The organism is Pseudomonas sp. PA15(2017), assembly GCF_001945395.1.
In the GTDB taxonomy this organism is placed as follows: domain Bacteria; phylum Pseudomonadota; class Gammaproteobacteria; order Pseudomonadales; family Pseudomonadaceae; genus Aquipseudomonas.
This window is the reverse complement of the sequence record NZ_MSXV01000008.1, coordinates 1-56,809: the sequence shown is the minus strand read 5'-3', so window position 1 is coordinate 56,809 and position 56,809 is coordinate 1. Positions and strand designations below refer to the sequence as shown.

52 protein-coding genes are annotated in these 56,809 nt (G+C 64.0%); 33 read left to right on the top strand and 19 right to left on the bottom strand.

Translation table 11 applies throughout. The annotated features are described in order from the left end of the window. Nucleotides 1-118, top strand: a 118-nt coding sequence (locus BVH03_RS03345; RefSeq protein WP_143485886.1) for an integrase core domain-containing protein, incomplete at its 5' end; no start/stop codon positions are given. Between the two features lie 505 nt (nt 119-623). Here BVH03_RS03345 and ntrC read toward each other — a convergent pair. From ntrC to glnA, 5 genes are all read right to left on the bottom strand, one after another. Beyond that, entirely contained in the window at nt 624-2,060 is a 1,437-nt protein-coding gene (gene ntrC / locus BVH03_RS03340; protein WP_075959889.1) for a nitrogen regulation protein NR(I), read from the bottom strand. Further along, nucleotides 2,057-3,142: a nitrogen regulation protein NR(II) gene (glnL, locus tag BVH03_RS03335; RefSeq protein WP_075959888.1), complete on the bottom strand. Its 1,086-nt coding sequence runs from the start codon at nt 3,140-3,142 to the stop codon at nt 2,057-2,059. The genes ntrC and glnL overlap by 4 nt, the downstream gene beginning before the upstream one ends. Before the next feature lie 565 nt (nt 3,143-3,707). Further along, on the bottom strand, nt 3,708-4,331 hold the full coding sequence (locus BVH03_RS03330; protein WP_075959887.1) for a DUF4124 domain-containing protein: 624 nt from the start codon (nt 4,329-4,331) through the stop codon (nt 3,708-3,710). A 5-nt stretch (nt 4,332-4,336) separates the two neighbouring features. Then, the gene (locus BVH03_RS03325; protein WP_075959886.1) at nt 4,337-4,867 is read right to left on the bottom strand and encodes a DUF4124 domain-containing protein; all 531 of its coding nucleotides are present in this window, start codon (nt 4,865-4,867) and stop codon (nt 4,337-4,339) included. A gap of 240 nt (nt 4,868-5,107) precedes the next feature. Continuing rightward, nucleotides 5,108-6,514 carry a glutamate--ammonia ligase gene (glnA, locus tag BVH03_RS03320; RefSeq protein ID WP_070880561.1) on the bottom strand — a complete coding sequence of 469 codons (1,407 nt, stop codon included), beginning with the start codon at nt 6,512-6,514 and terminating at the stop codon, nt 5,108-5,110. Between the two features lie 329 nt (nt 6,515-6,843). On the opposite strand from glnA, the gene thiI reads away from it, so the two are divergent. Together thiI and typA are read left to right on the top strand one after the other, a co-directional pair. After that, complete coding sequence (gene thiI, locus BVH03_RS03315) at nt 6,844-8,298, top strand: tRNA uracil 4-sulfurtransferase ThiI (RefSeq protein ID WP_075959885.1); 1,455 nt, start codon at nt 6,844-6,846, stop codon at nt 8,296-8,298. A gap of 172 nt (nt 8,299-8,470) precedes the next feature. Continuing rightward, on the top strand, nt 8,471-10,291 hold the full coding sequence (typA, locus tag BVH03_RS03310) for a translational GTPase TypA (RefSeq protein ID WP_075959884.1): 1,821 nt from the start codon (nt 8,471-8,473) through the stop codon (nt 10,289-10,291). Nucleotides 10,292-10,370: 79 nt separating this feature from the next. On the opposite strand, the gene BVH03_RS03305 is transcribed toward typA, so the two are convergent. The 3 genes from BVH03_RS03305 to BVH03_RS03295 all read right to left on the bottom strand — a co-directional run bounded on the left by BVH03_RS03305 (nt 10,371) and on the right by BVH03_RS03295 (nt 13,004). Further along, nucleotides 10,371-11,432: a serine hydrolase gene (locus BVH03_RS03305; protein ID WP_083639989.1), complete on the bottom strand. Its 1,062-nt coding sequence runs from the start codon at nt 11,430-11,432 to the stop codon at nt 10,371-10,373. A gap of 10 nt (nt 11,433-11,442) precedes the next feature. Next, nucleotides 11,443-12,516: a serine hydrolase gene (locus BVH03_RS03300; RefSeq protein ID WP_075959883.1), complete on the bottom strand. Its 1,074-nt coding sequence runs from the start codon at nt 12,514-12,516 to the stop codon at nt 11,443-11,445. A gap of 95 nt (nt 12,517-12,611) precedes the next feature. Continuing rightward, complete coding sequence (locus BVH03_RS03295) at nt 12,612-13,004, bottom strand: YkgJ family cysteine cluster protein (RefSeq protein ID WP_075959882.1); 393 nt, start codon at nt 13,002-13,004, stop codon at nt 12,612-12,614. A 351-nt stretch (nt 13,005-13,355) separates the two neighbouring features. Between BVH03_RS03295 and BVH03_RS03290 the strand changes: the two genes are divergently transcribed. The 5 genes from BVH03_RS03290 to BVH03_RS03270 are packed head-to-tail and all read left to right on the top strand — an operon-like array spanning nt 13,356 to nt 17,554. Then, nucleotides 13,356-15,044 (top strand): histidine kinase N-terminal 7TM domain-containing protein, encoded by a 1,689-nt coding sequence (locus BVH03_RS03290; protein WP_075959881.1) that lies wholly within the window; start codon nt 13,356-13,358, stop codon nt 15,042-15,044. A gap of 35 nt (nt 15,045-15,079) precedes the next feature. Then, nucleotides 15,080-16,090, top strand: a complete 1,011-nt coding sequence (locus BVH03_RS03285; RefSeq protein ID WP_075928794.1) for a class 1 fructose-bisphosphatase — start codon at nt 15,080-15,082, stop codon at nt 16,088-16,090. Nucleotides 16,091-16,093: 3 nt separating this feature from the next. Next, nucleotides 16,094-16,693 (top strand): DUF924 family protein, encoded by a 600-nt coding sequence (locus tag BVH03_RS03280; RefSeq protein ID WP_075959880.1) that lies wholly within the window; start codon nt 16,094-16,096, stop codon nt 16,691-16,693. A gap of 43 nt (nt 16,694-16,736) precedes the next feature. Beyond that, a complete protein-coding gene (locus BVH03_RS03275) occupies nt 16,737-16,991 on the top strand; it encodes a hypothetical protein (protein ID WP_075959879.1) in 255 nt (84 codons plus the stop codon). Then, a complete protein-coding gene (locus BVH03_RS03270) occupies nt 16,991-17,554 on the top strand; it encodes a lipocalin family protein (RefSeq protein WP_075959878.1) in 564 nt (187 codons plus the stop codon). Before BVH03_RS03275 ends, BVH03_RS03270 begins: the two co-directional genes overlap by 1 nt. 58 nt (nt 17,555-17,612) lie before the next feature. Here the strand turns inward: BVH03_RS03270 and BVH03_RS03265 are convergent, their stop codons facing one another. Further along, nucleotides 17,613-18,047 (bottom strand): hypothetical protein, encoded by a 435-nt coding sequence (locus BVH03_RS03265; protein ID WP_075959877.1) that lies wholly within the window; start codon nt 18,045-18,047, stop codon nt 17,613-17,615. Nucleotides 18,048-18,147: 100 nt separating this feature from the next. Between BVH03_RS03265 and pip the strand changes: the two genes are divergently transcribed. The 13 genes from pip (at nt 18,148) to yegQ (ending at nt 32,181) form a co-directional block, all read left to right on the top strand. Beyond that, nucleotides 18,148-19,119, top strand: a complete 972-nt coding sequence (gene pip, locus BVH03_RS03260; protein ID WP_075959876.1) for a prolyl aminopeptidase — start codon at nt 18,148-18,150, stop codon at nt 19,117-19,119. Further along, on the top strand, nt 19,116-19,553 hold the full coding sequence (gene dtd, locus BVH03_RS03255; protein WP_075959875.1) for a D-aminoacyl-tRNA deacylase: 438 nt from the start codon (nt 19,116-19,118) through the stop codon (nt 19,551-19,553). Before pip ends, dtd begins: the two co-directional genes overlap by 4 nt. Before the next feature lie 204 nt (nt 19,554-19,757). Next, on the top strand, nt 19,758-20,549 hold the full coding sequence (locus tag BVH03_RS03250) for a transporter substrate-binding domain-containing protein (protein ID WP_075959874.1): 792 nt from the start codon (nt 19,758-19,760) through the stop codon (nt 20,547-20,549). A gap of 86 nt (nt 20,550-20,635) precedes the next feature. Further along, a complete protein-coding gene (locus BVH03_RS03245) occupies nt 20,636-21,598 on the top strand; it encodes an amino acid ABC transporter permease (RefSeq protein WP_075959873.1) in 963 nt (320 codons plus the stop codon). Continuing rightward, on the top strand, nt 21,591-22,325 hold the full coding sequence (locus BVH03_RS03240; RefSeq protein WP_075928803.1) for an amino acid ABC transporter ATP-binding protein: 735 nt from the start codon (nt 21,591-21,593) through the stop codon (nt 22,323-22,325). Before BVH03_RS03245 ends, BVH03_RS03240 begins: the two co-directional genes overlap by 8 nt. A gap of 193 nt (nt 22,326-22,518) precedes the next feature. After that, nucleotides 22,519-23,019 carry an ATP-dependent zinc protease gene (locus BVH03_RS03235; RefSeq protein ID WP_075959872.1) on the top strand — a complete coding sequence of 167 codons (501 nt, stop codon included), beginning with the start codon at nt 22,519-22,521 and terminating at the stop codon, nt 23,017-23,019. Between the two features lie 105 nt (nt 23,020-23,124). Further along, nucleotides 23,125-25,152 carry a methyl-accepting chemotaxis protein gene (locus tag BVH03_RS03230; RefSeq protein ID WP_075959871.1) on the top strand — a complete coding sequence of 676 codons (2,028 nt, stop codon included), beginning with the start codon at nt 23,125-23,127 and terminating at the stop codon, nt 25,150-25,152. A 756-nt stretch (nt 25,153-25,908) separates the two neighbouring features. Further along, nucleotides 25,909-26,586, top strand: a complete 678-nt coding sequence (gene creB / locus BVH03_RS03225) for a two-component system response regulator CreB (RefSeq protein WP_075959870.1) — start codon at nt 25,909-25,911, stop codon at nt 26,584-26,586. 28 nt (nt 26,587-26,614) lie between these two features. After that, a complete protein-coding gene (gene creC, locus BVH03_RS03220) occupies nt 26,615-28,036 on the top strand; it encodes a two-component system sensor histidine kinase CreC (protein ID WP_075959869.1) in 1,422 nt (473 codons plus the stop codon). Between the two features lie 346 nt (nt 28,037-28,382). Further along, complete coding sequence (locus BVH03_RS03215) at nt 28,383-28,820, top strand: CBS domain-containing protein (protein WP_075959868.1); 438 nt, start codon at nt 28,383-28,385, stop codon at nt 28,818-28,820. 148 nt (nt 28,821-28,968) lie between these two features. Next, the gene (gene creD, locus BVH03_RS03210) at nt 28,969-30,315 is read left to right on the top strand and encodes a cell envelope integrity protein CreD (protein WP_075959867.1); all 1,347 of its coding nucleotides are present in this window, start codon (nt 28,969-28,971) and stop codon (nt 30,313-30,315) included. Nucleotides 30,316-30,358: 43 nt separating this feature from the next. Beyond that, nucleotides 30,359-30,661, top strand: coding sequence for a hypothetical protein (locus tag BVH03_RS03205; RefSeq protein ID WP_075959890.1), 303 nt, complete (start codon nt 30,359-30,361; stop codon nt 30,659-30,661). A gap of 212 nt (nt 30,662-30,873) precedes the next feature. After that, the gene (gene yegQ / locus BVH03_RS03200; RefSeq protein ID WP_075959866.1) at nt 30,874-32,181 is read left to right on the top strand and encodes a tRNA 5-hydroxyuridine modification protein YegQ; all 1,308 of its coding nucleotides are present in this window, start codon (nt 30,874-30,876) and stop codon (nt 32,179-32,181) included. 126 nt (nt 32,182-32,307) lie between these two features. Here the strand turns inward: yegQ and BVH03_RS03195 are convergent, their stop codons facing one another. Both BVH03_RS03195 and BVH03_RS03190 read right to left on the bottom strand, forming a co-directional pair. Further along, nucleotides 32,308-33,015 (bottom strand): PolC-type DNA polymerase III, encoded by a 708-nt coding sequence (locus tag BVH03_RS03195; RefSeq protein WP_075959865.1) that lies wholly within the window; start codon nt 33,013-33,015, stop codon nt 32,308-32,310. Further along, nucleotides 33,012-34,943 (bottom strand): putative nucleotidyltransferase substrate binding domain-containing protein, encoded by a 1,932-nt coding sequence (locus BVH03_RS03190; protein ID WP_075959864.1) that lies wholly within the window; start codon nt 34,941-34,943, stop codon nt 33,012-33,014. The genes BVH03_RS03195 and BVH03_RS03190 overlap by 4 nt, the downstream gene beginning before the upstream one ends. A 200-nt stretch (nt 34,944-35,143) precedes the next feature. On the opposite strand from BVH03_RS03190, the gene BVH03_RS03185 reads away from it, so the two are divergent. Both BVH03_RS03185 and BVH03_RS03180 read left to right on the top strand, forming a co-directional pair. Continuing rightward, nucleotides 35,144-36,187 (top strand): glycoside hydrolase family 5 protein, encoded by a 1,044-nt coding sequence (locus tag BVH03_RS03185; protein WP_075959863.1) that lies wholly within the window; start codon nt 35,144-35,146, stop codon nt 36,185-36,187. Between the two features lie 86 nt (nt 36,188-36,273). Then, nucleotides 36,274-37,317 (top strand): acyltransferase, encoded by a 1,044-nt coding sequence (locus BVH03_RS03180; RefSeq protein WP_075959862.1) that lies wholly within the window; start codon nt 36,274-36,276, stop codon nt 37,315-37,317. 148 nt (nt 37,318-37,465) lie between these two features. On the opposite strand, the gene BVH03_RS03175 is transcribed toward BVH03_RS03180, so the two are convergent. Further along, nucleotides 37,466-39,643, bottom strand: a complete 2,178-nt coding sequence (locus BVH03_RS03175) for a malate synthase G (RefSeq protein WP_075959861.1) — start codon at nt 39,641-39,643, stop codon at nt 37,466-37,468. Between the two features lie 309 nt (nt 39,644-39,952). Between BVH03_RS03175 and BVH03_RS03170 the strand changes: the two genes are divergently transcribed. Both BVH03_RS03170 and BVH03_RS03165 read left to right on the top strand, forming a co-directional pair. Beyond that, entirely contained in the window at nt 39,953-40,399 is a 447-nt protein-coding gene (locus BVH03_RS03170) for a GNAT family N-acetyltransferase (RefSeq protein WP_075959860.1), read from the top strand. Nucleotides 40,400-40,421: 22 nt separating this feature from the next. Then, nucleotides 40,422-40,940, top strand: coding sequence for a glycine cleavage system protein R (locus BVH03_RS03165; RefSeq protein ID WP_075959859.1), 519 nt, complete (start codon nt 40,422-40,424; stop codon nt 40,938-40,940). Nucleotides 40,941-41,240: 300 nt separating this feature from the next. On the opposite strand, the gene BVH03_RS03160 is transcribed toward BVH03_RS03165, so the two are convergent. From BVH03_RS03160 to BVH03_RS03130, 7 genes are all read right to left on the bottom strand, one after another. Then, on the bottom strand, nt 41,241-43,670 hold the full coding sequence (locus BVH03_RS03160; protein ID WP_075959858.1) for a TonB-dependent siderophore receptor: 2,430 nt from the start codon (nt 43,668-43,670) through the stop codon (nt 41,241-41,243). Nucleotides 43,671-43,760: 90 nt separating this feature from the next. Then, nucleotides 43,761-44,732, bottom strand: a complete 972-nt coding sequence (locus tag BVH03_RS03155) for a FecR domain-containing protein (RefSeq protein WP_075959857.1) — start codon at nt 44,730-44,732, stop codon at nt 43,761-43,763. Beyond that, on the bottom strand, nt 44,729-45,250 hold the full coding sequence (locus BVH03_RS03150) for an RNA polymerase sigma factor (RefSeq protein WP_075959856.1): 522 nt from the start codon (nt 45,248-45,250) through the stop codon (nt 44,729-44,731). The genes BVH03_RS03155 and BVH03_RS03150 overlap by 4 nt, the downstream gene beginning before the upstream one ends. Nucleotides 45,251-45,396: 146 nt before the next feature. Next, entirely contained in the window at nt 45,397-46,281 is an 885-nt protein-coding gene (gene rarD / locus BVH03_RS03145) for an EamA family transporter RarD (RefSeq protein ID WP_075959855.1), read from the bottom strand. A gap of 89 nt (nt 46,282-46,370) precedes the next feature. Further along, nucleotides 46,371-47,345 (bottom strand): serine/threonine protein kinase, encoded by a 975-nt coding sequence (locus BVH03_RS03140; RefSeq protein ID WP_075959854.1) that lies wholly within the window; start codon nt 47,343-47,345, stop codon nt 46,371-46,373. A 73-nt stretch (nt 47,346-47,418) separates the two neighbouring features. Continuing rightward, on the bottom strand, nt 47,419-48,183 hold the full coding sequence (locus tag BVH03_RS03135; RefSeq protein ID WP_075959853.1) for a TOBE domain-containing protein: 765 nt from the start codon (nt 48,181-48,183) through the stop codon (nt 47,419-47,421). A gap of 57 nt (nt 48,184-48,240) precedes the next feature. Beyond that, nucleotides 48,241-48,978 (bottom strand): ComF family protein, encoded by a 738-nt coding sequence (locus BVH03_RS03130; protein WP_075959852.1) that lies wholly within the window; start codon nt 48,976-48,978, stop codon nt 48,241-48,243. Between the two features lie 85 nt (nt 48,979-49,063). On the opposite strand from BVH03_RS03130, the gene bioB reads away from it, so the two are divergent. The 8 genes from bioB to BVH03_RS03090 all read left to right on the top strand — a co-directional run bounded on the left by bioB (nt 49,064) and on the right by BVH03_RS03090 (nt 56,660). Further along, on the top strand, nt 49,064-50,119 hold the full coding sequence (gene bioB, locus BVH03_RS03125; RefSeq protein WP_075959851.1) for a biotin synthase BioB: 1,056 nt from the start codon (nt 49,064-49,066) through the stop codon (nt 50,117-50,119). 72 nt (nt 50,120-50,191) lie between these two features. After that, entirely contained in the window at nt 50,192-51,364 is a 1,173-nt protein-coding gene (gene bioF, locus BVH03_RS03120) for an 8-amino-7-oxononanoate synthase (protein ID WP_075959850.1), read from the top strand. Continuing rightward, entirely contained in the window at nt 51,364-52,071 is a 708-nt protein-coding gene (locus BVH03_RS03115; protein ID WP_075959849.1) for an alpha/beta fold hydrolase, read from the top strand. Before bioF ends, BVH03_RS03115 begins: the two co-directional genes overlap by 1 nt. Further along, nucleotides 52,068-52,859 (top strand): malonyl-ACP O-methyltransferase BioC, encoded by a 792-nt coding sequence (gene bioC, locus BVH03_RS03110; protein WP_075959848.1) that lies wholly within the window; start codon nt 52,068-52,070, stop codon nt 52,857-52,859. The genes BVH03_RS03115 and bioC overlap by 4 nt, the downstream gene beginning before the upstream one ends. After that, complete coding sequence (bioD, locus tag BVH03_RS03105) at nt 52,856-53,539, top strand: dethiobiotin synthase (RefSeq protein ID WP_075959847.1); 684 nt, start codon at nt 52,856-52,858, stop codon at nt 53,537-53,539. Before bioC ends, bioD begins: the two co-directional genes overlap by 4 nt. 92 nt (nt 53,540-53,631) lie before the next feature. Beyond that, entirely contained in the window at nt 53,632-53,898 is a 267-nt protein-coding gene (locus tag BVH03_RS03100; RefSeq protein WP_075959846.1) for a hypothetical protein, read from the top strand. 45 nt (nt 53,899-53,943) lie between these two features. Further along, the gene (locus tag BVH03_RS03095; protein WP_075959845.1) at nt 53,944-54,699 is read left to right on the top strand and encodes a putative metalloprotease CJM1_0395 family protein; all 756 of its coding nucleotides are present in this window, start codon (nt 53,944-53,946) and stop codon (nt 54,697-54,699) included. 155 nt (nt 54,700-54,854) lie between these two features. After that, nucleotides 54,855-56,660 carry a phenylacyl-CoA dehydrogenase gene (locus BVH03_RS03090; protein ID WP_075959844.1) on the top strand — a complete coding sequence of 602 codons (1,806 nt, stop codon included), beginning with the start codon at nt 54,855-54,857 and terminating at the stop codon, nt 56,658-56,660. Nucleotides 56,661-56,809 lie beyond the last annotated feature (149 nt).

Genomic DNA, 56,809 nt, shown 5'->3' with positions numbered 1-56,809 from the left:
TTTGCCAGCCTGGCTGCACCACTACAACTGGCACAGGCCGCACAGCAGTCTCAACTACAAACCACCAATCAGTCGGGCTCCATTGCCACTGAACAACGTACTGGGTTTACACAGCTAGCGCCCACAAAGCGCAGCCGCCCATCACTCATGCTCAGCGCAGTAGCCCGGGTCGAGCGCAGCGACACCCGGGGCTTCCCACAGACAAATGTGGGAGCGCGCCATGCGCGCGAAAGCGATGGCATGGGCGGCACAGGTCTTGATGGACCAACACGGTGGCTGGTTCCTGCTGGTATCGGTGGCGACCGTATCGCGGGCACGGCCCGCTCCCACAAAGCCCAGCCGCCCATCACTCATGCTCAGCGCAGTAGCCCGGGTCGAGCGCAGCGACACCCGGGGCTGTCCACAGACAAATGTGGGAGCGCGCCATGCGCGCGAAAGCGATGGCATGGACGCCACAGGTCTCGATAGACCAGCACGGTAGCTGGTTACTGCTGTTGTCGGTGGCGACCGTATCGCGGGCACGGCCCGCTGCCACAACACTCTTTCAGGAAATGATTAAGCGACGCCAAAAAAAACGCCGCGCCCTGGTCGGAGCGCGGCGTTCTTGTCTTTGCAGGTACGGCTTAGTTGCCGTCGCTGTCGTCGTCTTCGGAGCCGTCGACGTTCATGCCCAGTTCCTTGATCTTGCGGGTCAGGGTGTTACGACCCCAACCAAGCAGCAGGGCGGCGTCGCGGCGGCGGCCGGCGGTGTGCTTGAGGGCGGTCTCGATCATGATCCGCTCGAAGGCCGGCACCGCGCTGTCGAGCAGGCTCGACTGGCCGCGGCCCAGCGCCTGGTCGGCCCACTGGCGCAGCGCCTGCTCCCAGTTGCTGACCGGTGCGTTGTCCTGGGGCTGCACCAGCAGTTCCGGCGGCAGATCATCGACATGCACTTCGCGGCCCGAGGCCATCACGGTGATCCACCGGCAGGTGTTCTCCAACTGACGCACGTTGCCGGGCCACTGCAGTTGCTGCAGGTAATCCTCGGTTTCGCTTTTCAGCAATTTTGGCTCGACCGCCAGCTCAGTGGCCGCGCGGCTGAGGAAATGGCGGGCCAGCGTCGGGATGTCTTCGCGGCGATCCGACAGGCGCGGAATATGGATGCGAATCACGTTGAGACGGTGGAACAGGTCTTCGCGGAACTTGCCGGCACTCACCAGACTTTCCAGGTTCTGGTGAGTGGCGGCGATGATGCGCACGTCGACCTTGACCGGCGTATGACCGCCGACCCGGTAGAACTCGCCGTCAGCCAGCACGCGCAGCAGGCGGGTCTGGGTGTCGGCCGGCATGTCGCCGATTTCGTCGAGAAACAGGGTGCCACCGTCGGCTTGCTCGAAGCGCCCGCGACGCTGGTTGGCCGCGCCGGTGAAGGCACCTTTCTCGTGGCCGAACAGCTCGGACTCCATCAGGTCCTTGGGAATCGCTGCCATGTTCAGCGCGATGAACGGCGAAGCGGCGCGGGGGCTGTGGCGGTGCAGGGCGTGGGCGACCAGCTCCTTACCGGTGCCCGACTCACCATTGATCAGCACGGTGATGTTGGAGTGGCTCAGGCGCCCGATAGCGCGGAACACCTCCTGCATCGCCGGTGCTTCACCGATGATTTCCGGGGTACGCGCCTGGGCGGCCGGCACATGGAGGCCCTGCTGCTCCTTGGCGTGCTGGTTGGCACGCTTGACCAGCGACACCGCTTCGTCGACGTCGAAGGGCTTGGGCAGGTATTCGAACGCACCGCCCTGGTAGGACGCCACGGCGCTGTCCAGATCGGAATGGGCGGTCATGATGATCACCGGCAGACGCGGGTGCATTTCGCGGATGCTCGACAGCAGCTCCAGGCCGCTGGAGCCGGGCATGCGGATGTCGGAAATGATCACGTCCGGTTGCTGACGCGAGAGTCGGCCCAGCACGCCATCGGCGCTGTCGAAACTCTGCGTGCTCATGCCTTCCTGTTGCAGGGCCTTTTCCAGCACCCAGCGGATGGAGCGGTCGTCGTCAACGATCCATACGGTTTCACTGCGGCTCATGTCGGAGTTGCTCCTTGTTCCAGCGGCAGAAAGATCGAGAACACGGTTTGCCCGGGATGGCTCTCGCACTCGATCAGGCCTTGATGCTGACTGATGATGTTCTGGGTAATCGCCAGGCCCAGGCCGGTGCCGTCGGCACGCCCGCTGACCATGGGATAGAAGATGGTTTCCTGCAGCTCCGGCGGGATCCCCGGGCCGTTGTCGATGATCTCGATCTTGGTCACCAGGCGATGGCGGATGTAGCCGATGGTGAACTGGCGCAGCGTGCGCGTGCGCAGGGTGATGCGCCCTGGGCGCAGCTCGGGCTTGGCGGCCAGCGCCTGCATGGCGTTGCGCACGATGTTGAGCACCGCCTGGATCATCTGTTCACGGTCGACGATCAGGTCGGGAATGCTCGGGTCGTAGTCGCGCACCAAGACCACGCTGCCCTGGCTTTCCGCTTCCACCAGGCTGGCGACGCGCTCGAGCACTTCGTGGACGTTGGTGATCGCCAGGGACGGCAGCTTGTTGGAACCGAGCATACGGTCGACCAGGTTACGCAGGCGGTCGGCTTCCTCGATGATCACGTTGGTGTAATCCTTGAGGCTTTCTTCCGGCAGCTCGCGAGCCAGCAGCTGGGCCGCGCCACGAATGCCACCCAGTGGATTCTTGATCTCGTGGGCAAGGCCGCGTACCAGCAGCTTGGTGGTTTCCTGCTTGGACAGCTGGGCCTCTTCCTTGGTGATGCGCAGCAGCCGGTCCCGCGGGTGTACCTCGAGCAGCAGCATGGTTTCGCCACGGCTGAGTATCGGCGTCACCGCGTAGTCGACGGTCAGGCTCTGGCCGGTCTGCGTGGTCAGCACCGCTTCGCGCTTGTTGAACGGATGGGCCTCGGCCACCGCCTGGCGCAGCGCGCCGAGTGCCTCGCGGGTTTCGGTGAACAGGTCGCTGATGAACTGGCCGTGGCTACGCTGGCCGCTGACCGCCAGGAGCATTTCCGCGGCCGGGTTCATGTATTCCAGGCGCAGGTCGGCGTTGAGCAGCAGGGTCGCCGTGGTCAGGTTGTCGAGCAGCAGGCGGTGCAGGGCGTCGTTGATGATCATCGCTCTGCGCCCACCAGCTGGTAGCTTGTCTGCGGCGCGGCAGGGGCGTTGTCTGGCAACGTGGCGCAGCGTGGCAAGTCTCGTTGCGGGTGTGGGCCAGCCAAAAGTCGTTCCTCGTGCGGTAGGGGCAGAAGGGCCGGCGAGGGGAACGGCGGTTCCGGATCGCGGCGATACTGGAGAAAATGCAAGAAGCAAACCAAAGCCCCGCAAAGAAGCGCAGGCGGCGATGAAACCCCGCAATTGGCTTCTTCTCGGCGCAGTGGCCATGGTTGGCGTGTGCCAATTTGGGACGAGTATAGAAATCGGTGCGTCTTGGTGCACCTTAATGGTGCGCATGAGTGGACTGGTAAATCCAGAGCGGGCGCGTCTGGGCGCTGCTCGCATCTTTTGGGCGCCATCAAAGAGGCAGCTACAAGGTAGAAGCGGCCATCGATGCAGTACCTGTGGGAGCGCGCCATGCCCGCGATTTTTCGCGCGCATGGCGCGCTCCCACAGTGGATCGGGGAACGTCCGCTCTCGCTACTTTGCAGGCGCTTAAGCCGAGCCTATGGTCGTGAACAGGCTTTTAAAGGAAAGGCAGGATGCCGATGATGCCCTTGTCTTCTTCCTTGGGTTTGTCTTCGATCGGGCACTCGGGGCGTACGCCGTATTCGTCCTTCTGGCAGGGGCGTACCTTGCGCTTCTGCGCCAGCGACACGCGCTTCATGTGAAAGGGTTGGCTGGGCGTGCGTTCGACGATGATGCCGCCTTCGGTGATGATCTCCACGGCGATCTGATGGGTGCCGCGGTCGATATTCTCCAGGGGAAACACCGGGCTACGGCCCGTGTTGCCGTAAGGCTCGCCATCGAGCAGCAGGCGATAGCTGTGGCCCGGGTGCAGGGCCGGTTCGGCGTTCACGGTGACGATCAGGTTGCCGGCATTGTCGTTGATGGTCGCGTCAGGCTGCGGGATGGTGATGCGCAGCAGCTCATAGCTGAGGATCGGCCCGCTGGGCGCGGCGGGTGCCGGTGGGGAGAGGCGGCGGGTGGGCGGCTCGATACGGTTCGAGGGTGCCATCTGCACCTGCGTGGCATTGCCGTTACGCGGGCTGTCGGTGAACACCCGGTTACCCTCGGCATCCACGTAGGTGTAGACCTGAGCAACGCTTGGAAGGGTGATCAGCAGCAGGGCGAAGAGCAGTGTACGCATGGCGCTCAGTTACCCCGGGCCGGGCTGTTGGTGCTGACTCGTTGCACCGTGAAGGTGCGCGTCTCGCTCTGTTGGATGATGCGCTCGCCCTGCATTACCGCCACGGCAATGCTGTGCTCGCCGCGGTCCAGTTCGGTCAGCTGCAGGCGCGGCAGGTTGCTCGGCTGCCCGTAGGGCTTGCCGTCGACCACCAGGCGCAGGCTATGACCAGGGCCCAGGCGCGGTTCGATAGTCACGCCCACGGAAAAAGTGCCGTTGTTGGCGCGCAGTGCTTCCTCGCTGGGCAGGTCGCGCAGTTCGAGAATCTGATAGGGGTTCTGTGGCAATTCGCTCATGCGCGGTTCATTCGCGCCAGTGCTGGGCGGCGTCGGCTGGCTGCTGGTGTTGATCGGCTTGAGCTCGACGCTTTCGGCCTTGGTACCTTCCGGCGGCTGATTGGTGAACACCGTATTGCCGTTGGCGTCGGTGTACTTGTAGATCTGCGCGCTGACCGGCAGGGCCAGGATCAGCAGCAGGCAAGCGAGCATGCGGCGCATTGGGCCGGTCTCCTGTCAGGTGATGTCGATAGCCTTGCACCGCCATGGCGTGCTGGCAAGCGCGCGGCGCCAAGGATTTGCACTGGCGCCGAAAAATAATCGGGCATGAAAATGGCGGGAGCCTCTTTCAACCCCCTTGCGACGACGCGCAGGATGGCCACCAGAAATGGCAGGTCATAAAAAACCTCCCCGGCATAACTGGGGAGGTTTTTGGTCACGCTGCCAGGCAGCGCGGCTGACTTAGACGCTGTAGTACAGGTCGTATTCCAGCGGGTGTACGAAGGTACGTACCTTGATTTCTTCTTCCGATTTCAGCTCGATGTAGGCATCGATGAAATCGTCGGAGAATACGCCGCCCTTGGTCAGGAACGCTCGGCCCTTGTCCAGCTCTTCCAGGGCTTCTTTCAGGCTGCCGCAAACCTGCGGGATCAGCTTGCCTTCTTCCGGCGGCAGGTCGTACAGGTTCTTGTCCGCTGCGTCGCCAGGGTGGATCTTGTTCTGGATACCGTCCAGGCCGGCCATCAGCAGTGCGGCGAAGGCCAGGTACGGGTTGGCAGCCGGGTCCGGGAAGCGAGCTTCGATGCGGCGCGCTTTCGGGCTGGACACGTACGGGATACGGATCGAGGCGGAACGGTTACGAGCCGAGTAGGCCAGCATGACCGGTGCTTCGAAGCCAGGAACCAGACGCTTGTAGGAGTTGGTCGACGGGTTGGTGAAGCCGTTCAGGGCCTTACCGTGCTTGATGATGCCGCCGATGAAGTACAGAGCGGTTTCCGACAGGCCGGCATAGCCTTCACCTGCGAAGGTGTTCTTGCCGTCCTTGGAGACCGAGATGTGTACGTGCATGCCCGAACCGTTGTCGCCGTACAGCGGCTTCGGCATGAAGGTAGCGGTTTTGCCATAGGCATCGGCCACGTTGTGTACGCAGTACTTCAGGGTCTGGGTTTCGTCAGCCTTGGCAACCAGGGTGTTGAATTTCACACCGATTTCGTTCTGGCCGGCAGTTGCCACTTCGTGGTGGTGAACTTCGATGACCAGGCCCATCTCTTCCATGGCATTACACATGGCAGTACGGATTTCGTGGTCGTGGTCACACGGCGGAACCGGGAAGTAACCGCCTTTGACGGCCGGGCGGTGGCCCTTGTTGCCACCTTCGACGTCCTGATCGGTCATCCAGGAGCCTTGTTCGGAGTAGATCTTGAACATCGAGCCGGAGATGTCGGACTTGAACTTCACTTCGTCGAAGATGAAGAACTCGGGCTCGGGGCCCACGAAGACGGTGTCACCGATACCGGTGGTCTTCAGGTATTCCTCGGCGCGACGGGCGATGGAGCGCGGGTCACGGTCGTAGCCCTGCATGGTGCTCGGCTCGATGATGTCGCAGACCAGGATCAGGGTCGGCTCTTCGGTGAACGGGTCGAGCACGGCGGTGCTGTCGTCCGGCAGCAGGATCATGTCGGAGGCTTCGATGCCTTTCCAGCCGTGGATGGAGGAGCCGTCGAACATCTTGCCGACTTCGAAGAATTCGTCGTCCAGGGCATCACGGGCCGGCATGGTCACGTGGTGCTGCTTACCCTTGGTGTCGGTGAAGCGCAGGTCTACCCACTTCACGTCGTGTTCTTTGATCAGTTGAACAGCCTTAGACATGTTGTCCTCCAGGTGGATAGGGTCGTTCGTTGACCCTTCTTTGAGTTCGTGACGCCGGGCCAGATAGTCTGCCAGGACACCCTGCCTCACAAGGGAGCAATATGCATGCCAGTGCCCCGTGATGGACGTGTGCCGCGGAAAACGATGCTTTGGCGGGCATGGCGGTCACAAAAAGAGCTACTTGAGCACCTCTATGGTGCGATTTATATGCATCGAGTTCTATTTTGGTGCGCGTGCAGATTGTTTGCGGATTTTTGATCAAAGGTTGAGCAATTTCCTTTATAATCCGCGCCCCTGTTTTTCAGGCCCTGGCCCCGACATTTGCTCCCATGAAACTGATCGTCAAAGTCTTTCCGGAAATCACCATCAAGAGCCCGCCGGTTCGCAAGAACTTCATCCGGCAGTTGGCCAAGAACATCCGCGTGGTGTTGCGTGATCTCGACCCGCAACTGCAGGTGACCGGTGTCTGGGACAATCTGGAAGTGAAAACCGAGGTGGCCGAGCCCAAGGTCCAGCGGGAAATCATCGAGCGCCTGAGCTGCGTGCCAGGCATCGTGCATTTCCTGCAGATCGACGAATACCCGCTTGGTGACTTCGACGACATCGTCGCCAAGTGCAAACTGCATTATGGCGAGCTGCTGGCCGGCAAGATCTTTTCGGTACGCTGCAAGCGCGGTGGCCGTCACGCCTTTTCCTCCATCGACGTGGAGCGCTACGTCGGCAGCCAGCTGCGCCAGCAGTGCGGCGCCGCCGGCATCGACCTGAAGAAACCCGAGGTCGAGGTGCGCATCGAGATCCGCGATCAGCGCCTGTACGTCATTCATCACCAGCATCCTGGCCTGGGTGGCTACCCCCTGGGTTCGCTGGAGCAGACCCTGGTACTGATGAGCGGTGGTTTCGACTCCACCGTGGCGGCCTACCAGATCATGCGCCGTGGCCTGATGAGCCACTTCTGCTTCTTCAACCTTGGCGGTCGTGCCCACGAGCTGGGCGTGATGGAAGTCGCCCACTACCTCTGGAAGAAGTACGGCAGCAGCCAGCGCGTGCTGTTCATCAGCGTGCCGTTCGAGGAAGTGCTCGGCGAGATTCTCGGCAAGGTCGACAACAGTTACATGGGCGTCACCCTCAAGCGCATGATGCTGCGCGTCGCCAGCCGCCTGGCCGAGCGTCTGCAGATCGACGCACTGGTGACCGGCGAGGCGATCAGCCAGGTATCCAGCCAGACCCTGCCAAACCTCTCGGTGATCGACTCGGTCACCGACAAGCTGGTGCTGCGTCCGCTGATCGCCAGCCACAAACAGGACATCATCGACACCGCCGAAGCCATCGGCACGGCCGAGTTCGCCCGCCACATGCCCGAATACTGCGGCGTGATTTCGGTGAACCCGACCACCAAGGCCAAGCCCAATCGCGTCGTTTACGAAGAAGAGCAGTTCGACATGGCGGTGCTCGAGCGCGCCCTCGAACGGGCCCGGCTGATCGCCATCGATCGGGTGATCGAAGAGCTGGGCCAGGACGTGCAGGTCGAGGAAGTCACTGATGCGCTGTCCGGCCATGTGGTGATCGACATTCGACACCCCGACCAGGCCGAAGACGAGCCGCTGAAAATCGAGGGTGTGGAAGTCCAGGCGTTGCCGTTCTACGCCATCAACAATCGTTTCAAGGAGCTGGACGAGAACCGCCAGTACCTCCTCTATTGCGACAGGGGCGTCATGAGCCGCCTGCATGCCCATCACCTGCTGAGCGAGGGGCATGCCAATGTGCGCGTTTATCGTCCGGCATAAGACGCCCGGGCTCAATGGCGGCAGCATCCGCCATCGCCCTCCCGACCCGATTGGCGGCGAGTTTGCCGCCACACAGCCTTAACAGACTGCCTTTACCCTTAAACCCGATTTTTCGCGTTGGGCTCTTGAAGCAACTGCCGGGTAGCCCGACCCAACCTACGAGACCACTACTGTGATCGAGAATCTACGCAACATCGCCATCATCGCCCACGTTGACCATGGCAAGACCACCCTGGTCGACGCCCTGCTGCGTCAGTCCGGCACCCTGGAGCGCAGCGAGCTCAACGACGAGCGCGTGATGGACAGCAACGACCAGGAAAAAGAGCGCGGCATCACCATTCTGGCCAAGAACACCGCCATCAAGTGGAACGACTACCGCATCAACATCGTCGACACCCCCGGCCACGCCGACTTCGGCGGTGAAGTAGAGCGCGTGATGTCGATGGTCGACTCCGTACTGCTGGTCGTCGACGCCCAGGACGGCCCGATGCCGCAAACCCGCTTCGTGACCAAGAAGGCTTTCGAAGCCGGCCTGCGTCCGATCGTGGTAATCAACAAGATCGACCGTCCGGGCGCGCGTCCGGATTGGGTCATGGACCAGATCTTCGACCTGTTCGACAACCTCGGTGCCACCGAAGAACAATTGGACTTCCAGGTCGTCTACGCCTCGGCCCTGAACGGCATCGCCGGTCTCGACCACACCGACATGGCCGAAGACCTGACTCCGCTGTATCAGGCCATCGTCGACCACGTGCCTGCGCCGAACGTCGACATCGACGGCCCGTTCCAGATGCAGATCTCGGCACTGGACTACAACAGCTTCCTGGGCATCATCGGTGTTGGCCGTATCGCCCGTGGTCGCGTCAAGCCGAACACCCCGGTCACTGCCATCGATACCGAAGGCAAGAAGCGTAACGGCCGTATCCTCAAGCTGATGGGCCACCACGGCCTGCACCGTGTGGACGTCGAAGAGGCCACCGCCGGCGACATCGTCTGCGTCAGCGGCATGGACGAGTTGTTCATCTCCGACACCCTGTGCGACCAGAACAACGTTGAAGCGATGACCCCGCTGACCGTTGACGAGCCGACCGTATCCATGACCTTCCAGGTCAACGATTCGCCGTTCTGCGGTAAGGAAGGCAAGTTCGTCACCAGCCGTAACATCAAGGAGCGTCTGGACAAGGAGCTGCTGTACAACGTTGCCCTGCGCGTCGAAGAAGGCGACTCGGCTGACAAATTCAAGGTCTCCGGCCGTGGTGAGCTGCACCTGTCGGTTCTGATCGAGAACATGCGCCGCGAAGGCTTCGAAATGGGCGTTGGTCGTCCGGAAGTGATCATCCGTGAAGTCGACGGTGCCAAGCACGAGCCGTACGAAAACGTCACCATCGACATCCCGGAAGAATCCCAGGGCAAGGTCATGGAAGAAATGGGTCTGCGTAAAGGCGACCTGAGCAACATGGTGCCGGACGGCAAAGGTCGCGTACGCCTGGAATACAACATCCCGGCGCGTGGTCTGATCGGCTTCCGTAACGCCTTCCTGACCCTGACCAACGGTGCAGGCATCCTGACCTCGATCTTCGACCGTTACGACGTGATGAAGTCGGGCCACATGTCCGGTCGCCAGAACGGCGTACTGGTATCGATCGATACCGGCAAGGCACTGACCTACTCCCTGGAAACCCTGCAGGCGCGCGGCAAGCTGTTCGTCGAGCACGGCCAGGAAATCTACAACGGTCAGATCATCGGCCTGAACAGCCGCGACAACGACCTGGGCGTCAACCCAACCAAGGGCAAGAAGCTCGATAACATGCGCGCCTCGGGTAAGGACGAAACCATCGCCCTGGTTCCGCCAGTTCGCTTCACCCTGGAACAGGCTCTGGAATTCATCCAGGACGACGAGCTGTGTGAAGTCACGCCGAAGTCGATTCGTCTGCGCAAGAAGATCCTCGACGAAGGCGAGCGTACCCGCGCTGCCAAGAAAGCCAAGAACTGATCCGGTTCTAGCTGACTAGAAAGCCCCCGCCGGCGCGAGCCGGCGGGGGCTTTTTCATGGGCGCGAATTGATCGGGCGATCAGGCCGCTTCGGCTTTGTCGCTATCGAGCACCAGGTCCTGAATCGCTTCGCCAACCTCCTCGAACAGCTTGCCGGCCTCGGCATCCTCATCGAGTGCCTCGGCACAGGCGAGGATCACCAGGGCGTCCTCACCTTGCGGGTTGGCGATGCCCATGTGACAGGCGCGGTGCTGCTGGGTGCCGGTCTTCTGCACGAAGGGCACTTGCTCACTCAGGCCGGCTTCCAGCCGATAGGCCTCGTAGCTGTCCAGGCCCATGATGTCGTAAAGCAGCCTGGTACTCGCTTCGGACAGCAGCTCGCCGTTGGCCAGTTTGCCGAATAGCTGGCCGTAGGCGACCAGGGTCGCGCTGTTCAGGCCGGTTTCGTAGTAGCGCTGGTAGGCTTCGTCGAGGTCGCGGGTCTCGAGCTGATCGGGTTTCATCTTCAGCGCATTGGCCACTGCTTCGACGCGCTGCGGGCCGAGCGGCGCGGCGGCGATCTCGACGATTCGGCGGTTCTCCAGCGAGCGGGCGTCGGGGTGCAGCTGTCCGTACAGCTCACGGCGTACCTCGAGCAGGCGCGTCACCTTGCCGAAGTCGCGGCCGGCGGCTGCCGCGATGCGCTCGTTGATGCGCTGCATCCCGGCTGCGCGAATCAGCATGTCGGCGGCGGTATTGTCGCTTTCCTGCAGCATCTCGCGCAGCAATTCGCTGACGCTATAACGAGCACCGGCGTCTTCCCACACCAGGCCGCCGGAGCCGTCGACCCGGTCGCCCTCTTCCAGGGTGATCGGCTGGTCGAGCTGCAGCGTGCCGTCGTCGACTTCCTGCAGCACGGCGATGGCGATCGCTGCCTTGGTGGCCGAGGCCAGGTACCAGGTGCGATCGGCCTGATGGTTCAGCTCGCTGCCGTCGGCAGGGCGTAGCAGGTAGACGCCCAGTTGGCCGGGGGAGGCCTCGTCGAGTTCGCGCAACCGCTCGGCCAGCGCCTCGAAGCGCTCGTCGCGCTGCGGCGTTGCCCATAGCCAGAGCGACAGCGCCGCGCAGCCGAGCAGGGCGATGCCTGCGAACAGGGTTTTCATGGCCAATCCCTCAGTTGAGTGCGTCACGGGTCAGTACGCCCGATGCGCTCAGCGCTTCGCCAACCTGGCGCAGGGTGCGCTCGGCCTTGGCCAGCGACAGTTCACCTTCCACGCAGGCGACGACCAGCACTGCCTCGGCAGCGCCGCGTTCGGGTGTGCGGATCAGCCCCGAGTCGCAGATGCGTGCGCGCTGGGTGCCGGTCTTGTGAGCGAAGTGGGTGTTTTTCGGCAGTCCGGCAATGATGCGTTTGCTGCCGGTCTTGACTCGGCCCATCACCTCCAGCAGGTAGGCCGTCTGCGCCTGGCCCAGCGCCTGGCCCTCGGCCAGGCGCTCGAGCAGCTCGCCATAGGCCGAGAGCGTGGCAGCGTTGAGGTTGCTGCTGTAGTAGGCGGCGTAGGCATTGCCCAGGCTGATCGGTGCCAGAGCCGAGCGCGGTACGCCGAGCAGCTCGGCCAGGCGGTTCAGGCGCTCGCCGTCCTGACGTGCCTGGCGCAGGCGCAGCAGATCGCGACCCCCCAGTTTTGCAGCGCCTGGGTGGAATTCGCCATAAATATGCCGGCGCACGTCGCCCAGCGTGGTGATCGGCTCGAAGCCCTCGGGCACCAGTTCGCGTACCAGGCCATTCACGGCATCCAGGCCGACCAGGCGAATCAGCCGGTCGGTGGCGGTGTTGTCACTGTAGATGATCATCTGCTCGAGCAAAAAGCGCACGCTCAGGCGCTCGCCGGGGCCATACTGGTTGGTGCTGCCGGCGCCATCGACGAAATCGTTGGCGGCGAGCGGCAGGCGCGTATCCAGTTGCCAGTCGCCGCGTTCGACGCCACGCAATACGGCGATGGCCACGGGCACCTTGATGCCGGACGCCATGTACCACAGCCGCTCGGCCTGCAGGGTCACCGCCAGATTGCTGTGCAGGTCCTTGACGTACACGCCGAGCTCGCCGTCCTGCCTGGCCGCTGTCGCCTGCAGGCGCTCGAGCAGCGGCTCCTGCCAGTCAGGTCGCGCGGTTTCGGCCGTGGCGGGGCCTGCCGGTGCCGCGGCGAGGGCGACGAACAGGGTGCTGGCGAACAGTCGGGAGCGCATGCGAATCCTCCGGGTGGCGGTGCGGGCCGGTGTGGAGGATTCGAGGGATCAGCGAAGCGAGGTGTTCAGGCCCGCGGGTAACCAGACGTTGCAGACTATTTCGGCCGCCAGGCGCAATAGCCGGGGCGCGGGCCAATCCTGGGGTGATTGCGGCAGGTGTCCGGGCGCCGGTCGTAGATGGTGCACAGCCGGGTCTTGCGGTCCAGGTAGTAGCAATCGTTGTTGCTCATGCGCGTCAGGGTGAAGATCCCGGACTTCTGGTTGAAGCGCTCGACCAACCCGTCCTTCTGCAGGCGTTTGGCGATGTTGCGCGGCGGTTCGCCGCGCTCGAACTCATCGACCACGCCGATGCGGATCAGGTCATTGAGGCGCACCTCGACCGGCAACTGACAGCAGCTGGAAATGCAGCTATGGCACATGTCGGCGTTATAGCGCGCCCAGGTATCGAGGCGGTCTATTTCCGCGGCGGCGATCAGGTTGCTTTTCATCTCGGAGGGTTTCGCGTGGTTGGCGGCGCGCGATCATAGCGATGTTGCGGAAATTGTGAACAGCTATCCGCCGGCTGGCGTTCACCTGCACCTGCCGCAGTAATGAACGAGCAATAAAAACCTGCTGAAAATGTGATGAATTGCAGTATCGTAGCGGCGAAAATTCTTGCCCTACCTGTGCGCGTCCTTCTTGGACTCGCGGCGCGGGTCGACTCTAGGCTGCCAGGTGACCGCTCCTGGCCTATTTCCTGAGCCTGTTGCAATGGACGCGTCCGCCTTGCTTGCCTCCCTCTCGCGTTGCGCTGCGCCGCGTCTGGTCCTTTCTCGCTTCCAGGCGGGCAGGGTGGCGGCATGAATTCGTGCCTGGTCAACGCCTGGCGCCTGGACTTCGCGGTACTGCTTACCGTGGTGGTCTGCGTGGGCGGCGTGCTGCTGGCCCGCTGGGTGATCAACCAGCGCGATTTCCCAGGGCGCGACACCTTTATTCTGATGCACCTGGCGAGCATGTGGTGGATGGCCATGGCCGGCCTGGAAGTCGCCTCCGTGGCGCCCGAGTGCAAGTTGCTCTGGGCCACCATGTCGTGGCCGGGCATCATCAGCGTGCCGACGTTCTGGGCGGTGTTTCTCTGGCAATACGTGAGCAGCGTACGCAAGCCGCTGAGCGGTCGTTCGATGCTGGGCATGATCCTCATGCCGCTGCTGATCTGGCTGATGGTGCTGAGCAACCCCTGGCACGGCCTGTTCTATGGCGCCGCCACGGGGCCGGTGTCGGACGAGCCAGGGGCGCCGATTCGTTACGACCATGGCCCGCTGTTCTACGCCACGGCGGTGTACGTCTACCTGTTCATGAGCTTCAGCCTGGGCGTGGTGCTGCGCGCAGCCTTGATCAGCCATGGCGTGCACCGGCGTCATTACCTGGCGTTCGTGCTGGTCACGGCAGTGCCCTGGTCGGCCAACATCGCCTATGTCGGTTTCGGCTTCGTGGTATTTGGCGTCGATCCGACGCCGTTCAGTTTCGTCTTCACCCTGGCGGCCTTTTCCTGGCTGATCCTCGGCGTGCGGCTTTTCGACATGGTGCCGGTCGCCCGCCACCTGTTGCTCGAAGCACTGCCCGATCCAGTAATGATGGTCGATACTCAGTGGCGGGTGATCGAGGCCAACCAGGCGGCCCTCAAGCTCGGCGGGCTCGACCCCGATTGGCAGGGGCGCAGGCTGCAGGAGTGGCCGGGCTTCGGCAGCGACCTGCAGGTGCAACTGGTCGAGCGGGGCGAGCTGCATGAGCCGCTGTTGATCCAGAGCGACGCCGACCATTATTTCGAAGTGCGCATGCGCCCCATCGAGCGGCTGACTCGCCACGGCATCTTGGTGCTGGGCCAATTGCTCTACCTGCGCGACGTCACCCAGCGGCAGATCGCCAAGCTCAAGCTCGCCGAAGCGCTGGCGCTGAGCGAGGAGCGCCTGCGTACCATCACCAGCCTGCACGAGCAGCTGCGCGAACAGGCACTCTGCGACCCGCTGACCGGGCTGTACAACCGCCGCTACCTGAACGAACTGTTCGGTCGCGAACTGGCACGTTCGCGGCGCGAGAAGTCGCCGCTGGCGCTGGCGCTGATCGACCTCGATCACTTCAAACGGCTCAACGACGAGTACGGGCACCTGGATGGCGACGACGTACTCAAGAGCGTGGCCCAGTATCTGCTGGTGAACTTGCGCAGTTCCGATACGGTCTTTCGTATCGGCGGCGAAGAGTTCCTGCTCATCCTCCCCGGTGCCGATGCCCGCGAAGCGACCAAACGCCTCGAGGCCATCTGCCAGGGGCTGGCGCAAAAACCGATCGAAACCCGCAGTGGCGTGCGCCACGTGACCCTCTCGGCTGGCCTTTCGCTCTGGCCCGAGCAGGGCAAGGCGCTCGACGAGTTGCTGCAGGCTGCCGATGCCGCCTTGTACGAAGCCAAACGTCGCGGACGTAACCGTGTGTGCAGCCTGCTGCCGCGCGTTAACGGCGCTGCGGCTGAGGCACCCGTTCCTGGAAAGGGTTAAACTCCTTTCGATTACCTTCCTTCCCGGAGTCCTTCATGTCCCGCGTTACCCTGAGTCGTTACCTCATCGAGCAGACCCGTAGTCAAAACACCCCGGCCGATCTGCGCTTCCTGATCGAAGTGGTGGCGCGTGCATGCAAGGAGATCAGCCATGCCGTTTCCAAGGGCGCCCTGGGCGGCGTGCTCGGCAGCATGGGCACCGAGAACGTGCAGGGTGAAGTGCAGAAGAAGCTCGACGTGATCTCCAACGACATCCTGCTCGAAGCCAACGAGTGGGGCGGTCACCTGGCCGGCATGGCCTCCGAGGAAATGGACAACGCCTACCAGATCCCCGGCAAGTACCCCAAGGGTGCCTACCTGCTGGTATTCGACCCGCTGGACGGCTCCTCGAACATCGACGTCAACGTCTCGGTCGGTACCATCTTCTCGGTGTTGCGCTGCCCCAGCGAATACCTGAGCCAGAACGAAAGCCTCAACGAAAAGGCCTTCCAGCAGCCGGGCACCCAGCAGGTCGCCGCCGGTTACGCCATCTACGGCCCGCAGACCATGCTGATCCTGACCCTGGGCAACGGCGTCAAGGGCTTCACCCTGGACCGCGAGCTGGGCAGCTTCGTGCTCACCCACGACAACATCAGCGTGCCGGAAAGCACCGCCGAGTTCGCCATCAACATGTCCAACCAGCGCCACTGGGAAGCCCCGGTCAAACGCTACGTGGACGAGCTGCTGGCCGGCAAGGAAGGCCCGCTGGGCAAGAACTACAACATGCGCTGGATCGCCTCGATGGTTGCCGACGTGCACCGCATCCTGACCCGCGGCGGCCTGTTCATGTACCCGCGTGACAGCCGTGAGCCGGACAAGGCCGGCAAGCTGCGCCTGATGTACGAAGCCAATCCGATGTCGTTCATCATCGAGCAGGCCGGTGGTGCCGCCACCGACGGCGTGCAGCGCATCCTCGACATCCAGCCCGACTCTCTGCACCAGCGTGTGCCGGTCTTCCTCGGTTCCAAGGAAGAGGTCGAGCGCGTCACCGGCTACCACAAGGCCTGACCCATGGCGCCCTGGCAGCCGTTGCTCGATTGGTGGTTCGGCCTCGCGGGCGCAGCTGCGCAGAGCGCGGCCGAGAAGCACAAACTGTGGTTCGGCAAGCGCGACGAGCAGGATGCCGAAGCCGGCAAGCGCTTTGGCGTGCTGGTCGAGCAGGCGCTGGCTGGCGAGCTGCAGGGCTGGTCGGCGGACCCGCGTGGTTGGCTGGCCCATGTGCTGCTGCTCGACCAACTGCCGCGCATGATCCACCGCGACACGCCGCTGGCCTTTGCCGGCGATGCAAGCGCGCGCGAACTGGTCGAAGAAGGCATCACCCTGGGTTGGGATCGGGCGCTGTCGCCCCTGCATCGGGTATTCATCTACTTGGTGCTGGAGCACGCCGAGAATCCGCTTCAGCAAGCCCGTGCCGTGCAGCTGTTCGGCGAGCTGGCCGAAGGCGCTGGCGATGTCGAGCGTGAGCTGTTCGCCGGCTTTCTCGATTACGCCGTGCGACACCAGCAGGTCATCCAGCGCTTCGGGCGTTTCCCCCATCGCAACGAAATTCTCGGGCGCGTCAGCACCGCGGACGAGTTGCGCTTTCTCGCGGAACCGGGCTCGCGCTTCTGACGTCGAACCGGCATCCGCCACTCATCGACCACGGAGATATCCCATGCGCCTGCGCTTTCTCGCATTGCTGGCGGGCTGCGTCATGCTGGCCGCCTGCGGCAAGGTCAACCAGGAAACCTATGCCAAGCTCTATTCCGGCATGAACAAGGCCGAGGTGGAGGATCTGCTGGGTAAGCCGAGCGAATGCTCCGGCGCACTGGGCATGTCCAGTTGCACCTGGGGCGATCAGGTGAGTTTCATCAGCGTCCAGTACGCCGGTGACAAGGTGATGATGTTTTCTGCAAAAGGATTGAAGTGATGAACAAACTTACCCTGGGTGTGATGGCGCTGGGCGCCCTGTTGCTGGTCGGCTGTGCCAACTCCGGTACTGGCGAGGCGCCGCCCAAGACGGTCGATTCCGTCGACTTCGAGCGTTACCAGGGCACCTGGTACGAGGTGGCGCGCCTGCCGATGTTCTTCCAGCGCAATTGCGTGGAGTCCGAGGCCCATTACGGCCTGCTGGATGACGGCAGCGTGTCGGTGACCAACCGTTGCCGTGAGGCCGATGGGCAGTGGACCCAGGTCGAGGGTCGCGCCGTGCCGCAGGTGGAGGGCAAGACCGACAAGCTGTGGGTAACCTTCGACAACTGGTTCAGCCGCCTGCTGCCCGGCGTGGGCAAGGGCGAGTACTGGGTGCTGGATCTGGATGACGACTACCAGACCGCCCTGGTCGGCCACCCGAACCGCAAATACCTGTGGCTGCTGTCGCGCACGCCGACCATTTCCAACGAAGTGCGTGACGAGCTGCTGTCCGTGGCACGCGCCCAAGGCTACGACACCCGCGAATTGATCTGGCGCGACGGCGTCAAGCCCGCCAGGTAAGGCAGCCCTCGAGGGCGGATTCAGCCTGGCTCGATCCGCCCTCCGCCGTCGCTCGCACTTACTGCCATTGCAGCCGCGCGAGTTTCCACTCGTCGTCGTCCTGCCACCACTCCAGTTTTACCGCGTAGTGCCGGGCGCTATCGGGAATCAGCCCTTCTGCACCGGTCAGGGCCACCTGCGCATCCGTGTAACCCTTGTCGCGATAGGTCGGGTCCACGCGGCTGTTGTTGTTCAGGGCCAGCACCTTGACGGTGTTGTGGCGCAGAAACAGCAGGGTCATGGTGCGCCTGGCCCAGTCCCGGTCATTGGTCTGCTGGGCGCGGAATTCACCGTGCAGCTGGTCGAGCACCGCCGCTGTCTTCTTCCCTTCGATGTTGTCCTGCAATTGCTGCACAGCGGCTTCCAGCCTGGCCTGCGGGTCGTCCTTGGCGCCGCAGCCGCTTAGCAGCCCGGCGAGCAGCAGCAGGGGCGTGGCAAATTTCCGTATCGACATGCCGAATTTCCTTTTCATGGTTATGATGCCCAAACGAGCGCAGTAGCCCGCGACGCGCGAGCGGCCCGAGCCTATCTCAATTCTTCCGCAGGAGGGCACTATGCAGACGCTGTATCCGGAGATCAAACCGTACGCCCGTCACGAGCTGGCGGTAGACGCCCCGCACGTTCTCTATGTGGACGAGAGCGGCTCGGCGGATGGTCTGCCGGTGCTGTTCGTGCACGGCGGCCCCGGCGCCGGTTGCGATGCGGCGAGCCGCCGCTATTTCGACCCGAACCTGTACCGCATCGTCACCTTCGACCAGCGCGGCTGCGGCCGCTCCACGCCCCATGCCAGCCTGGAAAACAACACCACCTGGGACCTGGTCGCCGACATGGAGCGCATCCGCGAGCACCTGGGCATCGACAAGTGGGTGCTGTTCGGCGGCTCCTGGGGCTCGACCCTGTCGCTGGCCTATGCCCAGAAGCATCCGGACCGCGTGCAGGCGCTGATCCTGCGCGGCATCTTTCTGTGCCGCCCCCAGGAGTTCAAATGGTTCTACCAGGAGGGGGCCAGCCGGCTGTTCCCCGATTACTGGCAGGATTACCTGGCGCCGATCCCGGCCGAGGAGCAGGGCGACCTCATGCAGGCGTTCCACAAGCGCCTGACCGGCCCCGACCAGATCGCCCAGATGCATGCCGCCAAGGCGTGGTCGTGCTGGGAAGGACGCACCGCCACCCTGCGCCCCAACCCGCAGGTGGTCGAGCGGTTCGCCGAGAGCCTGCGCGCGCTGTCGATCGCCCGTATCGAGTGCCACTACTTCGTCAACGACGCGTTCCTGGAGCCTAACCAACTGCTGCGTGACATGCCGAAGATCGCTCACCTGCCGGGCATCATCGTGCACGGCCGTTATGACGCCATCTGCCCGTTGGACAACGCCTGGGCACTGCATCAGGCCTGGCCCAACAGTGAGCTGCAGATCATTCGCGAGGCGGGCCATTCCGCCGCCGAGCCGGGTATCGCCGATGCCTTGGTGCGCGCCGCCGACGAGATCGCCCACCGCCTGCTCGACCTGGCGCCGGACGAAGCGTGAAGGCACTGCTGCAGCGCGTTTCCAGCGCCCGTGTGGATATCGCCGGCGAGACCGTGGGCGCCATCGATCAGGGCCTGCTGGTCTTGGTTGGCGTCGAGCCGCAGGACAACCAGGCCAGCTGCGCCAAGCTGCTGCACAAGCTGCTCAATTACCGGGTGTTCAGCGACGCGGCCGGCAAGATGAACCTGTCACTCAAGGACATTGGCGGCGGGCTGTTGCTGGTTTCCCAGTTCACCCTGGCCGCCGATACCCGCAGCGGCCTGCGCCCCGGCTTCTCCACTGCCGCGCCGCCCGCCCTGGGCGAAGCGCTGTTCGACCACCTGCTCGAACAGGCACGTGCGCAACACCCGCAGGTCGCCAGCGGGCGCTTCGGCGCCGACATGCAGGTACACCTGGTCAATGACGGGCCGGTGACCTTTTTGCTGGAAACCTGATCGAGGCCGCTCACTGGCCTGCTTCTTGCCTTCCCGCAGGTGGCTCTACGCTGCTGTTTGTCGCTGATCCGGCGCGTATCTCTCGCCATCGGCGGCGATCACGGTTAGCATGCCGCGCCGCCTTATCGAAGGGCCAGCCGCTCGCACCGTGCCGGTGCACGAGCCTGAGCCGGCCCCATAATCGTTTGCCTTTCAGGAGCAAGAATGAAAAAGCTTGTCGCCTCACTGCTGTTATCCGTCTGCGCCTTCACCGGCTTCGCCCAGGCTGGCGTCATCGACGACGCGGTCAAGCGCGGGACCCTGCGCGTGGGCATGGACCCGACCTACATGCCCTTCGAGATGACCAACAAGCGTGGTGAGATCATCGGCTTCGAAGTCGACCTGCTCAAGGCGATGACCAAGGCCATGGGCGTCAAGCTGGAGCTGGTCTCCACATCCTATGACGGCATCATCCCGGCCCTGCTGACCGACAAGTTCGACATGATCGGCTCGGGCATGACCCTGACCCAGGAGCGCAACCTGCGCATCAATTTCTCCGAGCCCTTCATCGTGGTCGGCCAGACCCTGCTGATCCGCAAGGAGCTGGCTGACAAGGTCAAGAGCTACAAGGATCTGAACAGCGGCGACTACCGCATCACCTCGAAAATCGGCACCACTGGCGAGATGGTCGCCAAGAAGCTGATCGCCCAGGCCAAGTACAGCGGTTTCGACAACGAGCAGGAAGCGGTCATGGACGTGGTCAACGGCAAGGCCGACGCCTTCATCTACGACGCGCCGTACAACGTCGTGGCGGTGAACAAGGCCGGCGCCGGCAAGCTGGTGTTCCTCGACGAGCCGTTCACCTTCGAGCCCCTGGCCTTCGGCCTGAAGAAGGGTGACTACGACAGCATCAACTGGATCAACAACTGGCTGCACCAGATCCGCGAAGACGGCACCTACGATCGGATCCATGCCAAGTGGTTCAAGAGCACTAACTGGCTGAAAGACATGGAATAAGCGCGCCAGCGCTGTATTTCGCTACACCCGGCGCGCGGCTAGTCCGCGCGCTGTCATGTTGGCAACTCAACGGGTAGACACTCACCGTGGCTAAACAGAAGAAAGCCCAGTGGCCCTGGCACCTGCTGACCGGGCTGATCCTGGTCCTGGGTATCCTGGCAATCTGGTATTCCACCTCGCTGATCTCTTACGAATGGCGCTGGAACCGCGTTCCCCAGTACTTCGCCTACCATGCCGAAGAAGCGCAACGGGCGGCCGACTATGGCCGTGTCGAGAGCATCAGCCGTGAGGGCAGCGACGCCCTGGTCACCCTGCTCGGTGAAAGCGGCGAACAGCAGCAGCTCAGCGTGGCCGGCGACAGTCTGCAACTGAGCGAAGGCGACGATGTTGCCGAGGGCGATATCATTGGCGTCAACCGGCATTGGGCCGCCGGGCCGCTGCTCTGGGGGCTCTGGACCACGCTGTGGATTTCCGTGGCGGCGGGGGTGTTCGGCTTGCTGATCGGTCTGGTCACCGGTCTGTGCCGGCTCTCGGCCAACCCGACGCTGCGTCATCTGTCGACCGTCTACGTCGAGCTGGTGCGCGGCACGCCGCTGCTGGTGCAGATCTTCATCTTTTACTTCTTCATCGGCACGGTGCTTAACCTGTCCCGCGAGTTCGCCGGCGTGGCAGCGCTGGCGTTGTTCACCGGCGCCTATGTCGGCGAGATCGTCCGTGCCGGTGTGCAGTCCATCGTTCGCGGCCAGGATGAAGCGGCCCGATCACTTGGCCTGAGCGCCGCGCAGTCGATGCGCCACGTGATCCTGCCGCAAGCGTTCAAGCGCGTGCTGCCGCCGCTGGCCGGGCAGTTCATCAGCCTGGTCAAGGACACCTCGCTGGTCTCGGTGATCGCCATCACCGAGCTGACCAAGAGCGGCCGCGAAGCCATCACCACCTCGTTCTCCACGTTCGAGATCTGGTTCTGTGTCGCGGCCCTTTACCTGGTGATCAACCTGCCGCTGTCGCAGATCGCCAACCGCCTGGAACGGAGGCTCGCGCAAAGTGATTGAAGTCCGTGATCTGATCAAGGTGTTCGACGCCCGCGGCCAGCAGGTGCGCGCCGTCGACGGCGTGACCACCCAGGTGGCACGCGGCGAGGTACTGGTGGTGATCGGCCCGTCCGGCTCCGGTAAGTCGACCTTCCTGCGCTGCCTCAACGGCCTGGAAGAGCTGGACGAAGGTTCGGTCAGCATCGATGGCCTCGATCTCGCCAACCCGAAGACCGACATCAATGCCTACCGTCGTGAAGTCGGCATGGTGTTTCAGCATTTCAACCTGTTCCCGCACATGACCGTGCTGGAGAATCTGTGCCTGGCGCAGAAGGTCGTGCGCAAGCGCGGCAAGGCCGAGCGTGAAGCCAAGGCCCGGGCGCTCCTCGACAAGGTGGGCATCGGCCAGAAGGCCGGTGAGTTTCCGTCGCGCCTCTCCGGCGGCCAGCAGCAGCGCGTGGCCATCGCCCGCGCCCTGTGCATGGACCCCAAGGTGATGCTGTTCGACGAGCCTACCTCGGCCCTCGACCCGGAAATGGTCGGCGAAGTGCTCGACGTGATGAAGCAATTGGCGCTCGAAGGCATGACCATGGTCTGCGTTACCCACGAGATGGGCTTCGCTCGCGAAGTGGCCGATCGCGTATTGTTCTTCGATCACGGCAAGCTGCTGGAAGACGCGCCGCCTGCCGAGTTCTTCGCCCAACCGAAGGATGCCCGGGCCCAGGCGTTCTTGCGGCAGGTGTTGTAGCGAGAAGGCCGGGGTTGCTTCAAGGCAGAAGCTGCCGTTCGCCGCTCCCACAAATACCCCGCCGATGTCCGCTCCCGCCACAACGCGGCCGCCCAGGCGCCGCTTCGAGCACGCATCGCTCCGGCAGTTTTCCAGAACCATTCACGCCTGCCCCAGTCCCAATGTTCTCCATTTCACACGAGGACTTTCAGGCGTGAAAACCGTTCTAGCCTTGCTGGCCGCTGCCATTACCCTGCCGGCGATGGCCAATCAGCCGACTCTCTACGGTCGCTACGAATACATTCAATTGCCCCAGCTCGGCCAGACCCTCAAGGCCAAGATGGACACCGGCGCCATGACCGCTTCGCTGTCGGCCCGTGACATCGAGCAGTTCGAGCGTGATGGCGAGGACTGGGTGCGTTTCCGCCTGGCCGTCGACGATGCCGACGATCAGGTTTTCGAGAAACCCCTGGCGCGGGTCACCGAGATCAAGAATCGCGCCGAGGAGGGCAGCTCCGCCAAACCGTCCTATTCCGCGCGCCCGGTGGTCAACATGGACATCTGCCTGGGTGAGGAGCTGCGTAACATCGAGGTCAACCTCACCGACCGCAGTCACTTCGACTACCCATTGCTGATCGGCGCCAGCGCTATCCGCAAGTTGGATGCGGCCATCGATCCCTCTAATCGCTATACCGCCGAGCGGCCCAACTGCTGATTTGCCGAGACTGCGCTGCCGTTTCACGCAGTCCGGTGTGATTCTTGCCTCGAAATGGCACATTGCCACGGCGTTTTGGGACCGTGGCGCGTTCCGAGGTGATGTATGTGGGGATTGCTCAAACCGGGTATACGGGTGCTGGAGCGCGTCAGCTTCGCCCGCAAGTTCCAGCTGCTGTTCGTGCTGTTCGTCGTTCCCCTGGGCTATGCGCTCTGGGTGATGATGAGCGGCAACCTCGAGCGCATCGAGTTGCTACGCAGCAAGGTAGACGGCATGCAGGGCGTGCAGGAGCTGGGCGCGGTCGAGCAGGAACTGCACGAGCAACGCCTGTTGCTGGCGCGCTGGAAGGGTAACGACAAGGCGGCCGAGGCGCTCCTGCGCGAGCGGAGCAGCAAGCTCGGCGAAGCCCTGGCGGCCGCGACCGAGCAGGTGAAACTCATCCCCAGCGAGGAAACCGGCCGGCAACTCGAGGCCTTGCAGGCTTCGGTGGCGGAGCTGGACCTGGCGGTGTTGGGTAAAATGGCACTGCTCGACGCACTCGAGCGTTACCAGAGCACACTCTCGCAGCTCGGCGTGCTGCGTGAGCAGGTCGCGAGCGACAGCGGTCTGATTCTCGATCCCTTCCTCGACACTTACCTGATGATGGAGCAACTGACCCTGACTCTGCCACGCCTGTCCGAGAACCTGGGCAGCTTCGCCAGCCAGGGATATGGTTCGCTGGTGGCGCAGCATTTCACCCTGCAGAACCGGGTGGCGGTGCGTGACCTGCGCCGTTCGCTGGAACAGGCTGGTGCACAGATAGCCAAGTCGCGCACCGCTTTGCAGCAGGCTTCGCCGCGCGCTCTGCAAAGCCTGCAGCAGCCATACGCTCAGGTCGAAGAGGGTCTGCAGAAGTTTCTCGCCGAGGTCGACCGCGATATGTTCGAGGCCAGCCCCATGGTGCTGCAGCCCGCGCAGTTCGTGCAGCAGATCCAGGCGTTGCAAGAGAACCTCACAGGCTTGCGCCAGGCGGTGTACGAGCAGTTCAATTCCAACATCGGCGACTATCAGGGCAATGCCCGCCAGGACATGCTGCACACCACGTTGATTTTCGCCGTACTGACCCTGCTGGCGCTGTACCTGCTGCTATGCCTCAACGCCTCCATCCGTCGCAGCACCGCTGGCATCATCCAGGCCGCCGAGGGCCTGCGTGACGGCGATTTGCGGGTGTGCATGCAGGTGCATGGCGCCGACGACCTGGCGGCGATCTCCACCGCACTGAACACCGCCGTCGCCCAGTTGCGTGATTCCATGCAGGGTGTTGGCCGCGAAGGGCGGAGCCTCGATGAGACCGTGCGTAGTCTGGGAAGCCAGGCCGCGGGCTCGCTGAGCGCGGTCGAACAGCAGCAGGCGCAGATGAGCCAGATCGCCACCGCTGCCACGCAGATGGCCGCCACCGCCCAGAGCGTGGCGCAGAGCTGCGAGCAGGCCGCCCAGGAGGCCGGGCAGACCCGCGAGATCGCCAACCAGAGCAACCAGCGCAGTGCCCGCACCAGCGCCAGCATGCGTGAGCTCAGCGGGCGCCTGGCCGGCAGCGCACAGACCCTGCAGAAGCTGCGCCAGCAGACCGAGCAGATCACCCGGGTGGTCGACGTGATCAAGGGCATCGCCGAGCAGACCAACCTCCTGGCACTCAATGCGGCCATCGAAGCGGCGCGTGCCGGCGAGCAGGGCCGTGGCTTCGCGGTGGTCGCCGATGAAGTGCGCTCGTTGTCGCAACGCACCCAGAATTCCACGGCGGAGATCGCCCAGACCGTTGGCGATCTGCACAAGGTGGTGGGCCAGTCCGTGGCCGAGATGGAGCAGGCCATGCAGCAGGCCGAGGGCGATGTGGGTAACGTGCTGGCGATGAGTGCGGATCTCGACGGCATCGTCGAGTCGGTGCAACGCGTCAGTGACCGCTTGGCGCAGATCGCCACCGCTGCCGAGCAGCAGGCCGCTACCGCCGACGAGGTGAGCGGCAATATTCAGCAGGTCGATCAGGCGGCCAGCGAGTTGCTGGACGGCGCGCGCATGGTCAGCGACGCCAGTGAGCAACTGCGTCGCGGCAGCGAAACCCTGTCGCGTAACACCGGCCGTTTTCGCGTGGAATAAGCGCTGCAGAGTAGCTGGTCAATAAATGAACGATCCCTTGCAGTCCTTGAATCCATTGGCCTGCAAGGGATGATCTTCAGGTTGTCCACAGGCTCATGCACGGGCATTGTGTATGAATGCTGGTCTGCTGCCGCAGCCGGATTACAGGCCCGCACAAGTCGGTAAAGTCAAGCGATACAGTAGGTTGGAGCATCTCTGAATGGGGCTGGTCAATAACTGATCAGGCGCCCAGATGCCACGCATGACGTGGCCTCCACGGTTCGATACCAGGCTTATCCACAGAATCTTCCACGGCTATTGTGTATAGCGATCTGCCTTGACGGAGATTTTTGTAGATGACATCGCTCCTTCGTTCAACGCGCAAATATTTTCATCACTTTTGATCATTGCTCAGTAAATGATCAGTGCGCTGGAGCGCCCGGTTGTCATGACCTGCAGCCGACCATGCAAAGGTTATCCACAAAGTATTCCACGCAAGTTGTGTATTGTCCCCAGTGTGCTGATATATCCACGGGTCTTGACAGAATTCCTTTAATAACAGCGGGTTGTCACGTTTTCAGCTGTGAATAAAGCGCTGGTCAAATAATGATCGGTTGACCGAAAGGCGCGTCTTCAGTGGCCTTCAGCACTTCGCTCCAAGCTTATCCACAGAATGATCCACCTGATTTGGGCATGAGTGGTGAGGCCTCGTGCTATTGACGCTCGCCACGGCCTCGCGCAGGCTCCGCACCCCACGTGCCGCAAGGATTGCCAACCATGGCGACCATCCTGATCGTCGAAGATGAAGCCGCAATCGCCGATACCCTGGTTTACGCCTTGCAGGCCGAGGGCTTCGTCACCCGCTGGTCGACCCTCGGCGGCGAGGCGCTGGCACTGCTGGAGCGCGAGGTTTGCGACCTGGTGATTCTCGATGTCGGCTTGCCCGACATCAGTGGCTTCGAGGCCTGCAAGCGGCTGCGACGGTTTTCCGAAGTGCCGGTGATGTTCCTGACCGCGCGCAACGACGAGATCGACCGCGTGGTGGGGCTGGAGATCGGCGCCGATGATTACGTGGTCAAACCCTTCAGCCCGCGGGAAGTGGCAGCGCGGGTCAAGGCCATTCTCAAGCGCGTGACGCCCCGCGAGCCTGTCGCCAGGCCCGGCGAAGGCCCGTTTCATCTCGACAGCGAGCGGGTACGCATCGCCTACCACGGCCAGCCCCTGAGCCTGACCCGCCTCGAATTCCAGTTGCTGCAATGCCTGCTCGGCCAGCCCGAGCGGGTGTTCAGCCGCGAGCAGTTGCTCGACGCCATAGGCGTGCCGGTCGATGCCGGCTACGAGCGCAATATCGACAGCCACATCAAGAGCCTGCGCGCCAAGCTGCGCCAGGTCGCGGCCCACGCCGAGCCGATCCAGACCCATCGCGGGCTGGGCTACAGCCTGCGCCTCGAATAGCGATGCGCACCGCTCAGGAGGCCTGCTGATGCCGCTCGGCGTTCGTATCTTTCTGGCCTACTTCCTGTTCGTCGGGCTGTCCGGCTGGTTCGTGCTGAGCACGGTGATGGACGAGATTCGCCCCGGCGTGCGCCAGTCCACCGAGGAGACCCTGGTCGATACCGCGCACCTGTTGGCGGTGCTGCTGCGCGAGGACGTGCGCGATGGCCGCCTCGCCCAGGGCCAGTTGCCCGAGTTGCTCAAGGCCTACGGGCAGCGCCAGCCCGGTGCGCAGATCTGGGGCGTGGCGAAGAACCAGGTCAACCACCGCATCTACGTCACCGACGCCAATGGCATCGTGTTGCTCGACTCCAGCGGCCTGGCGGTGGGGCAGGACTATTCGCGCTGGAACGACGTCTACCTGACCCTGCAGGGCCGTTATGGCGTGCGCTCGACCCGTGAAGACTCCAATGACCCGGACTCCTCCGTGATGTACGTGGCCGCGCCCATCGTCGATGGCGAGCGGATTCTCGGCGTGGTGTCGGTGGCCAAGCCCAACCGCACGTTGCAGCCTTACATCGAGCGCTCGCAGCGGCGCCTGGGCTGGCTCGGTGCCGGGCTGATCGGCCTGGGCCTGCTGGTTGGCGGGCTGCTCAGCTGGTGGCTGAGCGGCTCGCTGCGCCGTTTGACCCGTTATGCACAGGCGGTCAGCGAGGGCCAGCGCGCCGAGTTGCCCCAGGTGCGCGGCGGCGAACTCGGCCAACTGGCTCAGGCGGTGGAGCACATGCGCACCGAGCTGGAGGGCAAGGCCTACGTCGAGCGCTACGTGCACACCCTGACCCATGAGCTGAAGAGCCCACTGGCGGCAATCCGCGGCGCCGCCGAGCTTTTGGAAGGCGAGATGCCCGAAGCCCAGCGCCAGCGCTTCGTGGCCAATATCGGCGAAGAAGGCGAGCGCGTGCAGAATCTGATCGAGCGTTTGCTGCACCTGGCCCAGGTCGAGCAGCGCCAGGGTCTCGAAGAGCGTGTCGCCGTGCCGTTGCAGCCGATGATCGACGAGCTGCTGCACGCCCAGATGGCGCGCATCGAACAGCGCCAGGTGCAGGTGGATAACTGCGTCGATGCCTCGCAGACCCTGCTCGGCGAGCGTTTCCTGCTGCGCCAGGCGCTGAGCAACCTGCTCGACAACGCGCTGGATTTCACACCGCCCGGCGGGAAGATCCGCTTCGATTGCACAACCGATGACGGGGCCGTGCAGCTACTGCTGTTCAATCAGGGGCCGACGATTCCCGATTACGCCCTGGCGCGTCTGACCGAGCGCTTCTACTCCCTCGCGCGGCCGGCCACCGGGCGCAAGAGCACCGGCCTGGGGCTGAATTTCGTGCAGGAGGTGGCGCAACTGCACGGTGCAACGCTAAGCATCGCCAACGTCGAGGGTGGCGTGGAGGTATGCTTGCGCTTCCCGCGCTAAGAACCTGATCATGATCTTTGAGCTCAGGCTCATCGATTTTGGCAGTTAAGTGGCGGGAGCGGCCGTTCGTTCCCGAAGGATGGACTGGAGATTATCTGTGGGAGCGGGCCATGCCCGCGATTTTTCGCGCGCATGGCGCGCTCCCACAGTGGATCGGCGAACGGCCGCTTCTGCCTTGAAGCTGCCCCATGCGCATCCTCAGAAAGATCGTGAACAGGTTTTAGGCGCCGTAGCTGCGACCTCGGTCATGCTGGCGGCGACTTGTGGCGAGCCCGGTGCGTACAGATGCCCGCACTTTGGCTATTCTGAAGCCGTTCGCCAATCTACCGGAACAGGAAGAACGCGCATGAAAAAGACCGTGGCTGACGTGCTCAAGAGCAAGCCCATATCCAACGTATACAGCGTCACCCCAGACAGCAGCGTGTTCGCGGCGGTGAAACTGATGGCCGAGAAGGGCATTGGCGCCCTGGTGGTGCTCGAAGGCGAGCGCCTGGCGGGCATCGTCAGCGAGCGCGACTACGTGCGCAAGGTGGCGGTGCAGGAGCGCTCGCCGGCCAACCTCAAGGTCAGCGAGATCATGACCAGCAAGGTCATCACCGTGACGCCCGAGGAAGACAGCCGCCACTGCATGGAGCTGATGACCACCGGGCGCCTGCGCCACCTGCCGGTGATCAGTGAGGGGCGGCTGGTTGGCCTGCTGTCCATCGGCGACCTGGTCAAGGACATCATCAGCCAGCAGGAAAACCTGATCCAGCACCTGGAACAGTACATCCGCGGCGAATGAACGACGCATCAGGCGCGGCGAGTAGCGTATTGGTCCGCCCGCCGCGCTGACCTCCCGCAACTCCCACATAATTTCCATCCGCGCTCCACGCTGCCTCCACCGGGCGTGGCCAGACTGCGTGCATCCCCACTGCACGGAGCGCTGTGCCATGAACCGAAGCCTGCTGTTCAAACTGGGCATCATCGCCCTGCTGATACTGTTGATGATTCCCCTCTTGTTGATCGATGGCCTGGTGGGCGAGCGCCAGGGCGCACGAGACGGGGTGCTGCGCGACATCGCCCGCAGCTCGAGCTACGCCCAGCAGATCACCGGGCCGATCATGGTGGTGCCGTACCGCAAGAAGGTGCTGACCTGGAAAACCCGCAAGGACAGTGACGAGCGTTATCAGGAAGAGTCCATCGAGCAGGGTCGCCTGTACTTTCTTCCGGAGCGCTTCAGCCTCGATGGCGACGTGCGTACCGAGTTGCGTTATCGCGGTATCTATCAGGCGCGCCTGTACCACAGCGATAGCCAGGTCAGCGGCGAGTTCATGGTGCCCGCCAACTATGGCATCAGCGACGTCGACGCCTACTGGTTCGGCGAGCCCTCTATCGCCGTGGGCATCAGTGATGTGCGCGGCATCGGCAACGACCTCAAGCTGCAGCTCAATGGCGCCAGCCTGAGCTTCGAGCCGGGCAGCGGCGACGACAACTTCGGCAGCGGCGTACACGTGGCGCTGCCGCCTCGCGATACCCGCAATGAGCAGGTCTACCGCTTCGCCTTCGACCTCAAGCTGCAGGGCACCGAGCAACTGAGCATCACCCCGGTTGGCCGCGAGAGCCAGGTCAGCCTGCGTTCGGACTGGCCACACCCGAGCTTCATCGGCGAGTTCCTGCCCAGCCAACGGGAGGTGAGTGAAAAAGGTTTCACCGCCAAATGGCAGACCAGCTTTTCCGCCACCGATATGCAGGATGCCCTGAGCAGCTGCGTCAGCGGCTCCTGCGCCGCCATGCAGAGCCGGGCGCTCGGGGTCAGCTTCATCGACCCGGTGGACCAGTACCTCAAGGCCGATCGGGCGATCAAGTACGCGCTGCTGTTCATCAGCCTGACCTTCGCCGTGTTCTTCCTGTTCGAAGTGCTCAAACGCATGGCCGTGCACCCGGTGCAGTACGCCCTGGTGGGCCTGTCCATGGCGCTGTTCTACCTGCTGTTGCTGTCGCTCTCCGAGCACCTGGGTTTCGCCGTCGCCTACGGCCTGTCCGCCCTGGGCTGCGTGGCGCTGAACACCTTCTACGTCAGCAGCGTGCTGCGCAGCTGGTTGCGCGGGGCGGCCTTCGGCGGTCTGCTGGCTGCCCTGTACGGGCTGCTCTACGGCCTGCTCAGCGCCGAGGACTACGCACTGCTGATGGGCTCGCTGCTGGTATTCGGCGTGCTGGGCTGCGTGATGGTGCTGACCCGCAAGCTCGACTGGTACGGCGTCGGCCGCCCGGCCACCAGCGACACCTTCACGTCCTGACCCTTTGCCGGGGCGTGCCGAGGCGCGCCCCATGGAGATCGCCATGCGAGTCCTGATGCAATTTTCCGCCTGCTTCGCCCTTGGCCTGTGCATCGCCGGTGTACTGCTGATCGGCATGATGTTCGTCGGCCGCTTCGACTGGATCGAGGCGCTCATGCTCAGCGGCTGGCCGGTCGCAACCCTGGGCCTGCAACTGTTGCCAGCGGCGTTCTGGAACGGCCTGACGGGCGTTACCGATGCGGCGGCCAACAGCACCGTGCAGTCGTTCCTGCAACTGTGCGTGGCCATGGCGCAGATCGCCCTGTTGTTCGCGATGGGGCTCTTTCGCCTGTGGTACCGGCGATGAGCGGGCGTGTCGGGCTACGTGAGGAGCGCAGGGCAGGGAGGCAACTGGCACGTTGCATCGCCCGGTTGTTCCCTGCGCCGTGTCCGGTTCGCTGCGATGGCCGCCGGTCGCTGGAACAGGTCGGGCGCGCATCGTCATAGACCTGGATCAAGGGATGGGCAAGTCGGTGTCTCTAGAATCGCCGGCCCCGTTTTTCGCGAGTGCGTTGCTCCATGTCCAGCCAACCGTTTCGCCCCGAACTGCCGTCACCGGCCGGCAGCCTGAAGAACATGCGCTACGCGTTCGCCTACGGCGCCGATGCAGTGTACGCCGGGCAGCCCCGCTACAGCCTGCGGGTGCGCAACAACGAGTTCGATCACGGCAACCTGGCCCAGGGCATTCGTGAGGCGCACGTGCTGGGCAAGCGCTTTTACGTGGTGGTCAACATCGCCCCGCACAACGCCAAGCTGAAGACCTTTCTCGACGACCTGCAACCGGTCATCGACATGGCGCCGGACGCGCTGATCATGTCCGACCCGGGGTTGATCATGCTGGTGCGCGGCCGTTATCCACAGATGCCCATCCACCTCTCGGTGCAGGCCAATGCGGTGAACTGGGCCAGCGTGGCGTTCTGGCAGGGGCAGGGCCTGGAGCGGGTGATCCTGTCGCGGGAGCTGTCGCTCGGCGAGATCGAGGAAATCCGCACCCAGGTGCCGGAGATCGAGCTGGAAGTATTCGTCCACGGCGCCCTGTGCATGGCCTATTCGGGACGCTGCCTGTTGTCCGGCTACCTCAAGCGCCGCGATCCCAACCAGGGCGCCTGCACCAACGCCTGCCGCTGGCAGTACGACCTCAAGGCGGCTGGCGAGAACGAACTCGGCGAGGTCGTCCGGGTGGTCGAGCCGACGCTGGGTATCGGCGCGCCGAGCGAGCAGGTATTCGTGCTCAAGGATGGCGAACAACAGATGCCGGTGTTCGAGGACGAGCACGGCACCTACATCATGAACTCCCGGGACCTGCGCGCCGTGCAGCACGTCGAGCGGCTGGTGAAGATGGGCGTGCATTCGCTGAAGATCGAAGGGCGCACCAAGAGTCATTACTACTGCGCGCGCACCGCCCAGGTGTATCGCCAGGCCATCGACGATGCGGTGGCGGGTCGGCCGTTCGACCGCGGCCTCATGGTCAACCTGGAGTCGCTCGCCAATCGCGGCTACACCGAAGGCTTCCTGCGCCGCCACGTGCATGACGAGTATCAGAATTACGGGCACGGCAGCTCGCTCTCCGATCGCCAGCAGTTCGTCGGCGAACTGAGCGGCGATCGCCGTGGCGAGTTGGCCGAAGTGCGGGTGAAGAATCGCTTCACGGTGGGCGACGGCATGGAGCTGATGACGCCCAAGGGCAACCAGCGCTTCACCCTGGCGCATCTGCAGAATCGCGCGGGCGAGCCGATCAGCGTGGCCCCCGGCGATGGCCATGTGGTGTACCTGCCGGTGCCGCCCGAGGTGGATCTGCGCTTCGGGCTGCTGATGCGTGACGTGTAGTGCGGTGTCGCCCTTCCTGGGTATCGCTGCGCTCAACCGCAGGCTACGAATCTGCAGCTAACCGCAGTTTTGTAGCCTGGGTTAGCCGACCGAGAAATTCTCGGATCAAACCGAGCACTGGAGCGATTACAACGACGGTGCTTGCTGCCGTCTGCGCCAACCCGCGAGCCGTTGCTCCAGTGCCTTGAGGCTGTCGACCTGTTGCTTGCGCGCGCGGCTGAACAGGATCAGCGCCAGTTCGGCGGTCACCAGGGCGTCGGCGCTGGCGTGGTGGCGTTGGCCGACCTGCAGGCCGAAGTGCGCGGTCCAGTCGTCCAGGCCGCCGTTGCGGATCTCCGCCTGGGGACAGAGCATGGGGGCCAGTTCGGCAACGTCGTAGAACGGGTGGCGCAGGCGCAGGTTGAGGGTGTCCTTGAGGGCGCGGGCCAGCATGCGCTGGTCGAAGCCGGCGTGAAAGGCCAGCAGCGGGCTGTCGCCGAGAAACTCCATGAACGCCAGCAGCGCTTCGGCCGGCTCGATGCCGGCGGCGATGTCGCTGGGCGCCAGGCCATGGATCAGCACGCTGGCGCTGACGGTGTGGCCGTCGCGGTGCAGGGTGCACTCGAACTGTTCACCCAACTGGATGGCGCCGTTGTCGATGACCACGGCGCCAATCGACAGCACTTCGTCACGTTTGAGGTTCAGGCCACTGGTTTCCAGGTCGAGCACCACCAGGCGTTGCCGCGCCAGGGGCGTGTCGTCAGCTGGCCGTGGTGCCGGCAGGAGGGTGCAGCGTTGCTGTTGGGCGGCGGGCAGGGCGGTGCGGCGGCGGGTCAGCCAAGCGAGTGCGTTCATAGTTGGTAGCGTAGCCCCAGGCTGGTTTGCAGACGCTGGGCCTGACGGAAGGATTCGCGCAGGATGCGTCGGTCCAGGTGATTGAGGCTGTCCGGGTCGAGGCGGTTGGAATAGGGCTGGGCCTGGCGGGCCTGTAACTGATGCTGCTGCAGGCGCGTCTGCTGGATGAAGTGGTAGGCCTCCTCATAGGCGGCGCCATCCAGCTTGTCGATGATCCCGCGCTCGCTCAGCTCGCGCAGGCGCTGCTGGGTGTTGCAGGCCTTGATGCCGTTGGCCAGTGCCAGCAGGCGAGCGCCATCGACGAAGGGCGTGAGGCCCTGGGACTTGAGGTCCAAGGTGTCCTTCTCGGCGCCGCGCCTGGCCACCACGAAGTCGCGAAAACGCCCTACCGGCGGGCGCTGGCGCAAGGCGCTGTCGGCCATCATGCGCTGGAACAGACGGTTGTCGGCGATTTGCCCGAGCAGCTCGTCACGCAGGGTTTCGCAGCCGCTGGCATCGCCCCACACGGTGCGCAGGTCGAAGTAGATGGTCGAGGCCAGCAGGTTTTCCGGCGACGCCTCGCGGATGAAGCCGGCGAAGCGCCGCGACCATTCCTGACGCGACAGGCACAGCTGTGGGTTGCAGGCCATGATGTCGCCCTTGCACAGGGTGAAGCCGCAGCGCGCCAGGCGTTGGTTTATCTCCATGGCCAGCGGCAGCAGGCGGCCACGAATTTCTGCCGCCTGCACGTTGTCGCGGGCTTCGAAGAGGATGCCGTTGTCCTGGTCGGTGTGCAGGGTCTGCTCGCGCCGGCCCTCGCTGCCGAAACACAGCCAGGCGAAGGGCACGCCGGGATCGCCCAGGTCCTCGAGGGTCAGCTCGATCACCCGGCACACGGTGTGGTCGTTGAGCAGGGTGACGATATGGGTGATCTGGCTGGCGCTGGCGCCGTGGGCGAGCATGCGGTCGACCAGCTGGCGGATGTCCTCGCGCAGCGCGGCCAGGGTTTCCACCCGGCCGGCATGTCGAATGGTGCGCGCCAGGTGCACCAGGTCGACGCGCTGCAGGGAGAACAGGTCGCGTTCGGAGACCACGCCGCACAGCTTGCCCTGTTCCACCAGGCAGACGTGGGCGATATGCCGCTCGGTCATGGCGATGGCGGCGTCGAAGGCACTGGCGCCCGGTGGCAGATGGAACGGCGCCTGGGTCATCAGGCTGCTGATCGGCTGTTCCAGTGAGCTGCCGTCGGCCACTGCGCGGCGCAGGTCGCGCAGGGTGAAGATGCCCTGGGGACGCAAGTCCGGGTCGACGATGACGATGCTGCCGACCTGCTGCTCGTGCATCTGCCGCACCGCGTCGCGCAGCGGCAGGTCGGGCGCACAGGAAATCGGTTGGCGCATGGCCAGCTCGCCCAGGCGAGTATCGAGCGAGTACTGCGAACCGAGGGTTTCCACGGCGCGCATCTGCACCTGCTGGTTGACCTGGTCGAGCAGGCTGCTGACGCCGCGCAGGGCGAAGTCGCGCAGCGGTGTGGACTGGCCGAACAACCGGGCGAAGGCGGCCTTGTCGAGCAGCAGGCAGAAGGTATCTTCAGCGGCCAGGTGGGCGGTGCGGGTAGCGCGCTCACCGATCAGTGCGGCCATGGGAAAGCATTCGCCGCTGGTGATCTCGAAGGTGGTTTCCGTGCCGCGCCGTGCCGAGTGCGGGCGCTGACCGTGCACGCGGCCCTGTTTGACGATGTACAGGTGCTGCACCGGGCCATCGTCCGGGTGGATGATCACCTCGTCTTCGCCATAGAAGCGCAGCTGGCAGTGCTCGACCAGGTAGGCGAGATGGGCAGCATCCATCTGGTTGAAGGGCGGGAACTTGTGCAGAAATTCCATGGTGCCGTGGACGTTCTGGCGTACCGCTGTCTTGCCGGCCTGGACGAAATCGTTGGCTGGTTTCATTGCGCGCGTTCCTTTTGTTCTTGTAGCGGCATGGTGGCGAGCCGTGCCGTGAATCGACATAGGACGTAAGTCTAGGCAACAGATCGCCGGGCCGATTATGCCGGCCTGCGGTGAACCTCTCACCTCTATTGGCGTCCTGATGTGTCTGAGACGCGTTTTTCAGGCCGTCATCCCTTCCAGGCACAGAGGAGACATCATCCATGAATGGCAGCATTCTGCGTCACGCCGTGGCGCTCGGCACCAGCATCCTGTTGAGTTGCGGCGTCGCCAGCGCACAACAGAAGCCCGTCGAACTGATCGGCATCAACGTCGCGGGCGCGGGATTCGCCAGCTCGGTGCTTCCCGGCAAGCACGGCACCAACTTCTTCTTCCCGCCCAAGGGGTATTACGAGAAGTGGCAGCAGAAAGGCATCAGTTGGGTGCGCTTCTCCTTCATCTGGGAGCGGCTGCAGCCAGAGGCCAATGGGGAGTTGGACGAGACCTATGCCAAGCTGATCGACAAGACCCTCGACGAAGCACAGCAGGCCGGTATCGAGGTGATGCTCGACGTGCACAACTACGGCCGCTATTACGGCAAGGTGATTGGCACCGACGACGTACCAATTTCCGCCTATCAGAACCTGATGGAGCGCATCGCCAAGCGCTGGGGTAGCCACCCGGCCGTGTATTCCTACGACCTGATGAACGAGCCCTATGGCGCGGCCAACAAGTTCTGGCCGCAGGTGGCCCAGGCCGGTATCGACGGTGTGCGCAAGCATGACGCGAAGAACGATATCTACGTCGAGGGTGCCGAGTATTCATCGTCGCTGCGCTGGCCCAAGCTCAACGACAACCTGCTCGACCTGAAGGACCCGGCCAACAAGCTGATCTATTCGGCGCACATGTACATCGACCCGGATGCCAGCGGCACCTACAAGACCGCACTGGCCGCCGACCTCGATCCGCAGATCGGTATCAAACGTATCGAGCCTTTCGTCAATTGGCTGATCGAGCACAACAAAAAGGGCCATATCGGTGAATTCGGCGTGCCGGCCGAAGACGCGAGCGGCCTCAAGGCGCTGGATCAGACGCTCGCCTACCTGCAGAAACACTGCATTCCGTTCACCTACTGGGCAGCCGGGCCATCGTGGGGCAACAACAAGCTGTCCGTCGAGCCGGTCAAGGGTGTGGATCGTCCGCAATGGGCGGTGCTGCAGAAGTACCTGGGGGGCGGCAACTGCACCAGTATCGGGCCGGGAACCTGAGGCGCGGGTTGACGCTCTGATCAGCGTGGTGGCGCTCGAGTCGCCGCCATCGCCCCTCCGCCGTACCCGATCTCAAGGATGCTCGCATGACAAACCGCAATCTATGGGTGGATTACGCCAAGGCCATCGGCATCCTCCTGGTGGTCTATGGCCATGTGGTGCGTGGCTTGCTCAACGGCGGCATCATCACCGAGAACGTGGACTTTCACTGGCTGGTGGACAGCATCATCTACACCTTCCACATGCCACTGTTCTTCTTCCTGTCCGGGCTGTTCTTCTGGCACTCGTTGAACAATCGCGGCAGTGCCGGGCTGTTCTGCAACAAGATCGACACCATCTTCTATCCCTTCGTGCTCTGGTCGCTGCTGCAAGGCACCATCGAAGTGGTGCTGGCGCGTTACACCAATGGTGGCGTTGGCATGGGCGAGGTGCTGGCGCTACTGTGGTCGCCAAGGGCGCAGTTCTGGTTCCTGTATGCGCTGTTCGCCGCCTTCTGCCTGGCGATCCTGCTGTACCGCCGCTTTTCTACACGGGCCTTCCTGCCCTTGCTGGTGCTCAGCGCGCTGTTCTATCTGCTGCAGCAATGGACCCCGCGCGTGGCCGCATTGGTGTTTCTGGCCCAGAACTTCGTGTTCTTCGCACTGGGCGTGTGGTTCAACCAAGTCCGCGGCAGCATCGAGCCGCGTGCGTCGGCCGTGGCGCTCGGCAGTGGTCTGGCCTTCGTGGTGGCGCAATACGTGTTCCATGGCGTGCTCGGGCTGACCTATGCCGACCGCGGCGCGGCGTCGCTGGTGGTGGCCTTCATCGGCATCCTGTTCACCGTCAGCCTGTGCATGGTGCTGGCGCGCCGGCCGATGGGCTGGATGCTGACCCTGGGCGCGCTGTCGATGCCGATCTTCCTGATGCACATCCTGGCTGGCAGCGGTGCACGGGTAATCCTCAGCAAGTTCCTGGGCATCAACGACGACACCTTGCATATCGTCGTGGGTTGCCTGGCCGGCGTGCTGCTGCCGATCATCGCCGCGAAGATTCTCCAGGCGCTGGGCATCAACTGGCTGTACGAGATGCCGGAGCGCTTTTCGGTCTATCGCTGGCAGCAACGCCGCGTGGCGCCACAGCCGGCAGGATAAGAATCTGGGTGTCGCTGCGCTCGACCACAGGCTACGAAGCGATTTTGTAGCCCGGCGTCGAGCGAAGCGACACCCGGGATGGCGCCGGACTAATTGGCCGCAAAAAAGAAAACCGCCTCTCGGCGGTTTTCTTTTTTTTCGTTGACGCTTAGCGCGCCAGGCTGGCCTTCAGTTCCCGACGACGGCGGTGCAGCACCGGCTCGGTGTAGCCGTTGGGTTGCTTGGCGCCTTCGAGTACCAGCTCCACGGCTGCCTGGAAGGCGATGTTGCCGTCGAACCCAGGCGCCATCGGGCGATACAGCGGGTCAGCGGCGTTTTGCCGATCCACCACTGGCGCCATGCGCTTGAGGCTTTCCAGCACCTGCGCCTCGCTGACCACATCGTGGCGCAGCCAGTTGGCCAGCAGCTGGCTGGAGATGCGCAGGGTGGCGCGGTCTTCCATCAGGCCGATGTCGTTGATGTCCGGCACCTTGGAGCAGCCGACGCCCTGGTCGATCCAGCGCACCACGTAGCCGAGGATGCCCTGGGCGTTGTTGTCCAGCTCGTTGCGGATTTCCTCGTCGCTCCAGTTGGTGTCTGGCGCCAGCGGAATACTGAGGATCTCATCCAGCGAGGCCGGGGTGCGCTTTGCCAGCTCGGCCTGGCGGGCGAACACGTCGACCTTGTGATAGTGCAGCGCGTGCAGGGTGGCGGCGGTCGGCGAGGGCACCCAGGCGGTGTTGGCGCCGGCCAGTGGGTGGCCGATCTTCTGTTCGAGCATGGCGGCCATCAGGTCGGGCATCGCCCACATGCCCTTGCCGATCTGCGCACGGCCCTGCAGGCCACTGGCCAAGCCGACGTCGACGTTGTTGTTCTCGTAGGCGCTGATCCACTTCTCGCTCTTCATGGCGGCCTTGCGCACCATGGCGCCGGCTGCCATGGAGGTATGGATTTCGTCGCCGGTGCGGTCGAGGAAGCCGGTGTTGATGAACACCACGCGCTCGCTGGCCGCGTCGATGCAGGCCTTGAGGTTGACGGTGGTGCGCCGTTCCTCGTCCATGATGCCGACCTTCAGGGTGTTGCGCGCCAGACCCAGTACCTGCTCGACGCGGCCGAACAGGTCGCTGGTGAACGCCACTTCTTCGGGGCCGTGCATCTTCGGTTTGACGATGTACACCGAGCCGGTGCGGCTGTTGGCGCGGCTGTTGTTGCCGTTGAGGTTGTGCAGCGCCGCGAGGCTGGTGCACAGCGCATCGAGGATGCCTTCGGGCAGCTCGTTGCCGCTGGCGTCGAGCACCGCCGGGTTGGTCATCAGGTGGCCGACGTTGCGTACGAACAGCAGGCTGCGCCCGTGCAGGGTCAGCTCGCCGCCGTTCGGCCGGGCGTAGACGCGATCCGGATTCATGGTGCGGGTGAAGGTGCTGCCGCCCTTGCTCACCTCTTCGCTGAGGTCACCCTTCATCAGGCCCAACCAATTACGGTAGACCAGGGTCTTGTCGTCGGCATCCACCGCGGCCACCGAGTCTTCGCAGTCCATGATGGTGGTCAGCGCCGACTCCATCAGCACGTCCTTCACGCCGGCGGCGTCGGTGCTGCCGATCGGGCTGGCAGCGTCGATCTGGATCTCGAAATGCAGGCCGTTGTGCTTGAGCAGGATGGCGATGGGCGCGGCGGCCTCGCCCTGGAAACCAACCAGCTGGTCGGCATCGCGCAGGCCGCTGATGTCGCCGTTGGCCAGGGTTACCAGCAGTTTGCTGCCTTCGATGCGGTAGCCGGTGACCTCGGCGTGGGAGCCGGTGGCCAGCGGCGCGCCTTCGTCGAGGAAGGCGCGCGCGGTGGCGATCACCCTGTCGCCGCGTACGCGGTTGTAGCCCTTGCCCCTTTCGGCGCCGCCTCTCTCGCTGATCGCATCGGTGCCGTACAGCGCGTCGTACAGCGAGCCCCAGCGGGCGTTGCTGGCGTTGAGCGCGAAACGAGCGTTCATTACCGGTACCACCAGCTGCGGGCCGGCCATGCGGGCGATCTCGTCGTCGACGTTTTCGGTGCTGGCCTGCACGTTTTCAGGCTGTGGTTGCAGATAGCCGATCTGCTCCAGGAAGGTTTTGTAGGCCGCTGCATCGTGGGGTGTTCCGGCCCGCTCGCGGTGCCAGCCGTCGATCTGCGCCTGCAACTGATCGCGCTTGTCGAGCAGTGCCCGGTTCTTTGGCGCCAGGTCACCGAATACGGCATCGGCGCCGGCCCAGAACGCATCGGCCGTCACGCCGCTACCGGGGATGGCTTCGTTGTTGATGAAATCGAACAGCACCTTGGCGACCTGCAGGCCACCGACTCGAACACGCTCAGTCATCTCTCGCCTCTCTGCTTCGCTTAGCCTCTGTAACGGCGGGAACCCTCGGTGCTGCGCAGGCACACCGCCTCGGGGCCGTGGTCGACGGCTGCCCGCGTTGCGGCGGTGTGTCTGGAGGTGCTTCGTGAGCGGGGTTTTCCACAACCAGCAGGACTGGGTTTGGGTTCATGTAGTGGGTTTTGTTCGATACTACATGAACAAATCGGGAAAAACAGTCCAGAAATGAGCGACGCGACCTTGGTCGTACTCCTCGCCGCCACCTGCCGTCGAGAGCTGCCTATACTCCAGGCACCTACGAGGATCACCACCATGCCCACACGCATCGCCACCGCCGCGGATCTGGATGACCTGGTACCGCTGTTCGCTGCCTATCTGGATTTCTATGGCGTCGGCAAGCCCGAGCGCCAGGTCCGTACCTTCCTGGCCGAGCGCCTGGAACGCGACGATTCGACCCTGCTGATCGCCCGGGACGATGGGGCGAACGCCCAAGGCTTCGTGCAACTCTATCCCTTGTATGACTCGCTGGCGCTGCGCCCCAGCTTTCTGCTCAGCGATCTGTACGTGGCTGAGCGCGCACGCCGCCAGGGCGTCGGCGAGCGGTTGCTGGAAGCGGCCCGCGAGCACGGGCTACGCAACGGCGCCTGCGGGCTGCAGCTGGAAACTGCGCGAACCAACGAGGTGGCGCAATCGCTCTACGAGCGCCTGGGCTACGTGCGTGATGCGATCTACCTGACCTACCGGCTCGACCTGAGTTGAGCGCCATCGAGGAGAAAGGCACATGGATCACCTGATACTCACCGTCATCGCCCAGGACCAGCCCGGCCTGGTCGAGCGCGTCGCTCAATGCGTGGCCAGGCACGGTGGCAACTGGCTGGAGAGCCGCATGTCGCGGATGGCCGGGCAGTTCGCCGGCATTCTGCGCGTGGACGTGCCAGCGGCCTCCCATGGTGCGCTGATGGAGGCCCTGAACGAACTCGGTGCCCAGGGCATCCGCGTGCAACTCGCCTCCGCCGGGGCCGAGCCGGACTGCACCTGGAAATCGATTCACCTCGACCTGCTGGGCAACGACCGCGCCGGTATCGTGCGCGACATCACCCGCTTGCTGGCCGCCAATGGCGTCAACCTGGAGAACCTGGTCACCGAGGTGACGCCCGCGCCCATGAGCGGCGAGCCGCTGTTTCACGCCCAGGCCACACTGGCCGTGCCCGAGGGCCTGCCGCTGAGCACCCTGCAGACTTCCCTGGAGGGCCTGGCGGACGATCTGATGGTGGAGCTGAAATTGCGGATGGAAGAGTAGGGTTAGAACCTGCTCAGAGTCGTCAAGCCGAGGTTCGGCGATTTGGCCGCTAAGTGGGGCGCAGTACCTGTGGGAGCGGGCCATGCCCGCGAGAAATCACGGCCATGGCTGGGCGCCCCCGCCCGTTCCCACAGGTAAGGCAACGATGTCCGCTCCCGCCTTGCAGCAGCCTCTTTCATGTCGCCTGAAAAGATCCTGAACAGTTTCTTGGGCCCAATTTGTCTGAAATACGAGAACGGCCACCATGGCCGCGACAAGGCCGCCCATTTGGGCGGCCTTGTCCATTGCGTGGCTAACGGCTTACCACTTGTAGTCGACGCTGGCGGTAACTCGACGCGGATCGCCGGCGTAGCAGTAGGAACCATCGCAGGTCGATAGGTATTCCTTGTCGAACAGGTTGGTGAAGTTCAGTGCCACACTGGCGCCGCGCAGGCTGCCGTCGAGCTGACCGAGGTCGTAGCGTACGGCGGCGTCATACACGGTATAGGCGCTGGCGTGGGCGTTTTCCTTGGTGGCATAGGCAAGGCCACCGACAGCAAGGTTGTCGGTGGAACCGACGAAGCGCGCGCCGAAGCCGACACCGAAGCCAGCCAATGGGCCAACGCTCCAGTCATAGTCGGCCCACAGCGAGGCCTGATGCTCGGGGGTAAGCGGTAGCGCACGGTTCTTGTCGCGCGGGTCGCCGACCTTGGTCATCTTGCTGTTGGCGTAAGTGTAGGACGCCGTCAGCTTGAGGTTCTCGTTCACATTGCCAATCGCTTCAAGCTCGAGACCACGTACCTGTACTTCGCGTACTGGCTCGGTGGCCCCTGCGGTATTGGTGGTGACGATGTTCTGCCGCTTCAGGTCATAGGCCGCGGCGGTGAACAGCATGTCGCTGCCAGGCGGTTGGTATTTGATACCCAGCTCGTACTGTTTGCCTGTGCTAGGTTTGAAGGCTTCGCCCCCACTACCACCAGCCTCAGCCTGGAAGGACTCGGCATAGGACACGTAAGGTGTGAAGCCAGAGTCGAAAACATAGCTGAGCGCCGCGTTACCACTGAACTGGCTGTCGCGACGGTCGTCACGGGCGTCGTTAGCGTTGTAGAACACCGAGTCGGTGTCCAGGCGATCCCAGCGACCACCCAGGGTCAGGCGCCAGGCATCCAAGGCGATCTGATCCTGCAGATAGACTCCGGTATTACGGCGTTTCTGGTTGTAGTCCTGATAGGCGGTATAGCCGACGCCGCTGAAGTCCTGACCGTAGACCGGACGAATGATGTTGCTGGCCGGCGCGCTGCCGTACAGCCAGCGGTAGTCGGTATTGACCCGCTGATAGTCCAGGCCGAGCAGTAGCGTATGGCTCAGCGCACCCGTGCTGAAGTCAGCCTGGAGGTTGTTGTCCACGGCGAAGTGGCTGATGTTCTCGTCATAGACGTTGGCGCCACGTTGCATCGTACCGTCATCGGCGACAGCGCCAACCCAGTTACCAGCGGTAATGATCTGGTTGTCCAGCTCGAGTTTGCTGTAGCGCAGGTTCTGATGGAACTGCCAGATGTCGTTGAGACGGTGCTCGAAGGCGTAACCCAGGGCGTAGAAGGTCTTGTCGTAGAACTCCCAGTCCGGGTCGCCAAGGTTCTTGTGGTAGTCGATCTTGCCGGCCGGCGTGCTCAGTTTGGTGCCCTGTAGCGGCAGGAACTGGCTAGTGCCGCCGGTATCGTCGCGGTTGAACTGGCCGAGCAGGGTCAGTCTGGTCTCGTCAGCGATATTCCAGGTCAGGCTCGGCGCGAGGTTGAAGCGCTGGTCGTCGATATGCTCGATCGCCGTGCCGCTGTCGCGGCCCACGCCGCTGAAACGGTAGAGGACGCGGCCCTCATCGTCGATTTTGCCGGTGCTGTCGAAGCTGATTTGCTTGTGGTTGTAGTTGCCGACCTGTACCTGCACCTGATGACTGCTTTCTGCCTGTGGGCGCAGGCTGACGGCATCCACCAGGCCGCCGGGCGGGGTCTGGCCGTAGACCGAGGAGGCCGGGCCACGGAGAATGGCAACGCGCTCCAGATTCCAGGTTTCCAACTTGGCCATGGTGTAGCTGCCCTTGGGCAGAGGCAGGCCGTCGAGCATCTGGATCGGTTCGAAGCCACGGATCTTCATCCAGTCGGCGCGGCTGTCGCTGCCGTAGCTGCTGGCGATCACACCAGGCATGTAGCGCACGGCATCATCCAGATTCTGCACCTTGCGATCCTGCATCTGCTCGCGTGTCGCCACGGAGATGGAGCGTGGTGCTTCCAGGATGGACGTGTCGGTCTTGCTGCCGGCCGCGGTGCGTGTCGCCAGGTAACCCGTGGTCGGGCCCCAGGCGCCTTCGGCGTTGCTGCTGGCGCTGATATTGGTCTCGGGCAAAGCCAGTGCGGCGTTGTCCGCTACCGGCTGCACGCTGTAGGTTCCGGCAGCGCCGGGTACCAGCATCAGGCCGGTACCGGAAAGCGCCTGGCGCAGGGCGCTGGCGGTGTCGAATTGGCCCTGCACCGGCTGTGCGCTCTTGCCGGCGGTCAGGCTTGGGTCGATGCTCAGCACCACGCCGGCCTGGCTGGCAATCTGGTTCAGGGAGCTGGCCAGCGGCGCGGCGGGCAACTGGTAGGTGCGCACGGCGGATTCAGCCGATTGTGCATGGCTGAGTGCTGGCAGGCTGGCCAGCGCCAGGGCGGCGACCAGTATGCGCGGGCGGAACGGGGTACGGCTGAACATCGGCATCGCAAGCTGCTCCTGCAGGGAAATGAGTCTCGATCTCCTATTGCCGAAGCAGATGCAGAAAGTGATAGGGCAGCCGCGAAAATATTTTTACTACGGCTTTTCCACCTGGGGGACGATCCGGATCCACCAATCGGTGTAGCGCTCTACCCGTACCGGCAAGCTGGCCAGTAGAGCGGTCAAGGCCTGATCGCGATTGCGCAGCGGGAAGCTGCCGCTGATGCGCAGGTCGGCAATGCTGTCGTCGACACCCAGGTGGCCGTTCTGATACTCGCCGAGGCGCTCCAGCAGGTCGGCCAGACGCACGTTCTCGACCACCAGCATGCCGTGCATCCAGGCGTCGGCCGCAGGTGGTGCGGCTTGGCTGGCACCCAGGCCGTGGCTGTTCATCAGTACCTGTTGGCGCTGCTCGATCACCCGCTCGTCCGGGGACTGCAGTGGGTGCGCGGTTACAGCCGATTGCAGCACGATAAGACGCGTGCCCTGATCTTCCTCGCGCACCAGAAAGCGGGTGCCCAGGGGGCGCAAGGTACCGTGTCTGGTTTCGACCAGAAACGGACGCGGGTCGCCGTGGGCGGTTTCAACGAGGATTTCGCCACTGCGCAGGAAGAGTCGACGCTCTTTGGGATTGAAATCGATATCCAGTGCGCTGCGACTGTTCAGGCGTACCCGGCTACGATCCACCAGTTGCAGTTCGCGTTGTTCGCCACTGGCGGTTCTTTCATCGGCCAACCAGTCACTGAGCGGGCGCTGATGATTGAGCAGGCCGAGACCCAGGGCCCCGACCAGCAGCATACCAAGCAGACCGCCGACATTACGCCGTTGGCTGGCGCGCTCCGGGCGTCGTAACAGGGCCTTGCGCGCAGCAGGGACAGCTGCGGCACCGAGTTGTTGATCCAGCCCGGTCAGTTGTTTCCAGGCGCGTGCGTGCTCGGGGTCGGTGGCCAACCAGCGTTGGAATTCCACTTTCTCCCGTTCGCTGGTCATGCCTGAGTCAAGACAGAGCTGCCAGTGGATGGCGGCTTCCAGCACACGATTGCTGACCGGCGCAGATGCGGCAATCATGCAGTCGGCTTTCCATACCGCGCGATGTAACACTGCCGCGCCGCCTGGGCGAGATATTGGCGCACGCGCGGGACGGATACCTCGAGGCGCTCGGCGATCTCGGCGTGGCCGAGGCCGTCCAGACGGTTGTAGAGGAAGGCGCTGCGCGCTTTGGGTGACAGCGTGCCGAGCAGGCGATCGATCTCGCGCAGGGCTTCTAGCACCAGCGCCTGTTCTTCGGGGCTGGCGTGTACGGCTTCGGGGCTATGAGTCAGCTCTTCCAGATAGGCGCGTTCGACGGCGTTACGGCGAAAGTGGTCGATCAGCAGACCGCGGGCGATGGTGCCGAGCAGGGCGCGAGGTTCACGCAACTGCTGCAGGTCGGGTTTGCCGAGTACGCGTACGAACGTGTCCTGGCTCAGGTCTTCGGCCCGTTGCGGGCAGCTCAGGCTTTTACGCAGCCAGCCGAGCAGCCAGTCGCGGTGATCGCGATAGAGCTGACCAGTCAGTTGCTGATGCGTGGATTCCCCGACCGACACAGGCGGCTCCGCGAAAATAAAGCAATAATTATTCGCATATGATTGCAGGATGCAACTACGCCCTGCAATCGCTTGTGGTCGGTTTTGTATGGAAGGTCGTTATCGGCAAGTCTGCCCAAGCAGATTCTTGCCGACGACGCGATGCGTCATTTCTTGCGCAGGGTCAGCCAGGCATCGACGCTGTATACCGCAAGCCCCGCCCAGATGAACAGGAAGGCGACCAGCTTGGCTGGGTCCAGGTGCTCGTCGAACATGAACACCGCCAGCAGCAGCACCAGGGTCGGCGCTACGTACTGCAGGAAGCCCAGGGTGGTATAGGGCAGGTGGCGCGCGGCGGCGTTGAAGCACACCAGCGGGATCAGCGTGACCGGGCCGGCTGCCATCAGCCACAGCGCTTCACTGGTGGTCCAGAACGCCGGCTGGCTGCTCATGGCGTCAGGGTGCAGTACGATCCAGCCGATGGCCAGGGGCAGCAGAATCCAGGTCTCCACCACCAGGCCCGGCAGTGCGGCGACCGGCGCTTTCTTGCGAATCAGCCCATAGGTCGCGAAGCTCAACGCCAGCGCCAGCGACACCCAGGGCAGGCTGCCCACCTGCCACAGCTGCTGGGCCACTCCCGCGGCCGCCAGTGCCACCGCCACCCACTGCAGGCGGCGCAGCCGCTCACCGAGAATCAGCAGGCCGAGCAGCACGTTGACTAACGGGTTGATGTAGTAACCCAGGCTCGCCTCGAGCATGCGCCCGTTGTTCACCGCCCAGACGTAGATCAGCCAGTTGCCGGCGATCAGCGAGCCGCTCAGGGCCAGTACCGCGAAGCGCTTGGGGTGGTCGATCAGTTCGCGCAACCAGCCTGGGTGCTTCCAGACGAGCAGCAGCAGGGCGCCGAACAGCGCCGACCAGATGGCGCGATGAACGATGATTTCCAGCGAGGGAACGGCCTGGATCGCCTTGAAGTACAGCGGAAACAGGCCCCAGATGACGTAGGCGCAGAGGCCCAGGATGTAGCCGCGGCGCAAATCTGCGGTGGCCATGTAAGTCCTTATCGAGGCAGTGGGAGAGCGCATCATTCTAGTGCGCAGTTGTCTGCGCGTTCAGCTTTTTCTTGCCGAATCCGTGGGTTTCAGAACAGCTTCAGCGGTTCTTCATCCAGCGCCGCGATCTGTTCGCGCAGCATGAGGATCTGTTCGCCCCAGTAGCGCTCGCTGCCGAACCAGGGAAAGCTCTGCGGAAAGGCCGGGTCGTCCCAGCGGCGCGCCAGCCAGGCGCTGTAATGCATCAGGCGCAGGGAACGAAAGCCTTCGATGAGCGGCAGTTCACGTGGATTGAAATCGTGGAATTCGCCGTAACCATCGATCAGTTCGGCGATCTGCCCGAGGCGCTCGTGGCGCTCGCCCGCCAACATCATCCACAGATCCTGAATGGCCGGGCCCATGCGGCAGTCGTCCAGGTCGACCATGTGATAGGTCTCGTCGCGGCACAGCAGGTTGCCGGGGTGGCAGTCGCCGTGCAGGCGGATCGTCTTGGCCGGGTTGGCCGCGAACAGTTGATCCAGGCGCGCGAGCAGGTCGCGCGCCACTGATTCGTAAGCGGGCAGCAGGCTTTTGGGGACGAAGTTGCCTTCCAGCAGGGTCGCCAACGAGGCATGGCCGAAGTTGGCGACCCGCAGGGCTTCACGGTGTTCGAACGGGCGCAGCGAACCGACCGCGTGCAGCCGGCCGAGCAGCTGCCCGAGGCGATAGAGCTGCTCCAGGTTGCCTGGCTCGGGTGCTCGTCCGCCGCGGCGTGGAAACAGTGAAAAACGAAAACCGGCGTGCTCGAACAGGGTTTCGCCGTCACGCTGCAGTGGCGCGACCACGGGCACTTCGTGATCGGCCAGCTCGGCGGTGAAACTGTGTTCTTCGCGTATGGCTGCATCGGTCCAGCGATCCGGTCGGTAGAACTTGGCGATCAGCGGCGTTTCGGCCTCGATGCCCACTTGATAGACGCGGTTTTCGTAGCTGTTCAGGGCCAACACACGGGCATCGCTGAGGTAACCCAGGCTCTCGACGGCATCCAGAACCAGATCGGGGGTGAGGGCGGCGAAAGGATGGGTCATGGGCAGCTCCTGCGGTTGGCCGCCGAGTGTAACGTCTTGGCGGGGCCTGCACGGGCACTATTCGCCTGGTTGGCTAGACCTGAGTGCCCAGTAATACCTGAGAAGCGGCGAACTGCGCGCGTACCGGGCTGCCAACCACCAGGCCCAGGCCACCGAGTTGCTCGGCAGGCGCCTGAGCGCACAGCGTCTGCCCGTTGGGCAGACCGATGCGCACTTCGCTGGGGCCGTCGGCCTCGGTCTGGATATATTCGATATGCCCGTGCAGTGCGTTGAGCGCGGGGTTGGCGGCTGCGTCAACGGCGCTGAGCTGCAGCCAGCCGGCCTTGATCAGCACCAGCAGCGGCGCGCCCGGCTGCAACTGCAGGTGCGCGGTGCTGCTGCGGGTGATCTGCGCCTGGATCGGCACTTCGCCGGGCAGCTCGATGTCGATCAGGTCGTTGCCGCCGCGTGGGTGAATCGCCAGTACCCGGCCGCTGAGCTGGTTGCGCGCGCTGGTGCGCAGCATCAGGCGGCCCAGCATCTGCAGATCGGCGTCATCGTCGGCGGCCTGCAGCACCTCGGCCTGCATCGCCAGCAGACGCTGGTGCAGGTGCAGCAGACGTTCTCCGCTCGGTGTCAGGCGCGCGCCGCCGCCGCCCTTGCCGCCCACGCTGCGAGTCACCAGGGGTTGGTCGGCCAGGTTGTTCAGCTCATCGATGGCATCCCAGGCAGCCTTGTAGCTCATGCCGGCGGCTTTGGCGGCGCGGGTGATCGAGCCCTGTTCGGCGATCTGCTCGAGCAGGGCGATGCGCTGCGGACGGCGGGTGACGTGCTGGGCAAGCAGGGACAGACTGGACATGGGCTGGGCAGCGGTTGGGGAGACGGCCGGCCACTGTGCGCGACGCGTTCGGGGGCGTCAATGATCACCGGGTGCCGGTGTACGCGCCAGGCAATAGACGTCCACCCGCGACGCCCCCGCGCGCATCAGCAGGCGTGCCAACTGCTGGGCCGTGGCGCCGGTGGTCAGCACGTCGTCGATCAGGCCCAGGTGCAGGCCGCGTGGCTGCGCGGCGGAGCTCAGCGAGAAGGCGCCGCGCAGGTTGCGGCGGCGGGCGGCGGCGTCGAGCTGCTGTTGGGCAGGCGCATCAGCGGTGCGTTGCAACCAGTCGCTGCGCTGGGCGATTTGCAGCGCGCCGCCCACTACCTCGGCGAGCATCTGCGCTTGGTTGAAGCCGCGTTGCCGCTGGCGTTTCGGCGACAGTGGAACGGCGAGCAGCAGCTCGGGCCGCGGCAGCCCTTCATTGAAGGCGTGGCTCAGGTGGCGCGCGAGCAGGTCGCCGAGCAGGCGCCCCATGGGCCAGTGGGCCTGGTGCTTGAAGCGATTGATCAGCGCGTCAACCGGGAAACCATAGCGCCAGGGCGCCTCGACGCGGCTGAAGGCGGGCGGCCGTTTCAGGCAGCTGCCGCATGCCTGGCCGTCCACTGCCAGCGGCAGGGCGCAAACCTGGCAATGCGGGCCAAGCCAGGGTAGCTCGGCATCGCACTCGGCGCAGAGTGGCAGGCGCGTATCGACCCGTTCATCACAAAGCAAGCAGGCTTGTTTGATTTTTAACCAGCTGTAAACCTGTGTGATTAGCGAATGTTGACAGTGCATGAGGCTTCCTTAACTATTTCGCACATCCGTGAAAGGGCCCGCCTTCGATTGAAGCAGGCCGTCTGTTGATTAAGGACTTGCCCCCATGAGCGCCAGTACCGCCTCCCCCACGCGTCACGATTGGAGTCTGAACGAAGTTCGGGCACTGTTCGAACAACCTTTCAATGACTTGCTGTTTCAGGCCCAGACCGTGCATCGCGCGCACTTCGACGCCAACCGCGTGCAGGTCTCGACGCTGCTTTCGATCAAGACCGGCGCCTGCCCGGAAGACTGCAAGTACTGCCCGCAGTCCGGCCACTACAACACTGGGCTGGACAAGCAGAAGCTGATGGAAGTGCAGAAAGTGCTGGAAGCGGCGGCCGAGGCCAAAGCCATCGGCTCGACCCGCTTCTGCATGGGCGCGGCCTGGAAGCACCCGTCTGCCAAGGACATGCCTTACGTGCTGAAGATGGTCGAAGGCGTCAAGGCCCTGGGCCTGGAAACCTGCATGACCCTGGGCAAGCTCGACAGGGAGCAGACCGCCGCCCTGGCTGAGGCCGGCCTGGATTACTACAACCACAACCTCGACACTTCGCCGGAGTTCTACGGCAGCATCATCACCACCCGCACCTACAGCGAGCGCCTGCAGACCCTGGCCTACGTGCGCGACGCGGGCATGAAGATCTGCTCGGGCGGCATCCTCGGCATGGGCGAGTCGCTGGACGACCGCGCCGGCCTGCTGATTCAGCTCGCCAACCTGCCCGAGCACCCGGAGTCGGTACCGATCAACATGCTGGTCAAGGTCGAAGGCACACCGTTGGCCAATGAGGAAGACGTCGATCCCTTCGACTTCATCCGCATGCTGGCCGTGGCGCGCATCATGATGCCCCAGTCCCACGTGCGCCTGTCCGCCGGCCGCGAGGCGATGAACGAGCAGATGCAGGCCCTGGCCTTCTTTGCCGGCGCCAACTCGATCTTCTACGGCGAAAAACTGCTGACCACCGCCAACCCCCAGGCCGACAAGGACATGCAGCTGTTCGCCCGGCTTGGCATCCAGCCCGAGGCACGCGAGGAACACGCCGACGAAGTGCACCAGGCCGCCATCGAGCAGGCGCTGGTCGAGCAGCGTGACTCGCGGCTGTTCTACGACGCCGCCGTTTAAACAGGGTTTCAGTCTACAAGCGGCAGGCTGCAGGGCGGTTCTGCTGCGCGCCTGAAGCCTGGAGCCGCTTTAATGTCTTTCGATCTTGCCGTTCGCCTGGCCGAGCGTCGTGCTGCCGATCTGTATCGCCAGCGCCCTCTGCTGGGCAGCCCCCAGGGGCCTGTGGTGGAGGTGGATGGCCGCCGGTTGCTGGCCTTCTGTTCCAACGATTACCTGGGCCTGGCCAATCACCCTCAGGTGATCGAAGCCTGGCGTGCGGGCGCGCAGCGCTGGGGCGTCGGCGGCGGTGCCTCGCACCTGGTGATCGGCCACAGCACGCCGCACCATGAACTGGAAGAGGCCCTGGCCGATTTCACCGGCAGACCGCGCGCACTGCTGTTCTCGACGGGCTATATGGCCAACCTGGGCGCGGTCACGGCGCTGGTGGGCAAGGGCGACACGGTGCTCGAGGATCGCCTCAATCATGCCTCGCTGCTGGACGCCGGCCTGCTCAGCGGCGCGCGCTTCTCGCGCTATCTGCACAACGATGCGCAAAGCCTCGCCAGCCGCCTGGCCAAGGCCGAGGGCAATACCCTGGTGGTGTGCGACGGTGTATTCAGCATGGATGGCGACGTGGCCGACCTGCCGGTGCTGTGCGCCGAGGCGCGGCGCCACGCTGCCTGGCTGATGGTCGACGATGCCCACGGCTTCGGCACCCTGGGCGCCACCGGCGGCGGCGTGGTCGAGCAATTCGGATTGGGCATCGATGAGGTGCCGGTGCTGGTCGGCACCCTTGGCAAGGCATTCGGCACCGCTGGCGCCTTCGTGGCGGGCAGCGACGAACTGATCGACACCCTGGTGCAGTTCGCCCGGCCATATATCTACACCACCAGCCAGCCGCCGGCGCTGGCTTGCGCCACTCTCAAGAGCCTTGAGCTTTTGCGCAGCGAACACTGGCGGCGTGAGCATCTGGCCGCGCTGATCGCACGCTTTCGCCAAGGCGCCGCCACCCTCGGGCTTACGCTGATGGAGAGCGATACTGCCATCCAGCCGATCCTGATCGGTGACAGCGGACGTGCCATGGCCTTGTCCCAGGCCTTGCGCGAGTGCGGCATTCTGGTCACTGCGATTCGTCCACCGACCGTCCCGGCGGGCAGCGCACGCCTGCGCGTGACCCTGTCCGCGGCCCATGAGCTGGATCAGGTGGATCGACTGCTCGATGCTCTGGCCCAGTGCGCGGCGCAACTGCCAGGGGAATTCGCGTGATGACGGCGTCGATGATTCTATTGCCCGGCTGGGGCCTGGGCAGCGCGCCGCTCGTGCCGCTGGCCAGGGCGCTGGCCGAGCATTTTCAGGTGCACATCGAGGCCCTGCCGACGTTCGAGCATGCCGATATCGAACGTTGCCTGGGCGCGCTGGACGAGTGCATTCCCCGCGGCGTCTGGCTGGGGGGCTGGTCCCTGGGTGGCATGCTCGCCACCCTGCTAGCGGCACGCCGCGGCGCGGATTGCGCAGGCCTGCTGACGCTGGCCAGCAACGCACGGTTCGTCGCGTGCGAAACCTGGCCTGTGGCGATGCCGGCCGCGACCTTCACGGCATTCCATGCGGCATACGGGGAAAACCCGGCGGCGACGCTCAAGCGTTTCGCCATGCTTTGCAGTCAGGGCGCCGTCGATGCCCGCGGGCTGTCTCGGCAGTTGCTGGCCCAGGCGGGCGGCACCGATTCGCTCGCCGGGTTGGATCTGCTCGCCACGCTCGACACCCGGGCTGCGTTGCAGCAGTTCGCCGGGCCGCAGTTGCATCTGCTGGCAGACGCCGATGCATTGCTGCCGCAGGCCGCTGCGGCTGCCATCCAGGCGTTGCAGCCGGCTGCCGAGGTGCAGGTCTTGACGGGGGCCAGCCACGCCTTCGTGCTGGAGCAGGCCCATGAAGTGGCCGCCAGGGTTGGGCGCTTCATGGCGACGCGAACGTGAGCGCGCGGCCGGACAAGCGCCGGGTTGCGGCGTCCTTTTCCCGGGCCGCCGGCAGTTACGACAGCGTGGCGCAACTGCAGCGTGATGTTGGGCGGCAACTGCTGTGGTATCTGCCGCTGTCCGTGCAGCCAGAACGCTGGCTGGACGTGGGCTGCGGCACCGGTTTTTTCAGCCGTGCGCTGACGGACTGGTATCCGCACAGCGAAGGCCTCGCCGTGGATATCGCCGAGGGCATGCTGCAGCACGCCCGACAGGCGGGCAGCGCCCAGGCTTTCGTGGCCGGTGACGCCGAGCAGCTGCCGCTGCGCGACGGCTGTTGCGACCTGATCTTCTCCAGCCTGGCGCTGCAGTGGTGCGCGGACTTCGCCGCCGTGCTCGGCGAGGCCCATCGCGTGTTGCGGCCGGGCGGTGTGCTGGCGTTCAGCAGCCTGTGCGTGGGCACCTTGCAGGAGCTGCGCGACAGCTGGCAGGCGGTGGACGGCTTCGTGCACGTCAATCGCTTTCGTACTGCCGAGGATTACCAGGCGCTGTGTGCGGCCAGCGGCTTTCGGGTGGATCGCCTGCAGGTGCGTGCCCATCGTTTGCACTACCCCGATCTGCGCAGCCTGACCCACGGCCTCAAGGCGCTCGGTGCCCACAATCTCAACGATGGTCGACCAGCTGGGCTGACCGGTCGCGCACGGCTGCGTGCGCTGGCCGAGGCCTACGAACGGCGGCGCCAGCCCGAGGGCCTGCCGTGCACCTACCAGGTCATCTACGGCGTATTGCAGAAGGAGCCCCAGCCATGAGCGCCGCCTATTTCGTCACCGGTACCGATACCGAAATCGGCAAGACCACCATCGCTGCCGGGCTGCTGCACGCCGCTCGGCACGCGGGGCGGACCACCGCGGCGGCCAAGCCGGTCGCCTCCGGCTGTCAGCTCACTGCCGAGGGGCTGCGCAACGACGACGCATTGGCACTGCTCGCGCAATGCACGCTGCCGCTGCGCTATGACGAGGTGAATCCGCTGGCGTTCGCGCCGGCCATCGCGCCACACCTGGCTGCCCGTGACGAGGGCGTGGCGCTCGAAGTGCCGGCATTGCACCGCGCGGTGCGGACGATCCTGGACAAGGGCGCGGACTTCACCCTGATCGAGGGTGCCGGTGGCTGGCGGGTGCCACTGGGCGGCATGGCCACACTGGCCGACCTGGCGCTGGCGTTGAATGTCCCGGTGATTCTGGTGGTCGGCGTGCGGCTGGGTTGCATCAACCACGCGGTGCTGAGTGCCGAGGCGATCATCGCCGATGGCCTGCCACTGGCCGGCTGGGTGGCCAATGTGGTGGACCCGCAGGTCTCACGCTTGCAAGACAACCTCGATACGCTCGCCGAACGGCTGCCGGCACCTTGCATCGGTCAGGTACCGTACCTGTCTTCGGCGTCAGCGGAGCAGGTGGCGCAGCATCTCGATTTATCGCGTTTGATGCTATGACCTCCAGCTTTTGCAGCATTTTTGGTTGTACAGCTTTTCAGCGGCTTCTGCTTAAATGCACGCTATAAAGTTCCTGCAGCAGGAGACGTCCCATGCAGATCTCGGCTACCAGCGCATTCAATGCTGGCATCAACACCGTCCAGTCCGGCCAGCGTCGGGTCGACCAGGCCGCCGGTGAAATCGCCAGCGCCCCGGTCGCTGCCGAGCGCGCCCAGGCCAACGAGCCATCTGCGGCCCGTGCCGACATCGCCGAGAACATGGTCGAGATGCGCGTTGGTCAATATGAGGCTCAGGCTGGCGCTCGCGTCGTGCAGACAGCGGACAAGGTGCTGGGCACCTTGATCGACGTCACCGCCTAAATCGCGGCGTCCGTCTGGGCGCTCGACTCCAGGAGGAACCACGACATGCAAGTTGCCGGTTTTTCCTCCGCCTATTCATTTACCTCGCCGGTTTCGGCGGCTGTTCCCCGTCCCATCGAGTCCGCCAGTTCGCCCGATCTGGCCCGTGCCTCGTTCGCACCCGTAGCCGCCGGTGCTGAAACCGATTCCTCCAAAGCGCCGACCTCGCAAGAAGAGCAGGACAAGCCGCAGGATTCTTCGGCCGATGGCGCCGCCAGCGGTCAACCAGGCGAGCCACGCACTGCCCAGGAAGAGCAGAAGCTGCAATTGGTGATCAGCGAGCTGGCCAATCGTGACCGAGAAGTGCGCGCCCACGAACAGGCCCATGCCGCCGTTGGTGGCGTGCATGCCGGTGCGCCCACCTACACCTATACCCAGGGGCCGGACGGCAAGCGCTATGCCGCAGGCGGCGAGGTGAGCCTCGATGTCGGCGCGGTCGCCAACGACCCGCAGGCCACCCTGACCAAGATGGAAATCGTCATTCGCGCGGCGCTGGCGCCTGCCGAGCCGTCCGCGCAGGATCGTAGTGTCGCCAGCCAGGCCCAGGCGCAAATGGCGGTGGCGCGCGCCGAGTTGGCGGCCATGCAGCGTGGTGAGGGGGAGGCCGGCAAAGCCTCTGCCGATGAAGATGCCGAAAAAAGCGACGACCCGTCAGTCACGTCCGATGACGCCACCCCCTGGCCGGTGCCGGCCAGCATCAGTCTGTATGCCGCGTTCGCGGATGAGCAAAGGCCTTCCGGGTTACTCGATCTTCGCGTCTGAGCGCGTGGGGGTGGCCTTGACAGTGATAGGGCGTAAACGTATGTTTCAAACATGCGTTTGAGAGAGGTTGCCAGGCAATCTTTCCCACGGCCATCCTGCACATGACCGCCACCGGTCATCCCAAACAAAAGAGACCACCCGCAGAGGTACCCGCTATGCCTGAATACAAGGCCCCCTTGCGCGATATCCGTTTCGTACGTGACGAGCTGCTCGGTTACGACGCGCATTACCAAAGCCTGCCCGGCTGCCAGGACGCCACGCCGGACATGGTCGATGCGATCCTCGAAGAAGGCGCCAAGTTCTGCGAGCAGGTGCTCTCTCCCCTGAACCGCGTGGGCGACACCGAGGGCTGCACCTGGAGCGAATTCGGCGTGAAGACGCCGACCGGCTTCAAGGAAGCCTACAAGCAGTTCGTCGAAGGCGGCTGGCCGAGCCTCGCCCATGACGTCGAACACGGTGGTCAGGGCCTGCCGGAATCCCTTGGCCTTGCGGTCAGCGAGATGGTCGGCACTGCCAACTGGTCTTGGGGCATGTACCCGGGCCTGTCCCACGGTGCGATGAACACCATTTCCGCCCACGGCACCGAAGAGCAGCAGCACACCTACCTGACCAAGCTGGTGTCCGGCGAGTGGACCGGCACCATGTGCCTGACCGAGCCGCACTGCGGCACCGACCTGGGCATGCTGCGTACCAAGGCCGAGCCGAAGGCCGATGGCTCCTACAGCATTTCCGGCACCAAGATCTTCATCTCCGCTGGTGAACACGACATGGCCGACAACATCGTCCATATCGTCCTGGCTCGCCTGCCCGATGCGCCGGCCGGCACCAAGGGGATTTCCCTGTTCATCGTGCCCAAGTTCCTGCCCAACGCTGAAGGCGGTGTGGGTGAGCGCAATGGCGTGACCTGTGGCTCCATCGAACACAAGATGGGCATCCACGGCAACGCCACCTGCGTGATGAACTTCGATTCGGCCACGGGCTTTCTGATCGGCCCGCCGAACAAGGGCCTGAACTGCATGTTCACCTTCATGAACACCGCACGCCTGGGTACCGCCCTGCAGGGGCTGGCCCATGCCGAGCTGGGTTTCCAGGGTGCCATCAAATACGCCCGTGAGCGCCTGCAGATGCGTTCGCTGACCGGCCCGAAAGCGCCGGAGAAGGCCGCCGACCCGATCATCGTGCACCCGGACGTGCGCCGCATGCTGCTGACCATGAAGGCGTTCGCCGAGGGCAACCGGGCGATGGTTTACTTCACTGCCAAGCAGGTGGACATCCTCAAACACAGCCAGGATGAAGAGCAGAAGAAAACCGCCGATGGCCTGATGGCTTTCCTGACGCCGATCGCCAAGGCATTCATGACCGAAGTGGGCTTCGAGTCCGCGTCCCATGGTATGCAGGTCTATGGCGGCCACGGTTTCATCAGCGAGTGGGGCATGGAGCAGAACCTGCGCGATTGCCGTATCTCGATGATGTACGAAGGCACCACCGGCGTTCAGGCTCTCGACCTGCTGGGCCGCAAGGTGCTGATGACCCAGGGCGAAGCGCTCAAGGGCTTCACCAAGATCGTCCACAAGTTCTGTCAGGCCAACGAGGGCGTTGAGGCGCTCAAGGCGTTCGTAGAGCCGCTGGCCAAGCTCAACAAGGAGTGGGGCGAGGTCACCATGAAGATCGGTATGGCCGCCATGAAGGATCGTGAGGAAGTCGGTGCCGCTTCGGTCGACTACCTGATGTATTCCGGCTACGCCTGCCTGGCCTACTTCTGGGCCGACATGGCGCGCGTGGCGGCCGAGAAGATCGCCTCCGGCGAAGGTGACCAGGCGTTCTACAAGGCCAAGCTGCAGACTGCGCAGTTCTACTACGCACGTATCCTGCCGCGTACCCGCACTCACGTGGCGGCCATGCTGGCCGGCGCCAGCAGCCTGATGGACATGAGCGAAGAGGATTTCGCCCTCAGCTACTGATTGCGCGAGTGTCAAAGCGAACCGCGGCCCAGTCAGACTGTGTGAAAACCTAGCAGTCCGAGGGTGAGTTGAAGACAATGCCTCTATCGGTTGATAGGGGCATTGTCGTTTATGGGTTATATCCAGGGCGAAGGTCGCGGGCAAAGCAG

Excerpts from the sequence above, each read along its gene's own strand:
- BVH03_RS03300 (WP_075959883.1), bottom strand. The coding sequence starts at position 12,516 with ATGCGCTCCCGACTGTTCGCCAGCACCCTGTTCGTCGCCCTCGCCGCG.
- BVH03_RS03190 (WP_075959864.1), bottom strand. The coding sequence starts at position 34,943 with ATGAAACCAGCCAACGATTTCGTCCAGGCCGGCAAGACAGCGGTACGC.
- BVH03_RS03130 (WP_075959852.1), bottom strand. The coding sequence starts at position 48,978 with ATGCACTGTCAACATTCGCTAATCACACAGGTTTACAGCTGGTTAAAA.
- BVH03_RS03275 (WP_075959879.1), top strand. The coding sequence starts at position 16,737 with ATGCGCCTGCGCTTTCTCGCATTGCTGGCGGGCTGCGTCATGCTGGCC.
- BVH03_RS03180 (WP_075959862.1), top strand. The coding sequence starts at position 36,274 with ATGACAAACCGCAATCTATGGGTGGATTACGCCAAGGCCATCGGCATC.
- BVH03_RS03265 (WP_075959877.1), bottom strand. The coding sequence starts at position 18,047 with ATGTCGATACGGAAATTTGCCACGCCCCTGCTGCTGCTCGCCGGGCTG.
- BVH03_RS03250 (WP_075959874.1), top strand. The coding sequence starts at position 19,758 with ATGAAAAAGCTTGTCGCCTCACTGCTGTTATCCGTCTGCGCCTTCACC.
- BVH03_RS03325 (WP_075959886.1), bottom strand. The coding sequence starts at position 4,867 with ATGCGCCGCATGCTCGCTTGCCTGCTGCTGATCCTGGCCCTGCCGGTC.
- glnA (WP_070880561.1), bottom strand. The coding sequence starts at position 6,514 with ATGTCTAAGGCTGTTCAACTGATCAAAGAACACGACGTGAAGTGGGTA.
- BVH03_RS03280 (WP_075959880.1), top strand. The coding sequence starts at position 16,094 with ATGGCGCCCTGGCAGCCGTTGCTCGATTGGTGGTTCGGCCTCGCGGGC.
- BVH03_RS03270 (WP_075959878.1), top strand. The coding sequence starts at position 16,991 with ATGAACAAACTTACCCTGGGTGTGATGGCGCTGGGCGCCCTGTTGCTG.
- creB (WP_075959870.1), top strand. The coding sequence starts at position 25,909 with ATGGCGACCATCCTGATCGTCGAAGATGAAGCCGCAATCGCCGATACC.
- BVH03_RS03290 (WP_075959881.1), top strand. The coding sequence starts at position 13,356 with ATGAATTCGTGCCTGGTCAACGCCTGGCGCCTGGACTTCGCGGTACTG.
- BVH03_RS03305 (WP_083639989.1), bottom strand. The coding sequence starts at position 11,432 with ATGAAAACCCTGTTCGCAGGCATCGCCCTGCTCGGCTGCGCGGCGCTG.
- BVH03_RS03160 (WP_075959858.1), bottom strand. The coding sequence starts at position 43,670 with ATGCCGATGTTCAGCCGTACCCCGTTCCGCCCGCGCATACTGGTCGCC.
- BVH03_RS03090 (WP_075959844.1), top strand. The coding sequence starts at position 54,855 with ATGCCTGAATACAAGGCCCCCTTGCGCGATATCCGTTTCGTACGTGAC.
- BVH03_RS03295 (WP_075959882.1), bottom strand. The coding sequence starts at position 13,004 with ATGAAAAGCAACCTGATCGCCGCCGCGGAAATAGACCGCCTCGATACC.
- BVH03_RS03185 (WP_075959863.1), top strand. The coding sequence starts at position 35,144 with ATGAATGGCAGCATTCTGCGTCACGCCGTGGCGCTCGGCACCAGCATC.
- creD (WP_075959867.1), top strand. The coding sequence starts at position 28,969 with ATGAACCGAAGCCTGCTGTTCAAACTGGGCATCATCGCCCTGCTGATA.
- yegQ (WP_075959866.1), top strand. The coding sequence starts at position 30,874 with ATGTCCAGCCAACCGTTTCGCCCCGAACTGCCGTCACCGGCCGGCAGC.
- BVH03_RS03115 (WP_075959849.1), top strand. The coding sequence starts at position 51,364 with ATGACGGCGTCGATGATTCTATTGCCCGGCTGGGGCCTGGGCAGCGCG.
- glnL (WP_075959888.1), bottom strand. The coding sequence starts at position 3,142 with ATGATCATCAACGACGCCCTGCACCGCCTGCTGCTCGACAACCTGACC.
- BVH03_RS03165 (WP_075959859.1), top strand. The coding sequence starts at position 40,422 with ATGGATCACCTGATACTCACCGTCATCGCCCAGGACCAGCCCGGCCTG.
- BVH03_RS03100 (WP_075959846.1), top strand. The coding sequence starts at position 53,632 with ATGCAGATCTCGGCTACCAGCGCATTCAATGCTGGCATCAACACCGTC.
- BVH03_RS03175 (WP_075959861.1), bottom strand. The coding sequence starts at position 39,643 with ATGACTGAGCGTGTTCGAGTCGGTGGCCTGCAGGTCGCCAAGGTGCTG.
- BVH03_RS03230 (WP_075959871.1), top strand. The coding sequence starts at position 23,125 with ATGTGGGGATTGCTCAAACCGGGTATACGGGTGCTGGAGCGCGTCAGC.
- BVH03_RS03095 (WP_075959845.1), top strand. The coding sequence starts at position 53,944 with ATGCAAGTTGCCGGTTTTTCCTCCGCCTATTCATTTACCTCGCCGGTT.
- bioF (WP_075959850.1), top strand. The coding sequence starts at position 50,192 with ATGTCTTTCGATCTTGCCGTTCGCCTGGCCGAGCGTCGTGCTGCCGAT.
- BVH03_RS03155 (WP_075959857.1), bottom strand. The coding sequence starts at position 44,732 with ATGATTGCCGCATCTGCGCCGGTCAGCAATCGTGTGCTGGAAGCCGCC.
- BVH03_RS03140 (WP_075959854.1), bottom strand. The coding sequence starts at position 47,345 with ATGACCCATCCTTTCGCCGCCCTCACCCCCGATCTGGTTCTGGATGCC.
- bioD (WP_075959847.1), top strand. The coding sequence starts at position 52,856 with ATGAGCGCCGCCTATTTCGTCACCGGTACCGATACCGAAATCGGCAAG.
- BVH03_RS03195 (WP_075959865.1), bottom strand. The coding sequence starts at position 33,015 with ATGAACGCACTCGCTTGGCTGACCCGCCGCCGCACCGCCCTGCCCGCC.
- thiI (WP_075959885.1), top strand. The coding sequence starts at position 6,844 with ATGAAACTGATCGTCAAAGTCTTTCCGGAAATCACCATCAAGAGCCCG.
- BVH03_RS03285 (WP_075928794.1), top strand. The coding sequence starts at position 15,080 with ATGTCCCGCGTTACCCTGAGTCGTTACCTCATCGAGCAGACCCGTAGT.
- rarD (WP_075959855.1), bottom strand. The coding sequence starts at position 46,281 with ATGGCCACCGCAGATTTGCGCCGCGGCTACATCCTGGGCCTCTGCGCC.
- BVH03_RS03135 (WP_075959853.1), bottom strand. The coding sequence starts at position 48,183 with ATGTCCAGTCTGTCCCTGCTTGCCCAGCACGTCACCCGCCGTCCGCAG.
- pip (WP_075959876.1), top strand. The coding sequence starts at position 18,148 with ATGCAGACGCTGTATCCGGAGATCAAACCGTACGCCCGTCACGAGCTG.
- BVH03_RS03205 (WP_075959890.1), top strand. The coding sequence starts at position 30,359 with ATGCGAGTCCTGATGCAATTTTCCGCCTGCTTCGCCCTTGGCCTGTGC.
- BVH03_RS03215 (WP_075959868.1), top strand. The coding sequence starts at position 28,383 with ATGAAAAAGACCGTGGCTGACGTGCTCAAGAGCAAGCCCATATCCAAC.
- creC (WP_075959869.1), top strand. The coding sequence starts at position 26,615 with ATGCCGCTCGGCGTTCGTATCTTTCTGGCCTACTTCCTGTTCGTCGGG.
- ntrC (WP_075959889.1), bottom strand. The coding sequence starts at position 2,060 with ATGAGCCGCAGTGAAACCGTATGGATCGTTGACGACGACCGCTCCATC.
- bioB (WP_075959851.1), top strand. The coding sequence starts at position 49,064 with ATGAGCGCCAGTACCGCCTCCCCCACGCGTCACGATTGGAGTCTGAAC.
- BVH03_RS03170 (WP_075959860.1), top strand. The coding sequence starts at position 39,953 with ATGCCCACACGCATCGCCACCGCCGCGGATCTGGATGACCTGGTACCG.
- BVH03_RS03330 (WP_075959887.1), bottom strand. The coding sequence starts at position 4,331 with ATGCGTACACTGCTCTTCGCCCTGCTGCTGATCACCCTTCCAAGCGTT.